The sequence below is a fragment of the Streptomyces sp. PKA51 genome (genome assembly GCF_057552455.1).
In genome coordinates this window covers 1-57671 of the sequence record NZ_BAAJPZ010000005.1, presented here as the reverse complement: position 1 = coordinate 57671, position 57671 = coordinate 1, and the positions used below count along the sequence as shown (strand labels likewise).

General features: G+C 73.5%; 46 protein-coding genes and 1 pseudogene (1 of these 47 running past the window's edge). 23 read left to right on the top strand and 24 right to left on the bottom strand.

Translation table 11 applies throughout. The features are described from left to right. Together AC27L3_RS09550 and AC27L3_RS09545 are read right to left on the bottom strand one after the other, a co-directional pair. Window positions 1-860, bottom strand: the 5' portion of a protein-coding gene (locus tag AC27L3_RS09550) for an MFS transporter (RefSeq protein ID WP_487233558.1). 463 nt of this gene lie to the left of the window's left edge; the window shows 860 of its 1323 coding nt (coding positions 1-860); its start codon is at window positions 858-860; the stop codon falls past the left edge of the window. 69 nt (window positions 861-929) lie between these two features. After that, entirely contained in the window at window positions 930-1541 is a 612-nt protein-coding gene (locus AC27L3_RS09545; RefSeq protein WP_487233557.1) for a hypothetical protein, read from the bottom strand. Between the two features lie 79 nt (window positions 1542-1620). On the opposite strand from AC27L3_RS09545, the gene npdG reads away from it, so the two are divergent. Beyond that, entirely contained in the window at window positions 1621-2325 is a 705-nt protein-coding gene (npdG, locus tag AC27L3_RS09540; RefSeq protein WP_487233556.1) for an NADPH-dependent F420 reductase, read from the top strand. 92 nt (window positions 2326-2417) lie between these two features. Next, a complete protein-coding gene (locus AC27L3_RS09535; RefSeq protein WP_487233555.1) occupies window positions 2418-2603 on the top strand; it encodes a hypothetical protein in 186 nt (61 codons plus the stop codon). A gap of 46 nt (window positions 2604-2649) precedes the next feature. On the opposite strand, the gene AC27L3_RS09530 is transcribed toward AC27L3_RS09535, so the two are convergent. After that, on the bottom strand, window positions 2650-3459 hold the full coding sequence (locus tag AC27L3_RS09530) for a site-2 protease family protein (RefSeq protein WP_344434691.1): 810 nt from the start codon (window positions 3457-3459) through the stop codon (window positions 2650-2652). A 138-nt stretch (window positions 3460-3597) separates the two neighbouring features. Here AC27L3_RS09530 and AC27L3_RS09525 point away from each other — a divergent pair, with 138 nt between their 5' ends. Further along, window positions 3598-6981 carry an AfsR/SARP family transcriptional regulator gene (locus tag AC27L3_RS09525; protein ID WP_487233554.1) on the top strand — a complete coding sequence of 1128 codons (3384 nt, stop codon included), beginning with the start codon at window positions 3598-3600 and terminating at the stop codon, window positions 6979-6981. Between the two features lie 7 nt (window positions 6982-6988). Here AC27L3_RS09525 and AC27L3_RS09520 read toward each other — a convergent pair whose 3' ends face one another. The 3 genes from AC27L3_RS09520 to panB all read right to left on the bottom strand — a co-directional run bounded on the left by AC27L3_RS09520 (window position 6989) and on the right by panB (window position 10045). Next, window positions 6989-7813, bottom strand: a complete 825-nt coding sequence (locus tag AC27L3_RS09520) for an ABC transporter permease (RefSeq protein ID WP_487233553.1) — start codon at window positions 7811-7813, stop codon at window positions 6989-6991. Next, window positions 7810-8835 (bottom strand): ATP-binding cassette domain-containing protein, encoded by a 1026-nt coding sequence (locus tag AC27L3_RS09515; RefSeq protein WP_487233552.1) that lies wholly within the window; start codon window positions 8833-8835, stop codon window positions 7810-7812. The genes AC27L3_RS09520 and AC27L3_RS09515 overlap by 4 nt, the downstream gene beginning before the upstream one ends. A 337-nt stretch (window positions 8836-9172) precedes the next feature. After that, window positions 9173-10045 carry a 3-methyl-2-oxobutanoate hydroxymethyltransferase gene (gene panB / locus AC27L3_RS09510; RefSeq protein ID WP_487233551.1) on the bottom strand — a complete coding sequence of 291 codons (873 nt, stop codon included), beginning with the start codon at window positions 10043-10045 and terminating at the stop codon, window positions 9173-9175. A 172-nt stretch (window positions 10046-10217) separates the two neighbouring features. Here panB and AC27L3_RS09505 point away from each other — a divergent pair, with 172 nt between their 5' ends. From AC27L3_RS09505 to AC27L3_RS09485, 5 genes are all read left to right on the top strand, one after another. Continuing rightward, window positions 10218-11840: an MFS transporter gene (locus AC27L3_RS09505; RefSeq protein WP_487233550.1), complete on the top strand. Its 1623-nt coding sequence runs from the start codon at window positions 10218-10220 to the stop codon at window positions 11838-11840. Beyond that, complete coding sequence (locus AC27L3_RS09500; protein WP_487233549.1) at window positions 11837-12436, top strand: TetR/AcrR family transcriptional regulator; 600 nt, start codon at window positions 11837-11839, stop codon at window positions 12434-12436. The genes AC27L3_RS09505 and AC27L3_RS09500 overlap by 4 nt, the downstream gene beginning before the upstream one ends. A 223-nt stretch (window positions 12437-12659) precedes the next feature. Next, window positions 12660-13700, top strand: coding sequence for an endonuclease/exonuclease/phosphatase family protein (locus AC27L3_RS09495; RefSeq protein WP_487233548.1), 1041 nt, complete (start codon window positions 12660-12662; stop codon window positions 13698-13700). 70 nt (window positions 13701-13770) lie between these two features. Next, the gene (locus AC27L3_RS09490) at window positions 13771-14991 is read left to right on the top strand and encodes an MFS transporter (protein ID WP_487233547.1); all 1221 of its coding nucleotides are present in this window, start codon (window positions 13771-13773) and stop codon (window positions 14989-14991) included. Further along, the gene (locus AC27L3_RS09485) at window positions 14948-15160 is read left to right on the top strand and encodes a DUF2277 domain-containing protein (RefSeq protein WP_487233546.1); all 213 of its coding nucleotides are present in this window, start codon (window positions 14948-14950) and stop codon (window positions 15158-15160) included. Before AC27L3_RS09490 ends, AC27L3_RS09485 begins: the two co-directional genes overlap by 44 nt. A 33-nt stretch (window positions 15161-15193) precedes the next feature. On the opposite strand, the gene AC27L3_RS09480 is transcribed toward AC27L3_RS09485, so the two are convergent. The 3 genes from AC27L3_RS09480 to AC27L3_RS09470 all read right to left on the bottom strand — a co-directional run bounded on the left by AC27L3_RS09480 (window position 15194) and on the right by AC27L3_RS09470 (window position 19122). Continuing rightward, on the bottom strand, window positions 15194-16948 hold the full coding sequence (locus AC27L3_RS09480) for an NAD+ synthase (protein ID WP_487233545.1): 1755 nt from the start codon (window positions 16946-16948) through the stop codon (window positions 15194-15196). A gap of 93 nt (window positions 16949-17041) precedes the next feature. Then, window positions 17042-18655, bottom strand: coding sequence for a multicopper oxidase family protein (locus AC27L3_RS09475; RefSeq protein WP_487233544.1), 1614 nt, complete (start codon window positions 18653-18655; stop codon window positions 17042-17044). Window positions 18656-18714: 59 nt separating this feature from the next. After that, window positions 18715-19122: a DUF6153 family protein gene (locus AC27L3_RS09470; RefSeq protein ID WP_487233543.1), complete on the bottom strand. Its 408-nt coding sequence runs from the start codon at window positions 19120-19122 to the stop codon at window positions 18715-18717. Between the two features lie 159 nt (window positions 19123-19281). Between AC27L3_RS09470 and gadC the strand changes: the two genes are divergently transcribed. From gadC to AC27L3_RS09445, 5 genes are all read left to right on the top strand, one after another. Continuing rightward, the gene (gene gadC / locus AC27L3_RS09465; RefSeq protein WP_487233542.1) at window positions 19282-20760 is read left to right on the top strand and encodes a glutamate/gamma-aminobutyrate antiporter GadC; all 1479 of its coding nucleotides are present in this window, start codon (window positions 19282-19284) and stop codon (window positions 20758-20760) included. A gap of 65 nt (window positions 20761-20825) precedes the next feature. Further along, window positions 20826-21707 carry an alpha/beta fold hydrolase gene (locus AC27L3_RS09460; protein ID WP_487233541.1) on the top strand — a complete coding sequence of 294 codons (882 nt, stop codon included), beginning with the start codon at window positions 20826-20828 and terminating at the stop codon, window positions 21705-21707. Window positions 21708-21913: 206 nt separating this feature from the next. Further along, complete coding sequence (gene glnA / locus AC27L3_RS09455; protein ID WP_365965530.1) at window positions 21914-23275, top strand: type I glutamate--ammonia ligase; 1362 nt, start codon at window positions 21914-21916, stop codon at window positions 23273-23275. A gap of 41 nt (window positions 23276-23316) precedes the next feature. Next, window positions 23317-23937, top strand: coding sequence for a histone deacetylase (locus AC27L3_RS09450; protein WP_487233872.1), 621 nt, complete (start codon window positions 23317-23319; stop codon window positions 23935-23937). A 46-nt stretch (window positions 23938-23983) separates the two neighbouring features. Continuing rightward, on the top strand, window positions 23984-27127 hold the full coding sequence (locus AC27L3_RS09445; protein WP_487233540.1) for a bifunctional [glutamine synthetase] adenylyltransferase/[glutamine synthetase]-adenylyl-L-tyrosine phosphorylase: 3144 nt from the start codon (window positions 23984-23986) through the stop codon (window positions 27125-27127). Window positions 27128-27192: 65 nt separating this feature from the next. Here AC27L3_RS09445 and AC27L3_RS09440 read toward each other — a convergent pair whose 3' ends face one another. The 6 genes from AC27L3_RS09440 to AC27L3_RS09415 form a co-directional block, all read right to left on the bottom strand. Further along, window positions 27193-28047 carry a phosphatase PAP2 family protein gene (locus AC27L3_RS09440; RefSeq protein WP_487233539.1) on the bottom strand — a complete coding sequence of 285 codons (855 nt, stop codon included), beginning with the start codon at window positions 28045-28047 and terminating at the stop codon, window positions 27193-27195. Between the two features lie 107 nt (window positions 28048-28154). After that, window positions 28155-29180: a LacI family DNA-binding transcriptional regulator gene (locus AC27L3_RS09435; RefSeq protein ID WP_487233538.1), complete on the bottom strand. Its 1026-nt coding sequence runs from the start codon at window positions 29178-29180 to the stop codon at window positions 28155-28157. A 25-nt stretch (window positions 29181-29205) separates the two neighbouring features. After that, the gene (locus AC27L3_RS09430; RefSeq protein WP_487233537.1) at window positions 29206-30855 is read right to left on the bottom strand and encodes a glycoside hydrolase family 13 protein; all 1650 of its coding nucleotides are present in this window, start codon (window positions 30853-30855) and stop codon (window positions 29206-29208) included. A gap of 77 nt (window positions 30856-30932) precedes the next feature. After that, entirely contained in the window at window positions 30933-31790 is an 858-nt protein-coding gene (locus AC27L3_RS09425) for a sugar ABC transporter permease (RefSeq protein WP_487233536.1), read from the bottom strand. Beyond that, entirely contained in the window at window positions 31787-32731 is a 945-nt protein-coding gene (locus AC27L3_RS09420; RefSeq protein WP_344434668.1) for a carbohydrate ABC transporter permease, read from the bottom strand. Before AC27L3_RS09420 ends, AC27L3_RS09425 begins: the two co-directional genes overlap by 4 nt. 7 nt (window positions 32732-32738) lie before the next feature. Further along, window positions 32739-34040 carry an extracellular solute-binding protein gene (locus AC27L3_RS09415; protein ID WP_487233535.1) on the bottom strand — a complete coding sequence of 434 codons (1302 nt, stop codon included), beginning with the start codon at window positions 34038-34040 and terminating at the stop codon, window positions 32739-32741. Between the two features lie 256 nt (window positions 34041-34296). Here AC27L3_RS09415 and AC27L3_RS09410 point away from each other — a divergent pair. Together AC27L3_RS09410 and pulA are read left to right on the top strand one after the other, a co-directional pair. Continuing rightward, window positions 34297-35667, top strand: a pseudogene (locus tag AC27L3_RS09410) (alpha-amylase); the annotation flags it as partial. Between the two features lie 188 nt (window positions 35668-35855). Next, a complete protein-coding gene (gene pulA / locus AC27L3_RS09405) occupies window positions 35856-38423 on the top strand; it encodes a pullulanase-type alpha-1,6-glucosidase (RefSeq protein ID WP_487233534.1) in 2568 nt (855 codons plus the stop codon). 295 nt (window positions 38424-38718) lie between these two features. Here pulA and AC27L3_RS09400 read toward each other — a convergent pair whose 3' ends face one another. The 6 genes from AC27L3_RS09400 to AC27L3_RS09375 form a co-directional block, all read right to left on the bottom strand. Next, window positions 38719-40653 (bottom strand): hypothetical protein, encoded by a 1935-nt coding sequence (locus AC27L3_RS09400; protein ID WP_487233533.1) that lies wholly within the window; start codon window positions 40651-40653, stop codon window positions 38719-38721. 81 nt (window positions 40654-40734) lie between these two features. Next, window positions 40735-41538: a tyrosine-protein phosphatase gene (locus tag AC27L3_RS09395; RefSeq protein WP_487233532.1), complete on the bottom strand. Its 804-nt coding sequence runs from the start codon at window positions 41536-41538 to the stop codon at window positions 40735-40737. Window positions 41539-41585: 47 nt separating this feature from the next. After that, on the bottom strand, window positions 41586-42212 hold the full coding sequence (locus tag AC27L3_RS09390) for a rhomboid-like protein (RefSeq protein WP_487233531.1): 627 nt from the start codon (window positions 42210-42212) through the stop codon (window positions 41586-41588). Window positions 42213-42298: 86 nt separating this feature from the next. Beyond that, window positions 42299-42880: a winged helix-turn-helix domain-containing protein gene (locus AC27L3_RS09385; RefSeq protein WP_487233530.1), complete on the bottom strand. Its 582-nt coding sequence runs from the start codon at window positions 42878-42880 to the stop codon at window positions 42299-42301. Between the two features lie 365 nt (window positions 42881-43245). After that, entirely contained in the window at window positions 43246-44250 is a 1005-nt protein-coding gene (sph, locus tag AC27L3_RS09380) for a sphingomyelin phosphodiesterase (protein WP_487233529.1), read from the bottom strand. Window positions 44251-44397: 147 nt separating this feature from the next. Next, window positions 44398-44988 carry a flavoprotein gene (locus AC27L3_RS09375; protein ID WP_487233528.1) on the bottom strand — a complete coding sequence of 197 codons (591 nt, stop codon included), beginning with the start codon at window positions 44986-44988 and terminating at the stop codon, window positions 44398-44400. A 511-nt stretch (window positions 44989-45499) separates the two neighbouring features. Between AC27L3_RS09375 and AC27L3_RS09370 the strand changes: the two genes are divergently transcribed. From AC27L3_RS09370 to AC27L3_RS09345, 6 genes are read left to right on the top strand one after another with little or no spacing between them, the layout of a single operon-like run. Further along, the gene (locus tag AC27L3_RS09370) at window positions 45500-48742 is read left to right on the top strand and encodes a non-ribosomal peptide synthetase (protein WP_487233527.1); all 3243 of its coding nucleotides are present in this window, start codon (window positions 45500-45502) and stop codon (window positions 48740-48742) included. Further along, entirely contained in the window at window positions 48739-50388 is a 1650-nt protein-coding gene (locus AC27L3_RS09365; RefSeq protein ID WP_487233526.1) for a GMC family oxidoreductase, read from the top strand. The genes AC27L3_RS09370 and AC27L3_RS09365 overlap by 4 nt, the downstream gene beginning before the upstream one ends. Beyond that, window positions 50385-51143 (top strand): thioesterase II family protein, encoded by a 759-nt coding sequence (locus AC27L3_RS09360; protein WP_487233525.1) that lies wholly within the window; start codon window positions 50385-50387, stop codon window positions 51141-51143. Before AC27L3_RS09365 ends, AC27L3_RS09360 begins: the two co-directional genes overlap by 4 nt. Further along, window positions 51140-52282, top strand: coding sequence for an acyl-CoA dehydrogenase family protein (locus AC27L3_RS09355; RefSeq protein ID WP_487233524.1), 1143 nt, complete (start codon window positions 51140-51142; stop codon window positions 52280-52282). Before AC27L3_RS09360 ends, AC27L3_RS09355 begins: the two co-directional genes overlap by 4 nt. A gap of 45 nt (window positions 52283-52327) precedes the next feature. Then, entirely contained in the window at window positions 52328-53266 is a 939-nt protein-coding gene (locus AC27L3_RS09350) for a GNAT family N-acetyltransferase (protein WP_487233523.1), read from the top strand. A gap of 28 nt (window positions 53267-53294) precedes the next feature. Then, window positions 53295-53759 carry a group II truncated hemoglobin gene (locus AC27L3_RS09345; protein ID WP_487233522.1) on the top strand — a complete coding sequence of 155 codons (465 nt, stop codon included), beginning with the start codon at window positions 53295-53297 and terminating at the stop codon, window positions 53757-53759. Between the two features lie 85 nt (window positions 53760-53844). Here AC27L3_RS09345 and AC27L3_RS09340 read toward each other — a convergent pair whose 3' ends face one another. The 3 genes from AC27L3_RS09340 to AC27L3_RS09330 all read right to left on the bottom strand — a co-directional run bounded on the left by AC27L3_RS09340 (window position 53845) and on the right by AC27L3_RS09330 (window position 56177). Further along, on the bottom strand, window positions 53845-54735 hold the full coding sequence (locus AC27L3_RS09340) for a class I SAM-dependent methyltransferase (RefSeq protein ID WP_487233521.1): 891 nt from the start codon (window positions 54733-54735) through the stop codon (window positions 53845-53847). A gap of 70 nt (window positions 54736-54805) precedes the next feature. Further along, entirely contained in the window at window positions 54806-55138 is a 333-nt protein-coding gene (gene trxA / locus AC27L3_RS09335; protein WP_344434647.1) for a thioredoxin, read from the bottom strand. A 76-nt stretch (window positions 55139-55214) separates the two neighbouring features. Then, a complete protein-coding gene (locus AC27L3_RS09330; RefSeq protein ID WP_487233871.1) occupies window positions 55215-56177 on the bottom strand; it encodes an NAD(P)/FAD-dependent oxidoreductase in 963 nt (320 codons plus the stop codon). 99 nt (window positions 56178-56276) lie between these two features. Here AC27L3_RS09330 and AC27L3_RS09325 point away from each other — a divergent pair, with 99 nt between their 5' ends. Continuing rightward, window positions 56277-56864, top strand: a complete 588-nt coding sequence (locus AC27L3_RS09325; protein WP_487233520.1) for a helix-turn-helix domain-containing protein — start codon at window positions 56277-56279, stop codon at window positions 56862-56864. Window positions 56865-56888: 24 nt separating this feature from the next. Next, the gene (locus AC27L3_RS09320) at window positions 56889-57659 is read left to right on the top strand and encodes a VOC family protein (RefSeq protein ID WP_487233519.1); all 771 of its coding nucleotides are present in this window, start codon (window positions 56889-56891) and stop codon (window positions 57657-57659) included. Window positions 57660-57671 lie beyond the last annotated feature (12 nt).

Sequence of the window (57671 nt, the reverse complement as noted above, 5' to 3'; positions counted from 1 at the left end):
GTCACCGCCAGGGAGCCGACCGCGCCGGCCGAGTACATCAGGCCCAGGGCCCAGGGTGCGTCGAGGTCGTCGGCGAGGAAGGGGAAGATCGCGGCCGGGTACGCGAAGAACATCGCCGCCATGTCCACCGCGTAGGTGCCCAGGAGCTCCTTGCGGCTCCAGGCGTAGCGGGCGCCCTCGACGATGCCGGCGAGCGAGGGCTTCTCGGCGTCGTGGGAGGCGGGGGAGGGGGCCAGGCGCAGGCACAGGGCCAGGGAGGCCAGGAAGGACAGGACGTCCAGCAGGTAGGCGAGCTTCAGGCCGCCGAAGGCGACGATCAGGCCGGCCACCGAGGGGCCGGCGATGGCGCCGGCCTGCCAGCGCATGGAGTTCAGTGCGATGGCGGCGGGCAGCTGCTCGTGGGCGACGACCCTCGGCACGATGGCCTGCAGGGCCGGCCGCTGGAGCCCTGTCAGGGCGCTGACCAGGGCGACCACCACGTACATCGGCCAGATCAGCGGGTGCGGCAGGACGCTGTTGAGCAGCAGGAGCGCGCTGAGGACGCCGAGGCCGGCCTCGGTCCACAGGATCAGGGTGCGCCGGTCCATGGCGTCGGCGAGCGCGCCGCCGTAGAGGCCGAAGACGATCAGGGGGACGAGCTCCACCGCGCCGGTCGCGCCGACGGCGAGCGCCGAGCCGGTCAGCTCCTTGAGCTGCAGCGGCACGGCGACGAAGGTCAGGAAGCCGCCGAAGGAGGTGATCAGGCCCGCGATCCACATGCGCCGGAAGTCGGCGGAGGTGCGCAGGGGCGCGAGGTCGGGCAGCAGGGCGCGCAACCCGGAGGGGGAGGTTCCGGCGGAATCGGGATGGTGCTCGGTCACGGGGCACCATGGTCCGTGCACGCACCGCCCCGGGGCAAACCGTTTTCCCGGGGCGCCCGTGACCGGGCCTCACCACCGGGGTGTCTGCGGTGCCGTCAGGCGGTCGGCGAGCCGGGCGAGCCGCTCCTGCAGCCGGCGGCCGGGCGCCGCGTACCCCCCGTCCTCGCCGGCGGCGGCGCTCACCAGGTGCTGGAGGGTGTCGAGATCCAGGCCGGTGGCCTCCTCCGGCACGGTCAGCGCCTCGTGGGCCAGCGCCGCCATCTCCGCCCTCGCCGCCCTCTCCGCCTCCAGCGTCAGGACCGTCGCCCCGCCCCGGCGCGCGTCGTGCACCCGCTCCAGCAAGCCCTCGCCCGGCCGCCCCTGCGCCACCACCAGCAGCGTCTGGCCGCGCCCGGCGGCCTCCAGCCGGCCGAGGCCCACCGCCAGGTGCGCCGGGGCACCCGGCGGCACGGTGTGCCGCACCAGCGTGGGGGACAGCTCCGCCAGACCCGAGCGGGCGGCCTCGTCGTCCAGGTGCGCCGCCAGGTGCCACGGCTCGTACTCCGGCGTGCCCACCAGCAGCAGGTCGCCGCCGCGGGCCGCCACCGAGGTGCGCAGCGCGCCCGCGAAACGGTGCGTCTCCCGCAGCCACTCGGTCCCGGCCAGGGCTTCTCGCAGCAGCGCGACCCGTACGGCGTCCATGCGGCCCAGCCTGGCGCAACCGCCGCTCGGTCACCCGCAGTTGCCGGCGCCCTCACCCGTTCGTGACAGTATCGCTGTCATGACTACTTCCGAAGCGGTGAAGAAGGCCCCGGCGAAGGACCCCTGGGACCTTCCCGACGTGTCCGGCCTGGTGGTCGGCGTGCTCGGCGGCACCGGCGACCAGGGCCGCGGCCTGGCCTACCGGCTGGCCAAGGCCGGCCAGCGGGTGATCATCGGCTCCCGGGCGGCGGAGCGGGCGCGCACCGCGGCCGAGGAGCTGGGCCTGGGCATCGAGGGCCTCGACAACGCCGAGTGCGCCCGGCGCAGCGACATCGTGATCGTCGCCGTGCCGTGGGAGGGCCACGCCAAGACCCTCGAAGCCCTGCGCACCGAACTCGCCGGCAAGCTGGTCGTCGACTGCGTCAACCCCCTCGGCTTCGACAAGCAGGGCGCCTACGCGCTCAAGCCGGCCGAGGGCAGCGCCGCGGAGCAGGCCGCCGCCCTGCTGCCCGAGTCCCGGGTGACGGCCGCCTTCCACCACCTGTCCGCCGTGCTGCTCTCCGACCCGGAGATCGCCGAGATCGACACGGATGTGATGGTGCTCGGCGACAAGCGCGCCGACACCGACGTCGTCCAGGCGCTGGCCGCCCGCATCCCCGGCATGCGCGGCGTCTACGCCGGGCGGCTGCGCAATGCCCACCAGGTCGAATCGCTGGTGGCGAACCTGATCTCCGCCAACCGCCGCTACAAGGCCCATGCCGGACTGCGCCTGACGGACGTGTGAGGCCGCCCTCCCCGAGCGCGCCCGGGGCATGGGGGACAATGGCGGGGATCGTACGCACATGCGCCCCGCCGCACCGGACAGGAGCCGCCCCCATGCCCCGCCTCGCCCTCTACGCCCTCGCCGTCTGCGTCCTCGCGCTGGCCGCGGCCGTGGTCTCCTTCGCCCAGGGCAGCTTGCTGGGCATCGTGTGGGTGCTCCTGCTCGGCGTCGCCTCGAACATCGCCTGGTACTACGTGCGCAAGGCCAAGAACGACGCGGCCGCGGCCGGGAACGGCTGAATCGGCCGCTGCAGCCGATTCAGTCGATCCAGTCGATCCGGCCGGGTCAGCCCAGGCCGAGGGAGTCCAGCGGCGGGACGTCCGGCGTCCCCTGCCAGAAGCGGAACAGCTGCTGGCCCCAGTAGGTGTCCCACTCCGTGACCCCCAGCGACCGCAGGATCGCGTCCACCGCGTCGAAGAAGACGTGGTTGACCTCCGGGATCCACAGGAAGCCGAACACCGCGAGCAGCCCGAACGGCGCGAACGGCTCCAGCTGGCGGCGCACCTTCGCCGACAGCCACGGCTCGATCACCCCGTAGCCGTCCAGCCCCGGCACCGGCAGCAGGTTCAGGAGCGTCGCGGAGACCTCCAGCAGGGCCAGGAAGGCGAGCGCGTAGCGGAAATTGTCCGGCACGCCGTCGAGTGCGCCCAGCCAGAACGGGGCACAGACCACCGCCGCGAAGACCAGGTTCGTCAGCGGGCCCGCGGCCGAGACCAGGCTGTGCTTCCAGCGGCCGCGGATGCGGTGGCGCTCGATGAACACCGCACCGCCCGGCAGACCGATCCCGCCCATGATCACGAAGATCACCGGCAGCACGATGCTCAGCAGGGCATGCGTGTACTTCAGCGGGTTCAGGGTCAGATAACCCTTCGCCCCGATCGTGATGTCACCACCGTGCAGCGCCGTGCGGGCGTGCGCGTACTCGTGCAGGCACAGCGAGACGATCCACGCCGACACCACGAACAGGAACACCGCGAACCCCGGCGACGCCGAGAAATCCGTCCACACCGCCCATATGGAGACCGCCATGATGGCGACGAGGGCGAGGAAGACAGGGCTCACACGCCCTTCGCCACGGGCCGCTTGCGTTGCCATTGGGTGTGCTCCTGAGATCCTCGGGCCGCCGGAAAACTCCCGGGCGGACGAACGTACCGGGCGACCGTACTCGGTGCACCCCCCGAACGCGTAGTGGCCGGCTCCTCGGCCGCTCGGCGGACACGGGACAATGGGCCGGTGCGTTACGGCATCCTCGGCACCACCCAGGCCCACTGCGACGACGGCCGGCCCCTGGCCCTCGGCGGGGCGCGGCTGCGCGCCCTGCTGACCGCACTCGCGCTGCGGCCCGGCCGGATCGTCGACACCGACACCCTCATCGACCAGGTCTGGCACGACGCCCCGCCCGCCGACGCGGCCGGCGCCCTGCAGGCCCTCGTCGGCCGGCTGCGGCGCGCCCTCGGCCGGCAGGCCGTGGCCTCGGCCGCCGGCGGCTACCGGCTGTGCGCCGAACCCGACGACATCGACCTGCACCGCTTCGAACGGCTCGCGGCCGACGGGGAACGCGCCCTCGCCGACGGGGACCCCGCCAAGGCGCTCGTCCTCCTCGACGACGCGCTCGCCCTGTGGCGCGGGCCGGCCCTGGCCGACCTGCCCGACCCGGGCGCGCCCGCCGTACGCGCCGAGGCGCGCCGCCTCGCCGCCCGGCGGGCCCGGCCCGCCGCCGCACTCGCCCTCGGACGGGCGGCCGAAGTCCTGCCCGAACTCGCCGAACTGTGCGCCGCACACCCCCTGGACGAGCCCCTGCGCGCCCTGCGCCTGCGCGCCCTGCGGGACGCGGGACGCGTGGCGGAGGCACTGGCGGAGTACGAGACGGTACGGCGCGAACTCGCCGAGCGGCTCGGCGCGGATCCGGGGGCGGAGCTGCAGGGGCTGCACGCGCAGCTGCTGGCGCCGGTGCCCGCGCCGGAGCCTGCGGCGGCGGGCGGGGCCGGTGCGGTGCCGCCGGGCACACGGGCGGTGCGGGAGGGTACGGGTGCCCCCGCCCCCCGCGACGCCGGGCCCGTTGCCGCGCGTCCCAAGGGGAACCTGCGGCCTCGGCTCACCTCCTTCGTCGGGCGGGACAGCGACCTGCTGCGGATCCGGGAGGATTTGAGCCGGCATCGGCTGGTCACCTTGCTCGGGCCCGGTGGGGCCGGGAAGACGCGGCTGTCGCAGGAGGCCGCCGAAGCCGCCGTCGCCGTGCAGGGCAGTGCGTGGCCCGACGGGGTGTGGTTCGCCGAGCTTGCTCCCGTCGACGACCCCGCCACCGTGCCGGAGGCCGTGCTCACCGCGCTCGGGGCGCGGGAGACCGTGGTGCGGGGCAGCACCGCGGAGGGGCTGCGGGCGGCCACCGAGGCCTCCGCGCTCGATCCGCTCGTGCGGCTCACCGAGCACTGCGAGCGGCGCCGCATGCTGCTCCTGCTCGACAACTGCGAGCACGTGATCGACGCCGCGGCCCGCCTCGCCGAGACGCTGCTCGCCCACTGCCCCGGCGTCACCGTGCTGGCCACCAGCCGGGAACCGCTCGCCGTGCCCGGCGAGGCCGTACGCCCCGTCGAGCCGCTGCCCGATCCGGTCGCACTGCGGCTGCTCGCCGAACGGGGGGCTGCGGCGCGGCCGGGCTTCCGCCCGGAGCAGGACCCGGAGGCGTGTGCCGAGATCTGCCGGCGCCTGGACGGTCTGCCGCTGGCCATCGAGCTGGCCGCCGCGCGGCTGCGGATGCTCACCCCGCGGATGCTCGCCGACCGTCTCGACGACCGCTTCCGGCTGCTGACCTCGGGCAGCCGTACCGTGCTGCCACGGCAGCAGACCCTGCGCGCGGTCGTCGACTGGTCGTGGGACCTGCTGGACGCGCCGGAGCGGGCGGTGCTGCGCCGGCTGTCGGTCTTCTCCGGCGGCTGCGGCCTGGCGCTGGCGGAGGAGGTGTGCGCGGACGGCCGTGAGGTCGCCGTCCCGGAGGTGGCCGTGCTGCTGGGGTCGCTGGTGGACAAGTCGCTGGTGGTCGCCGCCCCCGCGCCGGACGGCGAGATGCGCTACCGGCTGCTGGAGACCGTGGGGGAGTACGCCGCGGAGCGCCTGGCGGAGGCGGGGGAGCAGGAGCCGACCGAGCGCCGCCACCTGGTGGCCTACCGCGAACTGGCCCGCAACGCCGACCCGTTGCTGCGCGGGCCGCAGCAGTACGCATGGCTGGAGCGCCTGGAGCTGGAGCACGACAACCTGCGCACCGCGCTGCGCCGTGCCGTGGCCGCGGGGGACGAGCAGGAGGCGCTGTGCCTGGTGCTGTCGCTGGGCTGGTTCTGGCAGCTGCGCGACCACCGGGCGGACGCCCGGCACTGGGCGCAGGCGGCGGCCGCGCTGGGCCCCGATCCGTTCGCGGAGCCCGTCGAGCCGGCCCCGCCGCTGCTGGTGTCGAGCATCGAGGCGCCGCCGCCGATGCCGCACGAGCTGCTGATGGAGGCCCGGCGCGGGGTGCGGCTGCTGGCTCTGGCCAACGCGGAGTCGGATATGCATGCCTTGGGAACACCGCAGGCGCAGGCGCAGTTGCGTGGCATCGTCGCCGCGTACGGCGAGGGGCAGCCGCAGAACTGCCGGGTGCCCGGGATGATGTGGTTCGTCGCGCTGCTGCTGACCGGTGCGGTCGAGGACCTGTGCGCGGTCATGGACGGGGTCGTGGAGCGCTGCCGCGAGCTGGGGTACACCTGGTCGCTGGCCAACGCCCTGCAGCTGCGGGCCAAGCTGCTCAACGAGCAGCCCGAGCGGGCGCTGCTGGGCTCGCGGGACGCCGACGAGAGCCTGGAGATCTTCACCCGGCTCGGCGACTCCTGGGGCGTCGCCGAGGCGCTCTCCAGCCGCGCGGAGGCGTACCAGCGGGAGGGCCACTTCGCCAAGGCGGCCGACGACTACCGGGCGGCGATCGAGTGCGTGCGCGCCCTGGGCTCCGAGGGCCAGGTGCCGCACCTGAGCTCCCGGCTGGCCGATGTGCTCCTGGAGGGCGGGGAGATCTCGCTGGAAGAAGGCGAAAGACGCTTCCGCGAGGCGCTGGAGGCCCTGGAGAAGGACCATCCCGACGCGGCGGCCTTCATCCACGTCCAGCTGGGCATCCTGCTGGCCCGCATGGGCCGCACCGCCGAGGCCCGGCAGCACTTCGACCACATGATCGGCGAGTTCGGGCAGCGGGCCCTGGTGCTGTTCGAGGGCATGATCCTGGGCCTGACGGCGTGGCTGGACGTGCTGGAGGGGCAGCCGCAGCAGGCGCTGCCCAAGGTGCGCGAGGCGCTCGCGAAGGTCGACGGCGATCCGCTGGTGGAGCTCGTCGCCTCCCACCTGCCGTCGGTGCACCTGATGGTGGCGGCGCAGGCCCATGCCGCGATCGGCGGGCCCGATCACGCCCTGCGGGCGGCCCGGCTGCTGGGCGCGTCCGTGGCCCTGCGGCCGTACGGGCACTTCGTCGTCGCGCACGAGCGGGAGATACGCGAGCAGACCGCCGGCCGGGCGACGGCCGTGCTCGGCGCGGCGGTGTACGAGCAGGGGTACGCCGAGGGCGCCCGTCTCTCCCCCGCGGAGGCGGCCGCCCTCGTGTGACCGGCTGTCAGGTCTTGCTGCGGAACCGGGAGACCGCCAGCGGTGCCGTCACCAGCGTGATCCCCGCCGACCAGGCCAGCGTCATCCACACCGAGTGGGCGACCGCGCCGCCGTTGACCAGGTTGCGGGCGGCGTCCGCGAGGTTGGAGAGCGGGTTGTAGTCGGTGAAGGCCTCCAGCCAGCCGGGCATCTTCTGGGTCGGCGCGAAGATGGAGCTGCCGAACTGCAGTGGCATCAGCACGAGCATGGCCACTCCCTGGATCGCCTGGGGGGTCTTCATGGTCAGTCCGAGCAGGATGAAGATCCACATGAGCGAGGCGCCGAAGACCATGGACAGTCCGACCGCGGCCAGCAGGTGCAGCACGGAGGTCTTGACGGTCAGGCCGAGGGCGAAGCCCATGGCCAGCAGGATGCCGGTGGCGATGAGCATCCGGCCCAACTCCACGACGATCTTCGCGAGGAGGACCGAGGACCGGGCTATCGGCATCGTGCGGAAGCGGTCCATCACCCCCTTCTTGAAGTCCTCGTTGACGCCCGAGCCGACGGCCATGGCGATGTTCATGCCCATCATCGCCATCAGGCCGGGCACGAGGTAGTTGACGTAGACCTGCTCGTTGCCCTTGCCGGCGATCGAGCCGCCGAAGACGTACACGAACAGCAGGATGAAGATGATCGGCATCAGCACGGCGTCGAACATCGACTCCGGATCCTGCTTGATCTGCAGCAGGTTGCGCCGCGCGAGGGCGCCGATGTGCCGCAGGTTGGCGCGCAGGCCGATCCGGCCCTCGCCGGCGGGCGCCGGCACCTGCGCGTCGAGCGTGGCGGCGCTCATGCCGCTACCTCCTGGAGTGCGTCGGTGTTCGCCTGCGCCGCAGGGGCGGCGGAGGTCTTCTGGCCGGTGACGGCGAGGAAGACCTCGTCCAGGCTGGGAAGGTGGGTGCTGATGCCGGCGAGGGTGATCCCCTGCGAGGACAGCAGGGCGACCACGGCGGTCAGCTGCTCGTCGCTGACGATCGGCACGTTGACCACGCCCTCCGCCGGGTCGGCGGTCGCGCCGGCGATGCCGTCGAGCCCGGCCCGGCCGATGGCGTCGACCATGCGGACCAGATCGGCCGCCTCGGCCGGGCGGATCTGCAGGGTGCGCCCGCCGACCTTGGCCTTCAGCTCGTCGACCCGGCCCTCGGCGATCACCCGGCCGCGGTCGACGACGGTCAGCTCGTGGGCGAGCTGCTCGGCCTCCTCCATGTACTGCGTGGTCAGCAGGACGGTGCTGCCCTCGGTGACCATGCGCTGGACCTCGGCCCACACCTCGTTGCGGGTGCGCGGGTCCAGGCCGGTGGTGGGCTCGTCCAGATAGAGCACGGCCGGGTGGCCGATCATGGAGGCGGCCAGGTCCAGCCGGCGGCGCATGCCGCCCGAGTACTGGCCGGCGGGCCGCTTGGCCGCCTCGGTCAGCGAGAACCGCTCCAGCATCTCGTCCGCGCGCCGGCGGGCGTCCTTGCGGGAGAGGTCCAGCAACCGGCCGATCATGTAGAGGTTCTCGCGGCCGGAGAGCTTCTCGTCGACCGAGGCGTACTGCCCGGTCAGACCGATGACGCGGCGCAGCTGGCGGGGCTGGGCGACCACGTCGTACCCGGCGACGCGGGCAGTGCCCGCGTCCGGGCGCAGCAGGGTGGACAGGCAGCGCACGAGCGTCGTCTTGCCGGCGCCGTTGGGGCCGAGAACGCCGAGGACGGTGCCCCGGCGGACGTCGAGGTCGACCCCGTCCAGGGCCTTGGTCTCGCCGAAGTGCTTGACCAGGCCCCGGACTTCGACGGCGTTCTCGGTGCCGTTGGGGATGTCGGTTCGCTTCATGCCGACAACACTGCCAGGGCCCACCGACATCCGGCCGACAGCCCGCCGGCGGCCGGGAGGCCCGCCGACAGATCACCGACACGCCTCCGGCGGGGGACGGGGCCCAGGGCCTGGGTAGCGCGTTCGACTGCGGGCCGTCGGTGGCCGGTCGCGCAGTTCCCCGCGCCCCTAGGGGGCGCTGCACCAGCCCACGGCGCCCCGCAGGGGCACGGGGCGTTGTCGATGTGCGGCTGCCGCCGCGTGGGCGCGACCAGCCACCCCGCACCCGCAGACGGGGTGCCGCCTTGCGCCCACGCGGCGGTCGCCGCAGGGCGCTGCAACGGTCCGCCGGAGGCGGTTAGTGGAAGGAGTGCTCCTCCGCCGGGTAGGCGCCGGCCGTGACGTCCTCGGCGAACGCCCGGGCGGCGCCCCCGAGGGTCTCGCGCAGTGCGGCGTACTGCTTGACGAAGCGCGGCAGGCGGCCGGACGTCATGCCGGCCATGTCCGTCCACACCAGCACCTGCGCGTCGCAGTCGGGTCCGGCGCCGATGCCGACGGTGGGGATGTGCAGGGTGCGGGTGACCTCGGCGGACAGCTCGGCCGGCACCAGCTCCAGCACGACCGCGAAGGCGCCCGCGTCCTGCACGGCCTTGGCATCGCGCAGCAGCTGGGCGGCCGCCTCCTCGCCGCGGCCCTGCACCGGGTAGCCGCCGTAGGCGTTGACGGACTGCGGGGTCAGGCCCACGTGGGCCATGACCGGGATGCCGGAGCGCACCAGCAGGTCGATCTGTTCGGCCGAGCGCTCGCCGCCCTCCAGCTTGACCGCGCCGACGCCGGCCTCCTTCACCAGCCGGGTGGCGCTGCGCAGCGCCTGGGTGGCGCCTTCCTGGTACGAGCCGAAGGGCAGGTCGCCGACGATCAGGGCGCGCTTGGTGCCCCGTACGACGGCGGCCGACAGCAGGGTCATCTCCTCCATGGTGACCGGCACCGTGGAGTCGTAGCCGAGGTGACAGTTGCCCATGGAGTCGCCCACGAGCAGGACGGGGATGCCGGCCTCGTCGAAGACGGAGGCGGTCATCGCGTCGTAGGCGGTGAGCATGGGCCACTTCTCGCCGCGGTTCTTGGCGGCGGCGATGTCGCGGACGGTGATGCGCCGGGTCGAGGTCCCGCCGTACAGCGCCTTGGGGTCGCGCCGGCTGCTGTCGGGGGTGTTCAGGGCATGCGTCGTCATGACCTTGTTCTCCTGTGATGTCGTCTCGAGGCGCCCTCACGGCGTCCCCGGATCCCCTCCATGCTGACACGCCGCCCGCGGCCGGGGAAGCCGGGTGCACGCACCGGGCCATCCGGGGCACACCCCTGCGATACGGAACGGTTTCGTATCGAAACGTGCCTAGGGTGTCCCCATGGCACCCCACGACACGGCACCCCACGACACCGTCCACCGCAGACGCTGGGCGATCCTGGCCGTCCTGCTGTGCAGCCTGCTCGTCGTCGTCCTCGGCAACTCCGTCCTCAACGTGGCGATGAAGAAGATCTCCGCGCCGGCGCCCACCGGGCTGGGAGCCACCCAGAGCCAGCTGGAGTGGGCGATCAACGCCTACACCCTCGTCTTCGCCGGGATGCTGTTCACCGCCGGGCTGCTGGGCGACCGGCTGGGTCGCAAGAAGGTGCTGCTGTGCGGCATGACGGTCTTCGCCGTCGGCTCCGCGCTCGCCTCCATGGCCGGCTCGCCCGAGGAGCTGATCGCCTACCGTGCCCTGATGGGCTTCGGCGGGGCCTTCGTGATGCCCGCCACGCTCGCGATCATCATGAACGTCTTCGAGCGCGAGGAGCAGCCCAAGGCGATCGGCATCTGGGCCGGGGCGGTCGGGCTCGCCATCGCCATAGGGCCGGTGACCGGCGGGTTGCTGCTCAGCCGGTTCTGGTGGGGTTCGGTGTTCCTGATCAACCTGCCGATCGTCGCCGCCGCCCTGATCGCCATGGCCGTGCTCGTGCCCGACTCCAAGGACCCCCGCCCGGGCCGGCTCGACCCCGTCGGCGTGCTGCTGTCCGTCGTCGGGCTGGTCCTGCTGGTCTACGGCATCATCAAGGGCGGCCAGCTCGCCGACTTCACCGTTCCCGAGGTCTACGGCACCGTCGGCGGCGGACTGCTGGTGCTGTGCGCCTTCGTCCTGCACGAGCGGCGCAGCACCCACCCCGCGCTCGACGTGCGCTACTTCCGCAACCCCGCCTTCTCCGCCGCCGTCACCTCGCTGGGGCTGGTCTTCTTCGGGCTGATGGGCGTGACCTTCTTCATGGTCTTCTACACCCAGAGCGCCCGCGGCTTCACCCCGCTGCAGAGCGGCCTGCTGATGCTGCCGCTGGCCGCCGCCCAGATGATCTTCGCTCCTCGCGCCCGGCTGGCCGTCGAGCGCTTCGGCGCCCGCGCGGTGTGCACCACCGGCATGGTCGTGATGGCCGCGACCATGGCCGGCTACTCCCTGATGGACACCGACACGCCCCTGTGGGGCCTGGAGGTGCTCTTTCTCTTCCAGGGCACCGCCATGGCCCACATCACCCCGCCCGCCACCGTCTCGATCATGCAGTCGCTGCCGCGGGAGAAGGCCGGCTCCGGCTCCGCCGTGAACAACACCTTCCGGCAGGTCGGCGGGGCCCTGGGCGTGGCCGTCCTGGGCTCCCTGCTCTCCACCACCTACCGCCGCGGCATCTCCGGCGACCTCGACGCCGTACCCGGCCTGACGGACGAGGCCCGGCGCGCCGCCGGCGAGTCCATCGAGGCCACCTTGAACGCCGCCGGCCGCCTCGGCCCGCAGGGCCGGCACCTCGTCGGCGCCGCCCACGAGGCGTTCGTCCACGCCATGCACGTCACCGTGCTGTGCGGCGCCGCGGTCGCGCTGGCGGGCGCGGCCGTCGCCTTCCTGTTCCTGCCGGCCCACGACGCGGCCCGCGCCGGGGCCCGGACGGCCCGGCCCGGCGCGAAGAAGGAGCAGGCGGGGGCGGGGGAGCAGGCGGGGGCCGGGCAGTGACCGAGGCGCCGGCGGCGCGGCCCGGCCGGCCGCGCAGCGCCGCCGTCGACCGCGCCGTCGTCGAGGCGGTGCTGCGGCAGCTGGAGGAGGGCGTGGGCATCGGCGAGCTGTCGATCGAGCGCACGGCCCGTGAGGCGGGGGTGGGCAAGGCCGCCGTCTACCGGCGCTGGGCGGGCAAGGAGGAGCTCCTGCTGGACGTCCTGCGCTCCCTCGACGACGACACCGCCCCCGTCCTGCAGGGTGTCTGCGTGCGCGACGACCTCGTCGCCCTGCTGGAGCACTTGCGCCGGCGCGGCCTGGCAGGGCGCTCCTCCGCCGTCCTGCGCACGGTGATCGCCCAGGTGCGGGCGCACCCCAGGCTGTGGCGGGAGTACCACGAGACGGTCGTCGCCGCCCGGCGCCGGGCCTTCGCCGGGGTGCTGCGGCGCGGGGTGGCCACCGGCGAGGTCCGCCCGGGGGTGGACGTGGGCCTGCTCACCGACCTGTTCACCGGGCCCATGCTCGCCCGGGCGGTCCTGCACGACCGGCAGGAGCTGCCCGAGGGGCTGGCCGAGACGATCGTCGATGCCGTCCTGGAGGGCGTACGGGCCCGCTGAGCGCACCGCCCCCGGCCCGGATCGCGCGTATGACGGCCGCGTGGTCCGAATGTGCCCGTTCTGTCACAGGGGCCCGCCGCGGCCGGCCAGCAGGAACCCGGGCGCGGCGGACGGTCGTCCTCCTCCCCGACGCCCCGCCCAGGGGGCGCACGGCAGGACCGGGCACGAAGATCACCTATCGTCGTGGGCCGGGAGCAGCAGACGCAAGCAGTGAGGACGACCGATGCCGCAGGCGTACATGGAGCAGACGGGCCTTCAGGAGACGGGTCCGCGGACCGGTGCCGGAGCCCGGGGCCTCCTGGAGCGGTGGCGCGAGCGCCTGACGGGCCCCGACGGCTGGCGGGGACCGGGCATATGGCGGCGCGGCCTCGTCCTCGCCGGGCTCGCCGTGCTGCTCGTCCTGCTGATGGTGCTGCACGCCGAGATCCCCAACCGGGTCGGCAACCTCGGCAGCCTCACCGAAACCTTCCTGCCCTGGCTGGGCCTGCTGATCCCGGTGCTCCTGGTGGCCGCCGTCCTGCGCCGCTCGGCCACCGCGCTCATCGCCCTCCTGCTGCCGGCCGTCGCCTGGGTCAACCTCTTCGGCGGGCTGCTGACCGACAAGTCCGGCATGGGCGGCGACTTCACCGTCGCCACCCACAACGTCAACGCCGGCAACCCCGACCCGGCCGGCACCGCCCGCGCCGTCGCCGCCTCCGGCGCGGACGTCGTCGCCCTGGAGGAGTTCAGCGACGCCTCCCGCTACGAGAAGGCGCTGGCGGGCACGTACAAGTACCACTCCGTGCAGGGCACCGTCGGCATCTGGAGCAAGTACCCGCTGCACGACGCCCGCCCCGTCGACATCAAGATGGGCTGGACCCGCGCCCTGCGCGCCACCGTCGAATCCCCCCGCGGGCCCGTCGCCGTCTACGTCGCCCACCTGCCCTCGGTGCGCGTGAAGTTCAACGCCGGCTTCACCGCCGGCCAGCGCGACAACAGCGCCGAGGCGCTCGGCCGGGAGATCGCCCGGGAACCCGTCCGGCAGGTCGTCCTCCTCGGCGACCTCAACGGCACCATGAACGACCGCTCCCTGGCCCCCATCACCTCCCAGCTGCGCTCCGCCCAGGGCGCCGCCGGCAACGGCTTCGGCTTCAGCTGGCCGGCCGGCTTCCCCATGGCGCGCATCGACCAGATCATGGTCCGCGGCATGGACCCCGTCTCCGCCTGGACGCTGCCCGCCACCCCCAGCGACCACCTGCCCATCGCCGCCCGGATGAAGATCTGAGCCGTGCTCCTCTAGGGTGGAGGGCTTGCCCCGCACGCCCCACCACGCCCCACCCGAAAGGCAGCACCCCATGCCCTTGGCGCTGCTCGCCCTCGCAGTCTCGGCCTTCGGCATCGGAACCACCGAGTTCGTGATGATGGGCCTGCTGCCCAACGTCGCCGGCGACCTCCACACCTCCGTGCCCACCGCCGGGTACCTCGTCTCCGCCTACGCCCTCGGCGTGGTCGTCGGCGCCCCGCTGCTGGCCGCGCTCGGCGCCCGCCTCCCGCGCAAGCTCATGCTCGTCCTGCTGATGGTGCTCTTCACCCTCGGCAACCTCGCCTCCGCGCTCGCCCCCACCTTCGGGCTGCTGGTCACCGCCCGCGTCCTGGCCGGGCTGCCGCACGGCGCGTTCTTCGGCGTCGGCTCCGTCGTCGCCGCACAGCTGGCCGCCCGCGGGCGCCAGGCCCGGGCCGTCGCCACGATGTTCCTCGGCCTGACCGTCGCCAACGTCGTCGGCGTCCCCACCGCCACGCTGCTCGGCCAGCACCTGGGCTGGCGCGCCACGTTCCTGGTCGTCGCCGGGATCGGCGTCCTCGCCGTCGGCGCGCTCGCCCTGCTCGTCCCCGCCATCGCGCGCGAGGAGGGCGCCGGCCTCGCCCACGAGGTCCGCGCCCTGGGCGCCCCGCAGGTGCTGCTCGCCCTGCTCACCGCCGTCTTCGGCTTCGCCGGCGTCTTCGCCGTCTACAGCTACCTCGCCTCCATGAGCACCGAGGTCACCGGCTTTTCCGAGACGTCCGTCACGCTCGTGCTCGCCCTCTTCGGCACCGGCATGACCCTCGGCGCCCTCGCCGCCGGCCGCCTCACCGACCGCGCCCCCCGCGCCACGCTGTACGGGTCGCTGGGCGCGCTGGCCGTCGTGCTCGTGCTCTTCGACTTCGCGGTCCACGTGAAGTGGGCGGCGCTCGTGACGGTGGTGCTGCTCGGCGCGGTCGGCTTCATGACCACCACGCCGCTGCAGATGCTCGTCATGCACAAGGCACGGCACGCGCCGACCCTGGCCGCGGCCTCCAACCACTCGGCCTTCAACCTCGCCAACGCCGGCGGCGCCTGGCTCGGCGGCGCGGCCATCGCGGCGGGATGGGGATGGACGTCCCCCACGCTGGTGGGCGCGGCCCTGGCGGTGGTCGGCCTGGCCGTCGCGGTGACGGCGGGCGCACTGGACCGCGACGGCGGATCGCGCGTGGTCGCGGGTGCACACTTGGAGCATGTGCCGCAGCATCAAGACGCTGAGACCGCCCATCACGCCTGAGGTCAGCACGGAGGACGTCAGGGCCGCCGCCCTGCAGTACGTCCGCAAGGTCTCCGGCTTCCACACCCCGGCCGCCCACAACCGGGCCGTCTTCGACGAGGCGGTGGAAGCGGTGACGGAGGCGACGCAGCGCCTCCTGGCGGGCCTGGTGGTACGCGGGGCGAAGTGATCCCGCTGCAGGGCGGCCCTCGGGTCGCAGCCCTCAGACCGTCTCGCGCCACGCGTTCGTGATCGGCAGGCGGCGGTCCTTGCCGAAGCCCTTGGGGGAGATCTTCGTGCCCGGCGGGTACTGGCGGCGCTTGTACTCCGCCGTGTCCACCAGGCGCAGCACCTTCGCCACCAGCTCCGGGTCGTATCCCTCCGCCACGATCTCCGCCCGTCCCCGGTCGCGGTCGACGTAGAGCTCCAGGATGCGGTCGAGGACCTCGTAGTCCGGCAGGGAATCCGTGTCGACCTGGCCCGGGCGCAGTTCGGCGCTCGGGGGCTTGGTGAGGGAGTTCTCGGGGATCGGCGGGGTCTCGCCGCGTTCGGCGGCGGCCTGGTTGCGCCAGCGGGCCAGGCGGAAGACGGCGGTCTTGTAGACGTCCTTGATGGGGCCGTACGCGCCGACCGAGTCGCCGTAGAGCGTGGAATAGCCGCACGCGAGCTCCGACTTGTTGCCGGGGGCGAGGACGATGTGGCCCTCCTGGTTGGAGATGGCCATCAGCATCGTGCCGCGCAGCCGCGACTGGAGGTTCTCCTCGGCCAGGCCGGTCAGGCCGAGCGCGCCCATGTACGCGTCGAACATGGGGGCGATGGGGACGGTGCGGAAGTTCAGGCCGGTGCGCCGGGCGAGTTCCTCGGCGTCGGCCAGGGAGTGCTCGGAGGAGTAGCGCGAGGGCATGGCCACGCCGTACACGTCCGCCGCACCGAGGGCGTCGCAGGCGAGAGCGGCGACGAGTGCCGAGTCGATGCCGCCGGACAGGCCGATCAGGACGCTGCGGAAGCCGTTCTTGCGGACGTACGCGCGCAGGCCCGTCACCAGGGCGGTGTAGACCTCCTCGTCGTCGCCGAGGTGCCGGGCCCGGCCGCCGGTGAACTCCGCCTCGCGGGCGGGCAGGACGTCGGTGGACAGCGTGACGTGGTCGATGCGCAGCCCGTCGTCGACGACGCCGGAGGGGGCCTCGGCCGGGGCCGCGGGCAGGTCGAGGTCGAGCAGGAGGCAGGTCTGTTCGAACTGCGGGGCGCGGGCGACGACCTCGCCGTCGGGGCCGACGACGATGGAGTCGCCGTCGAAGACCAGGTCGTCCTGGCCGCCGGTGGAGGCGAGGTAGGCGAGCGTGCAGCCGGCCTCCTGGGCGCGCTTGCGCACCAGCTCCAGGCGGGTGTCGTCCTTCTCGCGCTCGTAGGGGGAGGCGTTGATGGACAGCAGCAGCCCGGCGCCGGCGGTGCGCGCGGCCGGTACGCGGCCGCCCTCCTGCCAGAGGTCCTCGCAGATGGCCAGGGCCACGTCCACGCCGTGCACCCGCACCACCGGCAGGGTCTCGCCGGGCACGAAGTAGCGGAACTCGTCGAAGACGCCGTAGTTGGGCAGGTGGTGCTTGGCGAAGGTGAGCACGGCCTCGCCGCGGTGCAGGACGGCGGCGGCGTTGCGCGGGGCGCCGGCCGGGCGGCCCAGCTTGGGGCGGGCCTCCTCGCTGTGGTCGAGGTAGCCGACGACGACCGGCAGCTCGCCCAGGCCCTCCTGCTGCAGGCGGGCGGCGAGGTCGTGCAGCGCCCGGCGGCCGGCACTGACGAAGGAGCGGCGCAGCGCCAGGTCCTCGACGGGGTAGCCCGTCAGGGCCATTTCGGGGAACGCGGCCAGGTGGGCGCCGTGCTCGGCCGCGTGGCGGGTCCAGCGGACGATCGCCTCCGCGTTGCCGGCGATGTCCCCGACGGTGGAGTCGATCTGGTTCAGGGCGAGACGAAGGTGAGCCACGCCGCCAGTGTAATCGTCTGACTGACGCAATGGGGGGTGGACGCCGCCGCACCGTTCGTGCGGCGGCGTCCGCTGTGGAGCGACTTCCGGAAGCTACTTCCGGTAACCGAGGACCGTCATCATCCCCGACTCCGCGTGGTAGACGTTGTGGCAGTGGATCATCCACAGCCCCGGGTTGTCCGCGTCGAAGTCGGCCTCCAGCCGCCTGCCCGGCAGCACGATCGCCGTGTCCTTGCGCGGCCCGCCGCCCGGCAGCGCGAACGTGTGGCCGTGCAGGTGCATCGGGTGCCACATCGTGGTGTCGTTGACGAACACCAGGCGTACGCGCTCGCCCGCCCGCACCGGAAGGCGCTCCTGCGGGTCGTACGGCTTCCCGTTGATCGCCCAGTCGTACGCCGCCATCGACCCCGTCAGGCGCAGCGTGAGCGTCCGGTCCGGCCGGCGCTCCGGCAGCGCCGCGCCCGCGGCCGCCCGCAGGCGGGAGGCGGTCAGGGGCGCGCCGGACAGCTCCCGGGGGCGTACGTCCGCGCCCGGCGCCGCACCGCCGCCCGTGCGCAGCACGGCCAGCGCCGTACGGTCCTTGCCCTCGGCCAGGGCCGTCAGCGGGAAGACGCCGTCCTTGGCCTCGACCAGGACGTCGTACCGCTCGCCCATGCCCAGCAGCAGCGCGTCCGTCTGCACGTGCTCGACGGGGAATCCGTCCGTGTGGGTGACGGTCATCCGGTGGTCGCCCAGGGCCACGCGGAAGGCGGTGTCCCCGCCGGCGTTGATCAGGCGGATCCTGATCCGGTCGCCCGGCCGGGCGGTGAACGTCTGCGGGTCCTCCGGGACCCGGCCGTTGACCAGGTAGTACGGGTACGCCACGTCGCCGGCGTCCCCGCCGAGGTACGGGCTGGTGGCGCCCATCAGCATGCGCGGCGGGCCGGCGGGCGCGGGCGAGGCGGAACCGTGGTCCGTCCCGCCGTGGCTCATGCCGCCATGGCTCATCCCGCCGTGGTCCATGCCGCCGTGGTCCATGGGGCCGTTGCTCGGGGAGCCGTGGTCCATGGAGCCGTGGTCCATGCCGCCCATGCCCTTGCGGAGCTCCGCGAGCACCGCGTCCGGCGTGCTGCCGTCGACCCCGTCGACCCAGTCGTCGAGGACGACGACCCACTCCTTGTCGTACGCCAGCGGCTCCTTGGGATCCGCCACGATCAGCGGCGCGTACAGCCCGCGGTCCTGCTGTGCGCCGGTGTGCGGGTGCAGCCAGTACGTGCCCGGGCGCGGCACCGCGAAGCGGTAGTCGAAGGAGGCGCCCGCCTTGACGGGACGTTGGGTCAGGCCGGGGACGCCGTCCATGTCGTTGCGCAGGGCGAGGCCGTGCCAGTGCAGGGAGGTGGGCACGGGCAGGTGGTTGGCCAGGGACAGTGCCAGCGTCTCGCCCGCGGTCAGGCGGATCTCCTTGCCGGGCAGCGCATCGCCGTAGGCCCAGGAGGCGACCGTGCGGCCGGCGCCCAGCTCCAGGCGTGCGGGGGTCGCGGTGAGGGAGAAGGAGCGCACGGGTCCCGAGGGGCGCCGCGCCTCGGCGGCGGCGACCTCCTTGCCGTCGGGGGAGACGAAGGCGGGGTCGCGGTCGGGTGCGGCGGAGCCGGTGGAGCAGGCGGCGAGCAGGCCGGTTCCGGCCAGGCCGAGTCCCGCGCCGAGCACGGCGCGGCGGGAGGTGGACATGGGGATACCTCGTCGGTGATCGGTGGTGTGTACGGGCAGCAGCGAGCGCGCGCTGCCGCCTATACGCGCAGCACCGACAACCGGGCGAGGGACTTGTGCCGGGGCGGGGGCGGGTGGGGCCACAGGGCACGGGAGAACCACGGCCGGGCCGCGGGCGCGGGCCGGGCGCCCCGGCGGCCCAGACCGGCCAGGGCGAGCAGGGCCGCCAGGGTCCAGCCGGCGGCGAGAACGGCCAGGCACACGGACGAGGGGTCCATGGCGGGAGCCTTGCCGCCGTCCTCGTGGTGCCGCGACCCGGCGTGGGCGCCGGCGTGCCCCGGCACGGTGGTCGCGACCGCCGCGGTGCGGGCCCGCTCGGCGTGGCCGCCGGGGTGCCCGAGTGTGTGCATGGTCACGATTCCGAGCAGGAGGGCGGCGAGCAGCAGCGGCCGCCCGCACCGGGCGGCGATCCCGCGCCGTCCTTGCACCGCCTGCCTCCCGAGCCCCTGGATCTTGCCGGGCACCCTACCCCCGCGGGGTATCGGACGCCAGGCGTGGGGCCGGGACGGATGTGCGCGCAGTGGTGCGAAGGCCCGATCATTGGGCGAAAACGTTTGACGCACGGCCCCGAAGGACGCTCTTCCCCCATGACCCTCACGGACCAGGTTCGGGACGAACGTCCCCCCACCGCTGCGCCCGTCGCCGCTTCCGCGCCGGGAGCCCCGCAGACGCAGTTCATCTCGTGGGCCACCCTCGCGATGATGACCACCGCCTCCGTGGCCAACCTGCGCCCTTCGCCCTCGATGGCCCTCTTCGGCCTGGCCGCCGTCTTCCTCTACCTGCTGCCCGCCGTCGTCTTCCTGCTGCCCACCGCCCTGGTCTCGGCCGAACTGGCCTCCGGCTGGCCCGGCGGCGTCTACCGGTGGGTGAGCGAGGGGCTGTCCAAGCCGCTCGGCTTCCTCGCCGTGTGGTGCCAGTTCGCGATGACCATCGCGTACTACCCCAGCCTGCTGGCCTACGTCGCGAGCACCTTCGCCTACATCGTCGACCCGTCGCTGGCGGACAACGGCCTGTACATCGCCATCGTCATCGTCGTCATCTACTGGGCCGGAGTGCTGATCTCCTCCCGTGGCACCAAGGCCGTGGCCGGCCTCTCCAGCGCCGGACTGGTCGTGGGAACGCTGATCCCCGGCGTCGTCCTCGTCGTGCTCGGCATGGTCTTCCTCGCCCAGGGCAACCCCTCCGCCGCGCCCATGGACTCCTCGCACGTGCTGCCGCCGTGGGCCGGACTGGCCAGCCTCGTGCTCATCGTCAACAACTTCCTGTCCTACGCGGGCATGGAGATGAACGGCGTGCACGTCGCGGCCCTGCGCGAACCCGGCAAGGACTACCCGCGCGCGATGTTCGCCGCCACCGGCCTCGTCCTGCTGATCTTCATCCTGCCCGCCCTGGCCATCAGCTGGGTCATGCCGGGCAAGGACCTGAGCCTGACGGCCGGCGTCATGCAGGCGTTCCAGGGCTTCTTCGACCACTTCGGCGTCGGCTGGCTGACCAAGGTCGTCGGCGTGCTGCTCGTGGCCGCGGCACTCGGCGGCATGCTCACCTGGCTCGCCGGGCCCGCCAAGGGCCTGCTGATGGTCTCCCGGCAGGAGGGCTACCTGCCGCCGGCCCTGCAGAAGCTCAACAAGCACGGCGTGCCGACCACCATCATGGTCGCCCAGGGCGCCCTGACCACCGTCATCGCGCTGCTGTACGCCTTCATCCCCGACGTCTCCAGCGCCTACTGGATCTTCTCGGTCGTCACCACGCAGATCTATCTCGTCGTCTACCTGCTGATGTTCGCCGCCGCCATCCGGCTGCGCCGCACCCGCCCCGACGCGCCCCGCGGCTTCCGGGTCCCGGCCCTGCACCTGGTCGCCGGCGTCGGCTTCGCCGCCTCCGCCGCAGCGATGTGCATCGGCTTCGTCCCGCCGGAGCAGTTCGGCGGCCAGCCGCTGTGGCGCTACCTGCTCATCGTCGGCGGCGGCCTGCTCACCCTCGGCTTCCTCGCCCCCCTGGCCTTCCTCGCCCTGCGCAAGCCGCACTGGGTGGCGGCCGAGCACCGCCGCGACGGCGCCGTCGAGTAGCTTGTGCGTGCCCCGTCCGCGCCACGGGGCACGCACACGGCGACGCACGGACCGAGGGGGGTCCCATGAGCGGTACGGCACGGCCACCGGGGCGGATGCTGCGCGTCGGCGGGATCCCCCTGCACGTGCTGTGCGAGGGCTCGGGCCCGGTCTGCGTGCTCAGCCCCGGGCTGGGCATGGCCTGGTTCGACTGGGACCCCGTCGTACCGCTCCTCGCCCCCTACCGCACGGTCGTCCGCTTCGACCGCCCCGGCCTGGGCTTCAGCGCCCCCGCCACCGAACCGCCCACCGCCGCCGGCGAGGCCGCCCGCATCGCCGGCGTCCTCGACGCCCTGGGCCTGGCCACCCCCGCCACCGTCGTCGGCCACTCGCTGGCGGGGCTGCACGCCGAGGCCTTCGCCCGGCTGTACCCCGAGCGCACGGCCGGCCTCGTCCTCGTCGACTCCAGCGTCGAGGAGGACGCCCGCCCCGTCGCCGCCCGCGAACTGCGCACCGCCGCCGCCCGCCTGCGCGGCCTCGCCATCGGCGCCGCCGGCCTGCCCCACGCCCTCGGCCCGGCCCTGCGCCGGCTGACCGCCCGCTCCGCCTCCGTACGCCGCCGCGACCCCGCCCCCGCCGACCTGGTCCGCCGCGTCTACGGCAGCAGCCGCGTCGCCCGCGCCGTCGTCATGGAGAACGCCCGCTACCGCGACGTCGCCGCCGAACTGGAGGACCTGCGCGCCCACCACGGCCTGCCGCCCGTCCCCGTCACCTTCCTGGCCGCCTCCACCGGCAGCGACTCCGCCCCCGAGCGCCGCTGGCTGCACCGCCAGCGCGCCCTGGCCGCCCGCCTCGACGCCCGCTTCGAGGCCGTGGCCCCGGCCGGCCACCTCCTGATGCACGACCGCCCCCAGTCCGTCGCGGCGGCGGTCCTGGCGACGCCGTATGTCCACCGCCTGCGGGGCTGAGGGGGCCGCCGGCCGCATGCGGGGGGTATGTGCTGGGCAGTGGATTTCGTCCGCGCGTCAGTACGATGCACCCAGAGGCCGCAAGGTCGGATCCGAACGGAAACCCGCCGGTAACCCGGGGGCGTGATACTCAAGGTCCGGCCCGTGCCGGCCGCCAGCTCGACGCCGGGTGAAACGAGCCGTCTGACCTGCAAGGATAGGTAGCTATGGATAAGCAGCAGGAGTTCGTGCTCCGCACGCTCGAAGAGCGCGACATCCGGTTCGTCCGGCTGTGGTTCACCGACGTCCTGGGGTACCTGAAGTCCGTGGCGGTGGCGCCGGCCGAGCTTGAGCAGGCGTTCGACGAGGGCATCGGCTTCGACGGGTCCGCGATCGAGGGCTTCGCCCGCGTCTACGAGTCCGACATGATCGCCAAGCCGGATCCGGGGACCTTCCAGATCCTGCCCTGGCGCGCCGAGGCCCCGGGCACGGCGCGGATGTTCTGCGACATCCTGATGCCGGACGGCTCCCCGTCCTACGCCGACCCGCGCTACGTGCTCAAGCGCATCCTGGCCAAGACCTCCGACCTCGGGTTCACCTTCTACACCCACCCCGAGATCGAGTTCTTCCTGCTGAAGGACAAGCCGGTCGACGGCAGCCGGCCGGTGCCCGCCGACAACTCCGGCTACTTCGACCACACCCCGCAGAACGTCGGCATGGACTTCCGCCGGCAGGCCATCACCATGCTCGAATCGATGGGCATCTCGGTGGAGTTCAGCCACCACGAGGGCGCGCCGGGGCAGCAGGAGATCGACCTGCGGTACGCCGACGCGCTGTCGACGGCCGACAACATCATGACCTTCCGCCTGGTGATGAAGCAGGTGGCGCTGGAGCAGGGCGTGCACGCCACGTTCATGCCGAAGCCCTTCTCGGAGTACCCGGGGTCGGGCATGCACACCCACCTGTCCCTCTTCGAGGGCGACCGCAACGCCTTCTACGAGTCGGGCGCCGAGTACCAGTTGTCGAAGGTGGGCCGCTCGTTCATCGCCGGTCTGCTGCGGCACGCGGGGGAGACCTCGGCCGTCACCAACCAGTGGGTCAACTCCTACAAGCGCATCTGGGGCGGCTCCAAGCGCACCGCCGGTGCCGGCGGCGAGGCGCCGTCGTACATCTGCTGGGGCCACAACAACCGCTCGGCCCTGATCCGGGTGCCCATGTACAAGCCGGGCAAGACCGGCTCCACGCGCGTCGAGGTGCGCTCCATCGACTCCGGCGCCAACCCCTACCTGACGTACGCGGTCCTGCTCGCCGCGGGCCTGAAGGGCATCGAGGAGGGGTACGAACTGCCGCCCGGCGCCGACGACGACGTGTGGGCGCTGTCGGACGCCGAGCGCAGCGCGATGGGCATCGAGCCGCTGCCGCAGAACCTCGGCGAGGCCATCGAGCTGATGGAGCGCAGCGAGCTGGTCGCCGAGACCCTCGGCGAGCACGTCTTCGACTTCTTCCTGCGCAACAAGAAGCAGGAGTGGGAGGAGTACCGCTCCGAAGTCACCGCCTTCGAGCTGCGCAAGATGCTGCCGGTGCTGTGAGCGCCCCCGGCCGCGTCTGGTACGCGGCCTTCGGGTCGAACATGCACGCCCGGCGCCTGCGCTGCTACCTCACCGGGGGCAGGCCGGCCGGGGCGCGGCGGACCTGCCCCGGCTGCCGGGATCCGCGGCCGCCGCAGCGGTCGGTGCCGCTGATGCTGCCGGGCGTGCTGTACTTCGCCACCGTCTCGCCCGTGTGGAGCGGCGGGCGGGCGTTCTACGACCCCGACGGCGCCGGGACGACGGCCGCCCGCGGCTACCTGCTCACCGCCGCGCAGTTCTCCGACGTCGCCGCACAGGAGATGTACCGCGAGCCCGGCCGCGACCTGGACCTCGGCGGCGTCCGGGCAGGCTCCCGCCGCGTCCTGGGGCCGGGACGCTACGAGACGCTGGTGTGCCCCGGCATGCTGGACGGGCACCCGGTGCTGACCCTCACCGCGCCCTGGGGCCACCGCGACGTGCCCGGCAACCCGCCCTCGGCGGCGTACCTGCGGCACATCGCGGCCGGCCTGGCCGAGGCGCACGGCTGGGGCGCCGAGCGCGCGGCCGCCTACCTGGCCGGCTGTCCGGGAGCCTACGGACACTGGACGGCCGAGTCCGCGGCGGCACTTCTGCGCTCGGCACCGACCGATCACGACGGTGCCCCCGGCGGCCGGGGCGACTAGGCTCGTGCGTGGCCTGATCGGCGGGCACCGGAGCGGGAGGCAGACGATGACCGTGCCGCAGGGGCGGCGGAGCAGTACGTACACCCGGTTGCTGAGGTACGGCTTCACGGATCCCGCAGCCGCCGAACGGCTGCTCGAAGGACCGGGGCTGGCCTCCGTGGGCGCCGACCCGGTGCTGCTCGACGCGCTCGGCGCGGCCGCCGACCCCGACCTGGCGCTGCGCGGACTGGTGCGGCTGGAGGAGGCCGAGCGGGACGCCGGCGAGCGCCGGGCGCTGCTGGAGACGCTGGTGGCCGCCAAGCCGCTGCGCGACCGGCTGCTGGGAGTGCTCGGCGCCTCCGAGGCGCTCGGCGACCACCTGGCCCGCCACCCCGGCGACTGGCACGCCCTGCACGACTTCGAACCGGCCGATCTGCGCCCGGACGTGGCGCAGTTCGAGCGGTCCCTGGCCGAGGGCATGCGCGGCGGCCGCGAGCGCGGCCTCACGGCACCGGACGCGTTGCGCGCCGCCTACCGCCGGGCCCTGCTGGGCATCGCCGCCCGCGACGTCAGCGGCGCCACCGACCTGTCCACGACCGCCGCCGAACTCGCCGACCTGGCCACCGCCACCCTGCGCGCCGCGCTGGCCGTGGCCGAGGAGGAGCAGCCGGCCGACGCCGCCGCCTGCCGGCTGGCCGTCATCGGCATGGGCAAGTGCGGCGGCCGGGAACTGAACTACGTCTCCGACGTCGACGTCATCTTCGTGGCCGAGCCGCGCGGGCAGACGCCGGAGGACCGCGCCCTGCAGGCCGCCACCCGGCTCGCCTCGCGCATGATGCGGGTGTGCTCCGACGTCACCCCCGAGGGCACCATCTGGCCCGTGGACGCCAACCTGCGCCCCGAGGGCCGCAACGGGCCCCTCGTGCGCACCCTGAGCAGCCACCTCGCCTACTACCAGCGCTGGGCCAAGACCTGGGAGTTCCAGGCCCTGCTCAAGGCCCGTCCGGTGGCGGGCGACACGGCGCTGGGAGGCGCGTACGCCGAGGCCGTCTCGCAGCTGGTGTGGCAGGCCGCCGAGCGGGAGAACTTCGTCGCCGACGTGCAGCAGATGCGCCGGCGCGTGGTCGCCTCCATCCCCGCGGGCCAGCTGGAGCGCGAGCTGAAGCTGGGCCCCGGCGGCCTGCGCGACGTCGAATTCGCCGTGCAGCTGCTGCAGTTGGTGCACGGGCGCAGCGACGCCACCCTGCGCGTGCCCGGCACCCTGGACGCGCTGGCCGCCCTCGCCGCGGGCGGCTACGTCGGCCGCGCGGACGCGAAGGCGCTGGACGCCGCCTACCGGTTCCTGCGGTCCATGGAGCACCACATCCAGCTCTACCGGCTGCGCCGCACCCACCTCGTGCCCGAGGCCGAGGCCGACCTGCGGCGCCTGGGCCGCTCGCTGGCCCGCACCCACGGCTGGCCGCAGGGCACCGAGCCGGTCGCCGAGCTCGGCGCGCAGTGGCGCCAGCACACCCGCGAGGTGCGCCGGCTGCACGAGAAGCTGTTCTACCGGCCGCTGCTGGACGCCGTCGCCCAGCTCGAACCCGGCGAGATCCGGCTCAGCCCCAAGGCCGCCGGCCAGCGCCTGGAGGCCCTGGGGTACGCCGATCCGGTCGGCGCCCTGCGCCACCTGGAGGCGCTCGCCTCCGGGGTGACCCGCAAGGCGGCCATCCAGCGCACGCTGCTGCCGGTGCTGCTGGGCTGGTTCGCCGACTCCGCCGACCCCGACGCGGGCCTGCTGAACTTCCACAAGGTCTCCGACGCCCTCGGCCGCACCCCCTGGTACCTGCGGCTGCTGCGCGACGAGGGCGCCGCCGCCGAGAACCTCGCCCGGGTGCTCTCCGCCGGCCGCCTCGCCCCCGACCTGCTGCTGCGCGCCCCCGAGGCCGTCGCCCTGCTCGGCGACCCCGGGGGCCTGCGGCCGCGCACCCGCGAGGCGCTGGAGCAGGAGGTGCTGGCCGCCGTCGGCCGGGCCGAGGACGCCGAGGCCGCCATCGTCGCGGTGCGCGGAGTGCGCCGCCGGGAGCTGTTCCGCACCGCCGCGGCCGACATCATCGGCGCCTACGGGCGGGCCGGAACGCCCTCCGAGGCGCACGCCTCCGGCGCGCACGGCACCGGCTCCCGCGGGGCGGCCGAGACCGCCGGCGCCGACCACGCCGCCCGCGCCGGCATCGTCGGCGACGCCGTGACCGACATCAACGCCGCCACCCTCGCCGGCGCCCTGCGCGCCGCCGTCCGGGCCGAGTGGGGCGAGACCCTGCCCACCCGGTTCGCCGTCATCGGCATGGGCCGCTTCGGCGGCCACGAGCAGGGCTACGGCTCCGACGCCGACGTGCTGTTCGTCCACGAGCCCCGCGAGGGCGTCCCCGAGGAGGAGGCCGCCAAGGCGGCCCACGCCGTGGCGGGCGAGATGCGCCGGCTGCTGCAGCTGCCCACCACCGATCCGCCGCTGCTCGTCGACGCCGACCTGCGCCCCGAGGGCCGGTCCGGCCCGATCGTGCGCAGCCTCGCCTCCTACGCCGCCTACTACCGGCGCTGGTCGCTGGTGTGGGAGAGCCAGGCCCTGCTGCGCGCCGAACCGGTGGCGGGCGACGCCGACCTCGGACGGCGCTTCGTCGAACTGATCGACCCGCTGCGCTACCCCGCCGAGGGCCTGGGCGAGGACGCCGTACGCGAGATCCGCCGGCTGAAGGCCCGCATGGAGTCCGAGCGGCTGCCGCGCGGCGCCGACCCCACCACCCACACCAAACTGGGCCGCGGCGGCCTGTCGGACGTGGAGTGGACGGTGCAGCTGCTGCAGATGCGGCACGGCTGGTCGGTGCCCGCGCTGCGCACCACCCGCACCCGCGAGGCGCTCGCGGCGGCCTGCGCCGCCGGGCTCGTCGCGGCCGAGCAGGCCCGCGTGCTGGACGAGGCCTGGGTGCTGGCCACCAGCGTGCGCAACGCGGTGATGCTGGTGCGCGGCCGGCCCGGCGACACCTTCCCGGGCGACGCCCGGGAGCTGGCCGCCGTCGGCCGCTACCTGGGCTACGAGCCGGGCCACGTGGGCGAGATGCTGGACGACTACCGGCGTACCACGCGCCGGGCCCGCGCCGTGGTCGAGGAGTTGTTCTACGGATCGGCGAACGGTTCCCGGGGCGGCCCGCACAACGGCGCGCGGGGCGGCCGGTGACGTTACAGCCCCCGGTGACGTACAGCGGCCGGTGACGGACGACGGCCGGTGACCCAAGGATCCCGCTAGGCGCGCCCGCTCGCCACCCGGCGGGCCAGGCGCAGCGGGAACGCCCCGAACCACGCGTAGGACAGGCCGAAACCGACCCCCAGGCACAGCAGCCCGCCCACCGCGTCCAGCCAGAAGTGGTTGGCGGTGGAGACGATGACCACCAGCGTCGCCAGCGGGTAGAGGACGGCCAGGACGCGGACCCACACGGCCCGGGCGAGGGTGGCGACCATGACGCCGCACCAGGCCGACCAGCCGATGTGCATGGAGGGCATGGCCGCGTACTGGTTGGACATGTCCGCGAGGTTGCCCGAGGCCATCGAGCCCCAGGTGTGGTGCACCACGACGGTGTCGACGAAGCCCGGGCCCTGCATCAGCCGGGGCGGCGCGAGCGGATACAGGTAGTAGCCGAGCAGTGCCACACCGGTGGTGGCGAACAGCGCCAGGCGGCCTGCCGAGTACCGCCCGGGGTGCCAGCGGTAGAGCCAGACCAGGACCGTGATCGTCAGCACGAAATGCAACGTCGCGTAGTAGTAGTTCATGCCCACGACCAGCCACGTCACCGAATTCACGGCCTGGTTGACCGTGTGCTCGACGGCGATGTGCAGGCTCTGCTCGGTCCGCCAGATCCAGTCGGCGTTGCGCAGGGCCGCGGCGCGCTGCTCCGGCACGGCGTTGCGGATGAGCGAATACGTCCAGTAACTCACCGCGATCAGCAGCACCTCGAACCACAGGCGCGGGTGCCGGGGCCTGCGCGGTCTGCGCAGGAGGTGCGCCCGGGGGCGGCCCGCCGACGGCCCCTCCGCGCGCTCGTCGGTGGGTGACGGAGCGGCCGTCCGGCCTTGCACAGTCCTCACTGTCGCTTCACCCATAGGCCAACAGTCTGCCAGAAAGCGCCCCGCGCCAGATCGCCCGAGCGATCGTTACCGGCCGCCCGCCACCCCGGTCCGCGGGCCCCCGCAGGGGCCCGCGCGCGCCGTCAGGAACGCCCGCCGGGGGCCGAGGCGGTCGAGCCCCGCACGACCAGTTCGGGCAGGAAGACGAACTCGCTGTGCGGCGCCGGCGTCCCTCCGACCTCCTCCAGCAACGCCCGCACCGCGGCCTGCCCCATCGCCTGCACCGGCTGCCGGATGGTCGTCAGCGGCGGATCGGTGAAGGCGATCAGCGGCGAGTCGTCGAAGCCCACCACCGAGACGTCGCGCGGCACTTCGAGTCCTCGCTGACGGGCCGCCCGCACGACCCCGAGCGCCATCATGTCGCTCGCGCACACCACCGCCGTGCACCCCCGGTCGATCAGCGCGGCGGCCGCCGCCTGACCACCCTCAAGGGTGAACAGCGAATGCTGTATCAGCGCCTCCGCCTCCGGCTCGGGCAGGCCGAGCTGCTCGCGCATGCTCGCCACGAAGCCCTCGATCTTGCGCTGCACCGGCACGTACCGCCGCGGCCCCACCGCGAGCCCTATGCGCCGGTGCCCCAATGCCGCCAAATGGGTGACGGCCAGCCGCATCGCCGCCCGGTCGTCGGGAGAGACGAAGGGCGCCCGGACCTGCGGCGAAAAGCCGTTGATCAGCACGAACGGCACCCCTTGGGCCCGCAGCCGCTCGTAGCGCTGCATGTCCGCCGAGGTGTCCGCGTGCAGCCCGGAGACGAAGAGGATGCCGGCGACGCCGCGCTCGACGAGCATCTCCGTCAGCTCGTCCTCGGTGGAGCCGCCCGGCGTCTGCGTGGCCAGCACCGGGGTGTATCCCTGCCGGGTGAGCGCCTGGCCGATCACCTGCGCGAACGCCGGGAAGATGGGGTTGTCCAGCTCCGGGGTGATCAGCCCGACCAGCCCGGCGCTGCGCTGCCGCAGCCGTACGGGCCGCTCGTAGCCCAGGACGTCGAGTGCGGCCAGCACCGACTGACGGGTGGAGGCGGCCACCCCCGGCTTCCCGTTGAGGACACGGCTGACGGTCGCTTCGCTGACACCCGCCTGGGCGGCGATGTCGGCCAGCCGTGCGGTCACAGGAGGTGACGATACCGGTCGCATCTCAGACTGCCCACCACACACAAGAATTCGAAGGAATCCTTACCGTACCGCCCGCGAATTCCAGGGCCGCGCTGGCCAGCACCGGACGACCCGGCACCGGCAGCGTCACCTCGGTGTCCAGTGTGTTCAGGGTGCACACGAAACCGGGGCGGGTGAAGGCCAGCACGCCCTCGGGCGCGTCCAGCCAGCCCATGTCGCCGTCGCCCAGCCCCGGCAGCTGCCGGCGCAGCGCGAGCGCCGAGCGGTACAGCTCCAGCATCGAGCGCGGATCGCCGGACTGCGCCTCGACCGACAGCCCCGCCCACTGCTCGGGCTGCGGCAGCCAGCTGCCGCCCGGCCCGAAGCCGTACGGGGCCGCCTCGCCCGACCACGGCAGCGGCACCCGGCAGCCGTCGCGCAGGCCGTCCTGGCCGTCGCCGCGGAAGAACGCCGGGTCCTGGCGCACCTCGTCGGGGAGGTCCACCACCTCCGGCAGGCCCAGCTCCTCGCCCTGGTAGACGTACGCCGAGCCGGGCAGCGCCAGCATCAGCAGCGCCGCCGCCCGGGCCCGGGTCAGCCCCAGCTCCCCGTCGCCGGCGCCGTAGCGGGTCACGTGCCGCACCACGTCGTGGTTGGAGAGCACCCACGTCGTGGGCGCCCCCACCGAGGCGGTCGCCGCCAGCGACCGGTCGATCACCTCGCGCATGGCGTCGGCGTCCCACTCGCAGGTCAGGAACTGGAAGTTGAACGCCTGGTGCAGCTCGTCCGGGCGCACGTACAGCGCCAGGCGCTCCGAGGTCGGCGCCCACGCCTCCGCCACGCCCACCCGCTCGCCGGGGTAGGAGTCCAGCAGCCGCCGCCAGCCGCGGTGGATCTCGTGCACCCCGTCCTGGTCGAAGAACGGCAGCACCTGCGCCCCGATCAGCTTGGCCTGCTCGGTGCGGCCGATGTCGGGCAGGCCCGGCGCCTTGACCATCCCGTGCGCGACGTCGATGCGGAAGCCGTCGACGCCCAGGTCCAGCCAGAACCGCAGGACGGAGTCGAACTCCTCGCGCACCTCGGGGCAGTCCCAGTTCAGGTCCGGCTGCTCGGGCGCGAACAGGTGCAGGTACCACTCGCCGGGCCGGCCGTCCGCGTCCGTCGTCCGCGTCCAGGCCGGGCCGCCGAAGACGGACTCCCAGTCGTTCGGCGGCAGTTCGCCGCTCTCGCCCCGGCCCGGCCGGAAGTGGTAGCGCGCGCGGGCCGTCCCCCCCGGACGGTCCGCGAGCGCCTCCCGGAACCAGACGTGCCGGTCGGAGGTGTGGTTGGGCACGATGTCCACGATCACCCGCAGGCCCAGCCGGTGGGCCTCGCGCACCAGGTCGTCCGCGTCGGACAGCTGCCCGAACAGCGGGTCGACGGCCCGGTAGTCGGCCACGTCGTAGCCCCCGTCCGCCTGCGGCGAGGCGTAGAACGGCGTCAGCCACAGCGCGTCCACCCCGAGGCCGGCCAGGTACGGCAGCCGCTCGCGGATCCCGCGCAGGTCGCCGACGCCGTCCCCGTCGCTGTCGGCGAACGAGCGCACGTACACCTGGTAGATGACGGCGCTGCGCCACCAGCCGGCCTGCTCGGCGGAGGCGGCTGCGGAGTCTGCGGCGAACGGGCTGACGGAGGGCGCGAGGTCCGGGGTCATGTACGTCCTATCGGTTCGTGATGTCGTATGGCGGGGCGGGTGGTGCGCACGGCTCAACGACGGGCGGGGCCCGCGGGTCAGCCCTTCGTCCCGCCCGCGGTGAGCCCGGCGACCAGATGCCGCTGGGCGAAGAAGAAGACCAGCCCGGCGGGCAGCGCGATGAGCACGGCCGCCGCCGTCATCAGCCCCCATTCGGCCTTCTGCTGGCCGACGAAGGTCTGCAGGCCGACGGCGAGCGTGTAGTTCTCCTCGCTGCTCATGAACTGGCTGGCGAAGGCGACCTCGCCCCAGGCGGTGATGAAGGAGTAGAAGCCGGTGACCGCCAGCCCCGGCCGGGCCAGCGGCAGGATCAGCCGCCAGAACGTGCCGAACGGGGTGAGACCGTCGACCCGGCCGGCCTCGTCGATCTCGGCCGGTATGGAGTCGAAGTAGCCCTTGAGCATCCACGCGCAGAACGGCACCGAGACCGTGCAGTACGTGAGGATCAGGCCGAGGTAGGAGTCCAGCAGTCCCAGCTGTCCCAGGAGCGTGTACAGCGGCACGATCAGCACCGCCATCGGGAACATCTGCACCACCAGGAACGTCCACATCAGCGGCCGGTGGCCGGGAAAGCGCATCCGCGAGACCGCGTACCCCGCGCTCGCCGCCACCAGCACGCCCAGGACGGTGGCGCCCAGGGCCACGATCAGCGAATTGCCGAACCAGGTCAGGAACTTCGTCTCGCCCAGCACGTGCGTGTAGTTCGACAGGCCGAAGCCGGTCGCCCGCATCGGCTCCTGCCAGCCGTCGCGCCCGCGCAGCGAGACGTAGACGACGAACAGGACGGGGAAGACGGCGATCGCCGAAGCCGCGATCAGCGCGGCGTGCAGCGCTGCCGAGGCACCGCGCGAGCGCTGCCCGCGCTGCCGCCGGCGGGTGGGAATCGTGGTGCTCATCGCGTCGCGGCCTCCTGCCTGGCGAGCATCCGGCGGTAGAAGACGGCGAAGACCAGCAGCAGCGACAGGATGAGGATCCCGTACGTCGCCGAGCCCGCGTAGTCGCGCACGCCCTGGAAGGCCATCCGGTAGGCGTACGTCACGAGGATCTCGCTGTCCGAGCTCGCCCCCTGCCCGATCAGCAGGTAGATGACCTGGAACATGTTGAACGTCCAGATGACGCCCAGCAGGATCACCGTGCCGCTCACCGTCCGCAGCCCCGGCAGGGTCACATGACGGAAGCGCTGCCAGGGGCTCGCGCCGTCCATCTCGGCGGCCTCGTGCAGCTCGCTCGGGATGGACTGCAGGCCGCCGAGGATGGCCATCATCATGAAGGGCACGCCCAGCCACACGTTGACGGCGACCGCCGAGACCTTCTGCAGCGTGCTGTCGCCCAGCCAGTCCACGGGGCCGAACCCCATGGCGGACAGGAAGCCGTTCAGCACGCCGTACTTCTCGTTGAACATCAGCCGCCAGGCGAAGGTGGCGACGAACGCCGGCACCGCCCACGGCAGCATCAGCAGCACCCGGTACAGGGCCCTGAAGCGCACCTTGCGGTTGAGCAGCAGGGCCAGAGCGAGGCCGATGGCGTAGTGCAGCAGGACGCAGGACGCGGTCCACACGACGGTCCAGGTCAGGCGGGAGTAGAAGTGCCCCTCCTGGCCGGAGAGGACCTTCCAGTAGTTGTCGAGCCCGACGAATTGGTACGTGGCGGGGATGTCGTTGACGCCGATGGTGCGGGCGACGTTCGCCTCGTTGGCGTCCGTGAAGGACAGGTAGATGCCCCTGCCCAGCGGATAGCCGACGAGCACGCCGAGCACGACGACGACCGGCGCCACCATCGCCCACGCGTACCAGTGGGTGGAGAAGGAACGCCTGACCCGGGTGACGAGTGTGGCCATGAGAGGACTACTCCTGGATGCCGTAGTCCTTGAGGAGCGTGGACTGCCAGGCCTTCGCCGTGGCGTCGAGCCCGGCCTTGGGCTCCTCCTTCAAGGTCAGGATCTTGGTGTAGTGCTGCAGCCACTCGGTGAACAGGTCACCGCCCTGCGGGATCGGCGGCCGCGGGTGGGCCTTGGCCAGGGCCTGGTAGTAGGCGCTGCGGACCGGGTCGGCCAGAACCGCCTTGCTGTAGGCCGACTTGCGGGTCGGCAGCACGCCGATGGCGTTGGAGACGCTCTCCTCCTGCGCGGCCTCGGTCATGAATTTGGTGAAGAGGTAGGAGGCGTCGAAGTTCTTCGAGCCCGCGTAGACCACGAGGTTGTGGCCGCCCACCGGAGCGCCGGCGGTGCCGGTCGAACCCGCCGGGACGGGGGCGATGCCCAGGTTCTCGCGGGACTTGTAGGCGTCGCCGCCGAAGATCTCCTTGGTCGCCCAGGGACCGTCGACGAGCATGGCCAGCTTGCCGTTCTTGAAGTCCGTCTTGAGCGCGTTGTACCCGTCGGTGCCGGCCGGCTTGGGCGCGGCCCCCGACTTCACCAGGTCGACGGCGGTCTCGATGCCCTTGAGGGACGCCGCGGAGGAGATGGTGATCTTCTTGGCGGCGGCGTCGACCATGTCGGACTTCTCGCCGTAGAGGAAGGGCAGCGAGTAGTAGCTGTCCGGGCTCAGGCCGATGCCCTCGGCGCCGGTCTTGTCCTTGATCTTCGCCGCGGCCTCCTTCACCTCCTGCCAGGTGGCCGGGGCCTTGTCGACGCCCGCCTTCTGGAAGAGCTCCTTGTTGTAGAGGAGACCCAGGGTGTCGGTGACCTGCGGGACGCCGTACGTCTTGCCCTGGTACGCGGCGTTCTTCAGCGGGCCTTCGAGGAAGTCGCCGGAGTTGTCCAGGGCGGGGGTGCCGGTGAGGTCCTTGAGGTAGCCGAGCTGGGCGAAGCCGGGGGTCCAGCCCACGTCGGAGCGCAGCACGTCGGGGGCGCCCTTGCCGGTCGCGGCGGCGGTCTTGAACTTCTGCTGGGCCTGGTCGAAGGGCACGTTGACGTACTCGACCTTGATCTTCGGGTACTTGGCCTCGAAGTCGGCGACCAGCTTCTTGAACGCGGGCGCCTCGTTGGTGGCGTCCGAGGTGTCCCACCAGGTGATGGTGCCGCTCACGCTGCCCGGGTCGCTCGCCGCCTTGGCCCCGTCGCTCTTGTCGCCGCCGCCACCGCCGCACGCGGTCGCGGTCAGGGCCAGCGCGCCGACCAGGGCGGCGACCGATATGCCTCTTCGCATATGGATGCTCCTCTTTCAGATGGCCGCCTGAGGGGTGGGCGGCCAGAGCTGAGGAGGAAGTTAACAGGCTGAAATCTCTTGCGAAAGAGTTTGCAAGAAGGGAATCGCGAGATTTCGGGGCTGTAACCGTTCCGTGTCCGGAGGGTTGACCGGGGCGGGAGGGGCTCGTACGGTCTGCGGCGGCAAGCGGTTGCATCGTGCGGGCACGCCTTGCTGAAAGAACCTGCAAGTGAGCCACCCCCCACCTGGAGGCCTCGTGCCCCGAAGAATCGTTTCATCGGTGCTGGCCCTGGTGGCCGGCACGGCCGTCGCCGTGGTGCCCCAACAGCCGGCGGCCGCCGCCGCTCCCGGCGGCAAGGACGTCACCGCCGTCCTCTTCGAATGGGACTTCCCCTCCGTCGCCCGCGAGTGCACGCACACCCTCGGCCCCGCCGGCTACGGCGCCGTCCAGGTCTCCCCGCCCCAGGAACACGCCCAGGGCCCCCAGTGGTGGACCTCCTACCAACCCGTCGGCTACCGCATCGCCGGCCGGCTCGGCGACCGCACCGCCTTCGCGAACATGGTCGACGCCTGCCACGCCGCCGGCGTGAAGGTCGTCGTGGACGCCGTCGTCAACCACATGGCGGCCGGCGCGGGCACGGGCACGGGCGGCACCCCGTATACGAAGTACTCCTACCCCGGCCTGTACGAGAGCCAGGACATGGACGACTGCCGCAGCGTCGTCGGCGACTACCGCGACCGGCACAACGTCCAGGACTGCGAACTCGTCGGCCTCGCCGACCTCGACACCGGCGAGGAACGCGTCCGCAACCGCATCGCCGGCTACCTCGACGACCTCCTCCGGCTGGGCGCGGACGGCTTCCGCATCGACGCCGCCAAGCACATCCCGGCCGCCGACCTCGCCGCGATCAAGGGGCGGTTGAGCCGGCCGGACGTCTACTGGAAGCAGGAGACCATCTTCGGTGCGGGAGAGGCCGTGCAACCGGAGGAGTACCTCGGCACGGGCGATGCCCAGGAATTCCGCTACGCGCGGGACCTGCGCCGGGTCCTCCTCGGCGAACGGCTCGCCTACCTGAAGAACTACGGCGAGGGATGGGGCTACCTGCCCGGCGACCGGGCCTCGGTCTTCGTCGACAACCACGACACCGAGCGGGGCGGCGACACCCTCAGCTACAAGGACGGCGCGAACTACACGCTCGCGTCCGTCTTCATGCTCGCCTGGCCCTACGGGTCGCCCGACGTCCACTCCGGCTACGAATTCACCGACCGCGACGCGGGGCCGCCGCGGGGCGGCGCGGTCACCGCATGCTGGCAGGACGGCTGGAAGTGCCAGCACGCCTGGCCCGAGATCCGCAGCATGGTCGCCTTCCGCAACACGGTGCGCGGAGAGACGGTGCGGGACTGGTGGGACAACGGCTACCAGGCGATCGCCTTCGGGCGGGGGAGCAAGGGGTACGTGGTGATCAACCACGAGGCGTTCGCGGTGACCCGGACCTTCCGGACGTCGCTGGCGGCGGGCACGTACGTCGACGTGCAGAGCGGGCGCCGGGTGACGGTGGGGGCGGACGGCACGTTCACGGCGACGGTGGCGCCGAACACGGCGCTGGCGCTGCACGTGGGTGCGCGCGGGTGAACTCTCCCCAGCCCCGCCCTCTCCCCGTCTCCCGGGGGCTCCGGCCCCCGGACCCCCGGTCCTCAAACGCCGGCCGGGCTGGTTCCGGCACCCGCCGGGGTCCGGGGCGCAGCCCCGGGAAACGGTGAAAGGGCGGGGCCGGGGAGCCCCCCCGTTCCGAGCTCAGCCGAAGGAGACCGTTCGTGAGAAGACTTGCTGCCGTCGCGGCAGCCCTGGGCGTCGCCCTGGCCCTCGCCGGGCCCGGCCGGGCGCAGGCCGACGCGGCCCCCGCCGACGCCCGCGTGTTGTGGCTCGACCGGCACACCGTCGCCTGGCCCAAGGGCCTCGGTGATCCCGCGAGCCCGCATCGCCTCGTCCACGACCGCGGGTCGTTCGCCCTCACCCGTGACACCAGAACGCTCCCCGGCTACGACGCGTACCGCCTCGACGCCGGCGTCGAGGCCGAGCGCACTGCGCTCACCGGCGCGCTGCGCGCCGAGGCCGGTGGCGGCGTCGTCACCGGCGTCCAGATACCCGGCGTCCTCGACGACCTCTACGGCACCGCCGCCGCGAAGGCGCAGCTGGGGCCCGTGTTTCGCAACGGCCGGCCGACGCTCGCCGTGTGGGCTCCCACCGCCCGCCGCGTGGCGCTGGAGTTGGACGACCACCAGCGCATCCCCATGCGCCGTGACGCCGCCACCGGCGTGTGGAGCGTGAGCGGCCCCGCCTCCTGGAAGGGCAAGCGCTACCGCTACGCGGTCACCGTGTACGCCCCCGCCGCCCGGGGCGTCGTCACCAACCTGGTCACCGACCCGTACTCCACCGCCCTGACCGCCGATTCGGCCCGCAGTGTGGTCGCCGATCTCGCCGATCCGGCCCTCGCGCCGCGCGGCTGGCAGCAGTTGCGCAAGCCGAAGGCCGTGCCGTGGCGTACGGCGCAGATCCAGGAGTTGCACGTGCGCGACTTCTCCGTCGCGGACCGCACGTCCGCCCACCCGGGCCAGTACCTCGCGTTCACCGATCGCGCCTCCGCCGGCATGCGGCATCTGAAGGAGCTGGCCGACGCCGGGACGTCGTACGTCCACCTGTTGCCCGTCTTCGACTTCGCCACCGTGCCGGAGCGGCCGGCCGACCGGCAGGTGCCCGGGTGCGATCCCGGTGCGCTGCCGGCCGACTCCGAGCGGCAGCAGGAGTGCATTGCGCGGACCGCCGCCCGGGACGCCTACAACTGGGGCTACGACCCGCTGCACTACACGGTGCCGGAGGGCGGTTACGCCTCCGACCCGGACGGTCCCCGCCGGACGCTGGAGTTCCGGCAGATGGTGCAGGGCCTGTCGCAGGCCGGCCTGCGCACCGTGATGGACGTCGTCTACAACCACACGGCCGCCTCCGGCCAGGACCCGAAGTCCGTGCTCGACCGGATCGTGCCCGGCTACTACCACCGGCTCCTCGACGACGGCTCGGTGGCGAACTCCACCTGCTGCGCCAACACCGCGCCCGAGCACGCGATGATGGGCAAGCTCGTCGTCGACTCGGTCGTCACCTGGGCGAAGCAGTACAAGGTCGACGGCTTCCGCTTCGACCTCATGGGCCACCACCCCAAGGCCAACATCCTGGCCGTGCGCCGGGCCCTCGACGCCCTGACCCCGGCGAAGGACGGCGTCGACGGCAAGGCGATCGTGCTCTACGGCGAGGGCTGGAACTTCGGCGAGGTCGCCAACGACGCCCGGTTCGTCCAGGCCACGCAGAAGAACATGGCCGGCACCGGCATCGCCACCTTCTCCGACCGCTCGCGCGACGCGATCCGCGGTGGCGGCCCCTTCGACGCCGACCCGCGCCTGCAGGGCTTCGCCTCCGGGCTGTTCACCGCGCCCAACGGCGCGCCCGGCAACGGCACCGCCGACGAGCAGCGGGCCCGGCTGCTGCACGACCAGGACCTGATCAAGGTCGGGCTGACCGGCAACCTCGCCGGCTACCGCTTCACCGACTCCTCGGGCCGCGACGTGCGGGGCTCGGACGTCGACTACAACGGCTCGCCCGCCGGCTACGCCGCCGCGCCGGGCGACGCCCTGGCGTACGCCGACGCCCACGACAACGAGAGCCTCTTCGACGCCCTCGCCTACAAGCTGCCGCAGTCCACCCCCGCCGCCGAGCGGGCGCGCGCCCAGGTCGTGGCCATGGCCACCGCCGCGCTGTCCCAGGGCCCGGCCCTGAGCCAGGCCGGCACGGACCTGCTGCGCTCGAAGTCCCTGGACCGCAACTCCTACGACAGCGGCGACTGGTTCAACGCGATCCACTGGGACTGCGCGGACGGCAACGGCTTCGGGCGCGGCCTGCCGCCCGCCGCCGACAACGCCGCCAAGTGGCCGTACGCGCGGCCCCTGCTGGCCGACGCGGCCCTGCGGCCCGGCTGCGGGCCGATCACCTCCGCCTCCGCCGCCTACCGGGACCTGCTGCGCATCCGGACGACCGAGACGGCCTTCGCCCTGCCCACGGCCGAGGCCGTGCAGGAGGCGCTGTCCTTCCCGCTGTCCGGCAGCAGCGAGACGCCGGGCGTGATCACCATGCGCCTGGGCGACCTCGTCGTCGTCCTCAACGCGGCCCCGCAGCCGCAGCGCCAGCAGGTCGCCGCCCTCGCCGGCACGGCGTACGCCCTGCACCCGGTGCAGGCGCGCGGCGGCGATCCGGTGGTCAAGGGCGCCTCCTACGAGGCCGCGACCGGCACCTTCGCCGTGCCGGGGCGCACGGTCGCGGTCTTCCGCCGGGGCTGAGGCGCGGGGCACCACGTGCCCGCAGGCAGGGTGCCGTGCTGCGCCCGGGCCCCGGGGTGGTGCCTCGACTGTGGGCCGTCGGTGGCCGATCGCGCAGTTCCCCGCGCCCCTGACGGGGCACTGCACCAGCCCACGGCGCCCCTGTAAGGGGCGCGGGGAACTGCGCGACAAGCCACGACGCACCCGCAGGCGGGACGCCGTGTCGCGCCCACGCGGCGGCCGCCGCAGGTCGGCACTGCCCCGCGCCCCCGACGGGGCGTCGTGGTGGCGCGTGACGAAGATCCGCCGGACGCGCCTAGCGCAGTGGCGTGATCCTCGTGCCGTCCGTGAGTCGGCCGGCGACCTCGACCTCGGCGCCCTCCCGGGCCGGTACGGCCAGCAGCGGTCCCTGGGCGCTGCCGCGCACCGCGCCCGTCGCGGAGACCGAGGCGACGCTGCCGCCGCCTGCGGCGAGGGCGTACCAGGTGCCGCCCGGCGCCTTCCACAGCGCGCCCGCCAGAACGTGCGGCTGCCGGGAACCACAGGCGGGGGAGTCCTCGGTGCGGGCGACGAGCGCGCCCGGTGCGCCCGGGCGGGTCTGCGGCGCCTGGAACTGGACGAGGACCCGGCTGCCGGTGCCCCGCCAGGTCTCGGCCCGGGTGCAGGACCACTGCGCCGTGCCGGCCCCGCCGGGCAGGACCTGCGTGGCGTACTCCCAGGCGTTGACCGAGCGCACGCCCTGGCCGCGCACGTGGGACAGGTGGCAGGCGGTGTGCGCCCACTGGGCGCGCTCCTTGCCGTCGGTCACGTCGTGCGGGGCGGCGGGGGCGCCGGAGGTCAGCCGGGCCGGGAGCAGCTCCCCGAGGTCGGTGACCAGGTGGTCGCCGAGCTGCAGCGCGGTCCAGCTGTGGCAGTCGTTGCCGGAGTTGCCGTTGGGGGCGCTGCTGCCGGCGGGGCTGGGCACGGCGTCGATGACACCGGTGGCGTCGCGGTGCAGCGGCTGCGGGGCGGCCTTCGTATCGAGCAGGTCGCGCACGGCCGCCGTCGTCACCCAGGGGGCGGTCAGATAGCGGACGTTGCCGTCGGTGCGGCCGACGACCAGGGCGGTCGCGGTGCCGGTGTCGGCGGCGTCCGCGCGGCCGAAGTCCAGGGCCGCGGACGTGGTGTCGCCGCTGCGGGCCTCGGCGTAGCGCACGACGCGCAGGCCGTCGAAGAACAGCACGACGACCGCCGCGTCCACCTCGCCGGCGTACAGCAGCTGCGGCGGGCCGGCGGCCGGGCCCGTGGGCGTTCCGGGCGTGGCGGTGACCTGCACCGTGCCGCCGGGCCGGGCCCATACCGCGAGCGCCCGGCGCAGCAGCTCGCGGTCTCCGGTGCGGTTGCCGCGGGCGGGCCAGACGGCGAAGCCGCGGTGGTCGGCGGTCTGCCAGGCGGTGGGGGCCGCCGTGGTCAGCCGGGCGGGGTCCAGGGCCTGCTCGGCCGCCGCGTTGCGCGCGTACGGCGGTGCGGCCGCCCCGTCCCGGCCCCAGCCGCCGTCGGGCAGTGCCACCAGCGTGCCGCACACGACCAGCGCCGCTGCGGCCGCCAGCGCCGCGCGCACGTGCTGGCGGCGGCGCATCAGGTCCGTCGGCCGGGCCTGCAGGGTGCACGGGTCGAACTCCACGGACTCCAGCAGCGGCGCGTCCCGGCTGCCGGGCGGAACGCGCACGCCGTCCGCCTCCATCAGCGCCGCGGCCGGGTCGGGCACGCCGGCCGCGGACAGCAGGCGGCGGACGTCGCGGTCGGCGGGCACCTCCAGGGCGCGCAGCACGTAGGCGGCGCGGCCGGGCGCCGACAGGGCCGCGAGCGCCTGGTCGAGCGCCAGCTCGTCGGCCCCGCCCGAGCGGGGGAACAACCGCAGGCCCCACACCTGGGGAAGCAGCGGCGGCAGCTGCTGCAGCCGGCGCGGGCGGGGGGCGAGGGCGGCGGTGAGCACGCGCTGGCGCAGGTAGGCGTAGCCGGGGTCGTCGCCGGGCGCCGCCCCGCCGCGGGGCGGCGGAACGGCGGGCGCCGTGCCCCCGCCGCCGGCCCGGCCGCGCGGCAGCGCCCGCTGCACGAGCGCGTGCGCGGCCAGCACCCGGCGGCTGCGGCCCAGGGCGGGCGGCAGCACGAGGTAGGCGAGCCGGACCAGGCGCGGATAGTGCTCGAGCAGGGCCGCTTCGGCGTGCTCGACGTCGACGGGGACAGGGGCCAGTGTTGCTTGCTGCTCCACGTTCGTAGAACGAGTGAGTGGTGCGGAGGTCACTCGTGTGGGGGTGGCGGGCCGCGGCGTGGCCCGCGCCGGAGGTCGCCTCTAGGCGACGCAGCGGGCGCGGATGCGGTCCACCAGGGCGTCGGGGACGCCGAGGCCCTCGCGGACGTACGCGGCCACCGTGCCGTACGTCTGGTGCATCGCCTCCAGGGCGGCCGCCAGGTACGCCGCCCGCACCCCGAGCAGCGCCTCGACGATGTCCGGGTCCCCGCCGGCGCCCGTGAAGCGGTCGATCGCCCCCGCGAACGCCTCCCGCACCGCCGGCGCGACCCCCAGGTACTCGGCCTCCACCGCCGCCGCGTCCGCGCCGAGCAGCATCAGCAGCACGCTCGCCGCCCAGCCCGTGCGGTCCTTGCCCGCCGTGCAGTGGAAGAGCAGGGGGCCGCAGTCCGGCTCGGCGAGGGTGGTCAGCAGCAGCCGGTAGGCCTGGCAGGCGGACTCGGAGGTCACGAAGGACCGGTACAGGTCGCACATCAGCTTCTCGGCCTTGCCGCCGCCCAGGTGCTCCTCGGCCATGGTGGGGTTGCCGAGGACGTCCTCCAGCCGGGCGGCGGGCACGGCGCCCTCGCCACGGGCGCGCTGTACGCCGGCCAGGACGTCGGCGACGATCAGCCGGGAGCCGTCGGGCAGCCGGTCGGGGTGGGCGAGGCGCTCGTGCTCGGTGCGCAGGTCGATCACGGTCTTGATGCCCAGGGCGGCCACGACCGGGTCGGCCACGGGGTCCAGGCGGTCGAGCTGGCCGGAGCGCAGCAGCAGACCCGGGCGGACCGCGGAGTTGCCGGCGAGGGCGATGCCGCCGAGGTCGCGGAGGTTGGTGATCGTCGAGGCGTCGAGCTGCTGCGGCATGGGCCGGTCTCCCTGGGGCTGCCGTGATCTATCGCATTTTCCGCCTTTTATTGTGAAGAACGGCGGCCGAGTCCGCGACGCCGCCCCCGGGCGAGCGCCGGTCCCAGGGCCGCGCCCAGGAGCAGGGCGACGAGGTGCCCGGCGTCGGTGAAGGTGACGCGGCCGCGCCCGCGCAGCAGGGGCCGCACGCCCAGGGCGAGCAGGGCGGCGCAGGCGGCGGTGCGCGTTGGGCGGTGCGGTACGGCGGTGGCGAGGGCGCCCGCGACGGCGTTCAGGCCGTAGCTCACGCCGACGTCCGTGGCGGAGCGGGTGGCCGGGCCGGCGTGCCGGGCGCGCAGGGCGCCGTAGACGATCAGGGATGCGCCCGCGTGGCCCCAGAGGAAGGCGGCCGCCGCCCACCACGCGCCGTAGGTGTACTCGGCGTAGCCGAGCACGGCCAGGAGCAGCAGCGCGTACGGCAGGTCCATGGGTGCCTCGACCAGCAGGGCGCTGGTGACGAGGGTGTCCCAGCGGCCGGCGGCGAGGTTGTCGACGTTGGTGGAGCACCGCAGCAGCAGGCGCCGGCGCGCGTCGGGCGTGAGCAGGCGCCGCACGGCGTACGCGCCCAGCTGGACGCCCCCGACGTAGGCGGGGGCGAGACGGGGTGCCCGGGCGCCCGGGGTGGTGGTGTGCACCGGCCCATGCTCCACCGCGGGCGCCGGGGTGCGCCATGGTCTGTGCAGGGGGTGGCCTTGAGGGGGCCTTGAGGGGAGATCGTCCTCTAGAAGTCGGCCGGGGGAGCGTACTTGTAGCCGACCCGGCGCACGGTGACGATCGACGAGCGGTACTGGGGGCCCATCTTGCGGCGCAGCCGGGCCACGTGGACGTCGACGGTCCGGCCGTCGCCCACGTGCCCGTAGCCCCACACGGTCGTCACCAGCTGGTCGCGGGTGTGCACCCGGTGCGGGTGGGCGACCAGGTGGGCCAGCAGCTCGAACTCCAGGTAGGTCAGGTCCAGCCGCCGGCCGGCCACGCTGGCCGTCCGCTGCTCGGGGTCGATGGAGACCAGGTGGTCGCCGTGGACGGCCGGTGCGGCGTCCGGTGCGGGCTCCTGCGGGCCGGCGGTCCGCAGGAGGGGCTCGTCGGCGGGCACCAGCACCAGGTAGCCGACCATCGGCGGGCGGCCCGGCAGCACCGGCAGGGCGTGCTGGGGCGCCGGCAGCCAGGTGGCCCCGGCGTGCAGCAGCTCGGCGACGGGTGGCAGCTCGTCGGGGGCCACGGCGCGCAGCCGGTGACGGCCGGCGGTGCGGGGGGCGTGGGCGGGCTGCGGTGCGGAGGGGGCCAGAGTGCGGACGTGAGTCATGAGGCGGGCTCTTTCGCGCGGAAGCCGTCGAGAGGACGTGCATGCGCGGGCCGCTTGGCCGGCACCCGGGGCCGGCGGCTGACTTCGACGGAAGGGGTCAGCGAGAGGAGTGGGCCTGCGCGAAGGATGCGCGACAACACACTCGGTCGAAGTCGTGGTGCTGGCGGGAAGGCCAGAAGGGCTCGAGGTCGCTGCGACCCGTCGCGCTGTTCCGGTAGCTGGCCATGCCCCTATTGAAGCACGGTCCGTCGCGCGCGAGCAGTCCGGCCGGAGGCGATCTGTGCAACTCCGGCCGGATCTTGACGAAGATCGTTCCGGCCGCTAGCGGGCGGTGGCCCTGCGATCGGTTGCCGGTGGCTCCCCGATCAGTTGCCGGTGGCCCCGGCGATCACGGGGTAGTGGTCGGAGAGGTTGGTGTAGGTGTACGGCTTGCCCCAGCTGGAGACCGTCCAGGGGGCCGACTGCTCCTTGATCACCGTGTTCCGCCAGCCGGCCGGGCGGGCGTGGCCGTTGCGGTGCAGCACGTAGTCGAGGTCCTCGCGCGGGTCGGTGGGGTAGCGGTAGGCGGCGATCGAGTTCTCCTTGGTGTCGAAGGAGTACGGGTGCCCGGCGCGCTCGTCGGCCGGGGCGAGGTCGCCGTCGGCCAGCATCGAGCGGTACTCGGCGCTGCGGGAGTCCACGTTCAGGTCGCCGGCGAGCAGCACCTGCTCCCCGGCCGGGATGTTCTTGGCGTCCAGGAACGCGTCGATCTGCTTCAGCTGCCGGGAGCGGTCGGTGGCCGCCTCGCCCGCGGCGCACCCGCCGTCGGTGGACTGCAGGTGCGTGCCCACCACGTGGACCCTGGTGCCGTTCACGTCCAGCACGACGTAGGCGAAGCCCTTGTTGGACCACCAGTCGGCGCCGCACGCGTCCTTGTAGATCACCTGCTCCTTGCGCAGGACCGGCCACTTGCTGAGCACGGTGACGCCGCCGTCCTCCGGGGTGGTGGCGGAGTAGTTGCCGCCGGTGGCGTCCCAGCCGTCCTTGCTCCGCCCGACGACCGGCGTCTGGTACGGGTAGCGGTCGGCGGCGCGGGACTTCAGCTCGTCGGAGGCGGCGTTGTCGAACGCCTCCTGCAGCACCACCACGTCGTTGCCCTGGAAGAAGTCCGCCGCGGCTATCTCCTGGGCCCGGTGCTGCTGGCCCCAGTTGGGGTAGAGGCGGGTGCTCATCAGGAAGGTGTTGTAGGTGAGCACCGTCAGCTGCGGGGTGCCGGCCGGGACGCCGGCGTCGGTGCCCGTGGCGTGGGCCTGGCCGGTGGTGAGCGCGGCGGTCAGGGCGGTCGCGGCGGCGACCAGGGCGGCGGATCGGACGGTGCGGGCGAGCGGCACGGCTGCTCCCTGAGGGGTTCGGCGGGTGGAGGGTGCGCGGGCCGTCGTGGCAACGGCCCGGCACATCCCACCAGTTGCCGTTAGCACCCGGTGGCGCTCAGGTTGCCGCCGCGGGAAGGGCAACCCAAGAGGTGGCGCCGCGCCCCTTCAGGACGACGGCTGCCGCCCGGCCAGCAGCTCGCCGACGATCCGGGCGACCTTGGCGGGCGGGGGCAGGGTGGGGTGGTTGTTGAAGGTCCGCGAGACCACGTCGTAGCTGTCCTGCCAGTCGGGCTCGGCCACGTACTGGCCGTCCTCGCGGATCTGGGCGATGTTGCGTTTGACCGACGGCTTGTTCCACATGTCGCTGCCCATGTGCGGGAAGAACACGACCGGGAAATTGGCGCCGAGAATTACTGTCGAAAGGCGGTTCGTGGCGGCACCGGTGGCCGCATTGGAGAGAATGTTCGCGGTGGCCGGGAGAACGACCAGGATGTCGTGGTCGCCGACCAGCCTGGAGGGTTTGTCGGTCGGCCAGTCCGCCGGGGATTCCCCGCTGATGACGCGCTCGGCGGAAAGCTGCACGGTGTGCGCCGGCAGGAAATGGGTCGCCGTGTGCGTCATCAATACGGTGTAGGTGCCGCCGAGCTCGCTGCGCAGCGTGCTCAGGTACTGCGGCAGCATCGTCACGGCGATCGAACCGGTGGCGCCGACGAGTATGCGCGGCCCCTGTGACCCAGGTGTCCGGTGTTCAGTCATAGGGCCGATGATGCATGCCAACTCCGAGGCATACAAGGGTGCTTCACGGTCGCATGGCCCCGGCGCCCGGCCCGCTCCCGGGCCCGCGGCAAACCGTGCTGGTCGGGGCCGTCAATGGCGCGACAAGAGCGTCGGGAAGTCATGGATGTAAGGGGCATGCGCGGTCTGCTATTAGCAGTGCTTCGGCCCTCATAAGCGCTTTGCATAAGTCGTGGAAAATGATCTGTTCAAGGAAGTGGAAGGGCGCTTCCTGCGAGGTCAACCGGCCCGGAAAACAAACCGTGTTGAACGATCTTGTCTTTGCTCTGATCGTGTGCATACGATGTGTGCCGATGAGGTGATCTAGCCGGATCGCGGTGCGGCCGGTCGGCACCTGGTGCGCATGCCCGGGCCGCGGCAGTCGCCTCGGTAATCCATGCTCATGCCCTTTCGCCTGTGAATTGCGTTGCGGCACGTGACGTTGTCGTCGTAAGTCGTCGAGAAAAGCACGCACGAGAGGCACGGAGATTTTATGGAAGACATTTTCGCCGCAATGGAGACCGGTGCGCTGCCCCGCACCGAGCCCCGGCCGGCCGAGCGCCACGAGCCCTTCCCGCTGACGGACATTCAGCAGGCGTATGTGATCGGACGCCACCGCGGCCTCGAACTCGGCGGCGTCTCCAGCCACTTCTATTACGAGTTCGACACCCCCGGGCTGGACGTTCCACGGCTGACCGAGGCCCTGCGCAAGGTCGTCGAACGGCACGACATGCTGCGCGCCGTCACCGACTCCGAGGGCCGGCAACGCGTGCTGGAGCACGTGCCGCCGTACGAGATCGCCACCACCGACCTGCGCGGCGCCTCCCCCGGGGAGCGGTCCGCCGCCCTGGAGCGGATCCGCGCGGAACTGGCCGAGCAGGTCCTGCCCACCGACCGGTGGCCGCTGTTCGACGTCCGCGTCACCCTGCTCGACGGCGGCCGCGCCCTGCTGCACCTCAGCGCGGACCTGCTGTTCACCGACGTGCGCAGTCTCTCGCTCATGCTCACCGAATGGCGCCGCCACTACGACGACCCCGCCCATGAGCCCGAGCCGCTGGAGCTCACCTTCCGCGACCACATCCTCGCCGAGCGGGCGCTGCAGGAGGGACCTGCCGGCGAGGAGGCCGCCGCGTACTGGCGCAAGCGCCTGCCCGAGCTGCCCCCGGCACCCGACCTGCCCCTGGCCGCGACCCCCGAGGAGATCGGCCGGCCCTCCTTCGTCCGCCACCGCGCCGTCCTCGACCGTGAACTGCGGGCCCGCCTGCAGGACGCCGCCCACCGCCGCGGCCTGACCCTGTCGGCCCTGCTGCTCACCGCGTACGCCGAGGTGCTGCGCGGCTGGTCCAAGCGGCAGGACTTCACCCTCACCACCACCCTGCTGCACCGCACGCCGCTGCACCCGCAGACCGACCGCATCATCGGCGACTTCCTCGCGCCCAGCCTGCTGGCCGTCACCGGCGGCGCCGGGCAGACGTTCGCCGAGCGCGCCGCTGCGCTGCAGCAGCGGCTGCGCGAGGACCTGGCCCACACGGCGTTCGGCGGCATCCGGGTGCTGCGCGAGCTGACCAAGCTGCAGGCCGACGGCCGCAGCGCCTCGCTGCCGGTCGTCTTCTCCAACACCCTGGACGCCCGCCCGGCCGCGGACGGCGAGGGCCTTGCGGCCTTCGGCGAGCTGGTGCACAGCGCCAGCCAGACCCCCCAGCTGTGGCTGGAGAACCAGATCTCCGAGGAGGCCGGCAACCTCGTCGTCACCTGGAACGCCGTCGAGGGCCTCTTCCCGCCCGGCGTCCTGGAGGCGATGTTCGACGCCCACCGGGACCTGCTCGACCGGCTGGCCGGCGACGACGCGGTGTGGGAGCGCACCGGCGGCCTCGTCCCGCTGCCCGCCGCCCAGGCCGAGGAGCGCCGGCGCGTCAACGACACCGCCGCCGACATCCCGCCGCGCCTGCTGCACGAGCTCGTCGGCGAGGCCGCGGCCCGCCGCCCCGACGCGGTGGCCGTCCTCGCCGACGGCGAGGAGGTCACCTTCCGGCACCTGACCGAGGACGCGCACCGGCTGGGCCGGCGGCTGCGCGAGTCCTGCGGCGCCGAGCCGAACCGCATCGTCGCCGTCTCGATGCGGCCGGGCGCCGCCCAGATCTCCGCGATCCTCGGCGTGCTGCACTCCGGCGCGGCCTACGTGGCCATCGACCCCGAACTGCCCGAGCAGCGGCGGCTGAAGCTGCTGCGCCAGAGCGGGGCCGAGGTGCTGGTCACCGAGCCCGCCCTGCGCGAGGACCTGGCGTGGCCCGAGGAGCTGGACGTCGTCACCCTCGACGACGAGGAGACCCGCAGCAGCAGTGCCGAGCGGCCGGAAAGCGTCCAGGGCCACGACGACCTGGCGTACGTCATCTTCACCTCGGGCTCCACCGGCGAGCCCAAGGGCGTGATGATCTCGCACCGCAGCGCCGCCAACACCGTCCAGGACATCAACCGGCGCTTCGGCGTGGGCGAGCAGGACCGCGTCCTGGCCCTCGCACCGACGAACTTCGACCTGTCCGTCTACGACATCTTCGGCGTCCTGGGCGCCGGCGGTGCCGTGGTCGTGCCCGACCCCCGCCGCGCCAACGACGTCACCCACTGGTCGGAGCTGGTCGACCGGCACGCGGTCACCCTGTGGAACAGCGTGCCCGCGCCCATGCGGATGTGGGCCGACGCGCTCGGCGACGCGGGCGCCCCGCGCGGCAACAGCCTGCGCCTGGCCCTGCTCAGCGGCGACTGGATCCCCACCGACCTGCCGGACGCGATCCGCAAGCACTTCCCGGCCATGGAGGTCATCAGCCTCGGCGGCGCCACCGAGGGCTCGATCTGGTCCATCCACTACCCGATCGGCGAGGTGCCGCAGCACTGGAGGTCCATCCCCTACGGCAAGCCGCTCGCCAACCAGACCATGCACGTCCTCAACGACCGGCTCGAACCCTGCCCGACCTGGGTCACCGGTGAGATCCACATCGGCGGCACGGGCGTGGCCCTGGGCTACTGGGGCGATGCGACCCGCACGGCGGAACGCTTCATCGTCCACCCGGTCACCGGCGAGCGCCTGTACAAGACCGGCGACCTGGGCCGCTACCTGCCCGGCGGCGACATCGAGATCCTCGGCCGCGAGGACTTCCAGGTGAAGATCAACGGCTACCGGGTCGAACTCGGCGAGATCGAGGCCGTCCTCGACCGCCAGGCCGGCGTCCGGCACGCCGTGGTCACCGCCCCCGCCCACCCGCGCACCGGACAGCGCCAGCTCGCCGCGTACCTCGTCCCCGAGGCGCCCGGCGCCCTCCCTCAGGCGGCGGCCCTGCGCGAGGCGGCGACCGGCGCCCTGCCCGGCTACATGGTGCCCAGCCACTACATCACCATCGACGCGCTGCCGCTGACCGCCAACGGCAAGATCGACCGCTCGGCGCTGCCCGCGCCCTGGAGCGACGGCGAGGCCGACAGCCGCACCGCGCCGCGCGACGCGATCGAGGAACGGCTGCTCGCCCTGTGGTCCGAGCAGCTCGGCCACGACGACTTCGGCACCGAGGACGGCTTCTTCGACGTCGGCGGCGACTCGCTGCACGCGGTCGGCATCATCGGCCAGCTGCGCGCCGAGTTCGGCATCGGCGCCGACGCCGAACAGGAAATCATCGAGGGCCTGTTCATGAACGCGACCGTCTCGGCCTTCGCCGACATCATCCGGTCGATCAAGGAGGCCGGAGCATGACCCCGTCGACCGGCGCGCAGGACACCGGCGCACAGGACACCGACGCCTGGGACCACGTGGTGGTCGGTGCCGGCTCCGCCGGGATCGTCACCGCCACCCATCTCGCCCGCAGCGGCGCCCGGGTGCTGCTGCTGGAGGCCGGCGGCGACCAGCCGGCCCCCGGCGCCGACAACCCGCTGCGCGACGCCAGCAAGCTCGTCCTCGACGGCTTCAACTGGGACTACCGGGCCAACCTGCGCGGCAGCGACCGCCTCGACGACCTGCTGCGCACCGGCGCCCCCCGCACGGCCCCGGCCGACGCGGAGGGCCGGCGCACCCGGGCCCTGTGGTCGCGCTTCCCCTACCAGCTCGGCAAGGTCGTCGGCGGCTCCTCCGCCGTCAACGGCGCGATCGCGCTGCGCGCGCTGCCCCGCGACTTCGACGCCTGGGTCGCCGCCGGCAACCCCGAGTGGTCCTGGGAGCACGTCCTGCCCTACTACAAGGAGATCGAGGACGACCCCGGCTTCCCCGGCCCCCTGCACGGCGAGGACGGCCCGCTGCCCATCCGCCGGCCCGAGCGCGCGCACCTGCACGAGCTCGACGCCGCCTTCTGGGACGAGTGCGCCCGCCAGGGCCTGCCCGACCTGCCCGACCTCAACGCCGGGCAGGAGCGCGGCGTGGGCCCCGTACCGTCCAACGCGATCGACGGCGTGCGCATCGACGCCGCGACCGCCTACCTCGCCCGGGCCCGCGACCTGCCCAACCTGCGCATCCGCACCGGCCGCCACGTCACCCGCGTCCTGTTCGAGGGCACCCGCGCCGTCGGCGTCGAACTGCTGGAGGGCGACAGGCCCGTGACCGTACGGGCCGGCAACGTCGTCCTGAGCGCCGGCGCGATCGGCACCCCCGTGATCCTGCTGCGCTCGGGCGTCGGCCGCGCCGACGTCGTCCGCGCCCTCGGCCTGACCTGCGTCGCCGACCTGCCGGGCGTCGGCGAGAACCTCAGCGACCACCCCTCGGTGGTCGTCTGGTCGCAGCCCGAGGAGGGCGTGTGCACCCCGGGCCTGCCCTGGCGCCAGGTCGTCGCCCGGATGTCCAGCGGCTTCGACGACGACACCGACATCCAGGTGGGGCTGCTGAACAACGTCGAGAGCGCCACCATCCCCGGCTTCGTCGACCGCCTGGGCTGGCCCATGGTCGTGGGCATCTCGGTCATGCTGATGCGCCCCGCCTCCCGCGGCCGCGTCTTCCTGGAGGACGCCGGCCCCCTCGGCCGGCCCGTGATCGAGCTCGGCATGGGCTCGGACCCCGAGGACGTCGAGCGGCTGAAACACGGCGTGCGCCGGGCCTGGAGCATCCTGCGCTCGCCCGGCCTCGCCGGACGGCTCGCCCGCACCCAGTTCTGGACCGACGCCATGGTCGCGAACGACCGGGTGCTGCACAGCGGCGTCCGCAACATCATGAACCCCGGCTGGCACGCCACCGGATCGGCCCGCATGGGCCCGGCCGACGACCCGGCGGCCGTCGTCGACCAGGACGGCCGCGTCCACGGCACCGAGAACCTCCGCGTCGTCGACGCCTCCGTCTTCCCCGCCATCCCCAGCGCGCCGACCAACCTCACCACCCTCATGGTGGCCGAGAAGATCGCCGCCGGGGTGAAGGAATGAGCCCCGCCCGGCCCGCCCCGGGCCCCGTACGGCTCTACTGCTTCCCGCACGCCGGCGCCACCTCCTCCGTCCACCGGCCGTGGGGCCCGCTCGCCGCCCCCCACCTGCAGATCGTGGGCGTGGATGCGCCCGGGCGCGGCACCCGCAGCCGGGAGGAGCGCCCGGCGGACTTCGCCGCCCTGGTCACCGCCATGGCCGAGCACCTGGCCGACGACCTGGCCCGCGCCCTGCAGGAGGACCCCGGCCTGCGCTGGGCCACCTTCGGCCACAGCTTCGGCGCCATGACCAGCCTGGCCGTGGCGGACGCCGCCGCCCGCCTGACGGGGCGGCCGCCGCTGCGGGCCGTGCTGTCCGCGGCCCTGCCGCCGCGGCTGCAGCAGCCCGACACCACCGACGACCTCACCGACGACCAGCTCCTGGAGAAGATCGCCGCGGACGGCGGCACCCCCGCCGGACTGCTGTCCAACAGCGCCATGAGCGCCTACCTGGTGCGCCTCATGCGCGAGGACTACGTGATCCGGCGCCAGTTCCCGCAGCACGCCGCGCTGCGCGTCGCCTTCCCGCTCACGCTGGTCGCCGCCCGCGACGACGCGTACGTCACGCCCGCGCAGATGTGGCAGTGGGCCGAGCACACCACCGCCGCCTGCCGCCGGGTGGAGATCCCCGGCGGTCACTTCGCGGCCGTCCGGGACCCGAAGGAGATCGTCGCGATCGTCACCGAGGACCTCCTCGGTGCGGGGGAGGAGCAGGGATGAAGCACCACCTGTACGAGGCGCAGCACGAGGAGTTCCGCGCGCTGTGCCGCGAGTTCCTCGCCCGCGAGGCCGTACCGCACCACGAGAAGTGGGAGCAGGAGGGCATCGTCGACCGCGCGGTGTGGCGCAAGGCGGGCGAGGCCGGGCTGCTGGGCATCGGCGTCCCCGTCGAGTACGGCGGGGGTGGGGAGGAGGACTTCCGCTACCCGGCCGTCCTCTCCGAGGAGCTCATCCGGGCCCGGGTCACCGCCCCCGGGTTCGTCGCCCACAACGACGTCGTCGCCTCCTACCTGGCCGCCCGCACCACCGAGGAGCAGCGCAAGCGCTGGCTGCCGGGGCTGTGCTCGGGCGAGCTGATCGCGGCGATCGCCATGAGCGAGCCGGAGGCGGGCTCCAACGTCGCCGACATCCGCACCACCGCCGTGCGCGACGGCGACCACTACGTCCTCAACGGGCAGAAGACGTTCATCACCAACGGCGAGAACGCCGACGTGGTGCTCGTGGCGGTCAAGACCGCCCCCGACCGCGGCGGCCAGGGCATCAGCCTGCTGGTCGTCGAACGGGACACCCCCGGTTTCAGCCGCGGCCGGCGGATGGCCAAGCTCGGCTGGCAGGCCTCCGACACCTGCGAGCTGTTCTTCTCCGACTGCCGGGTGCCGGTGGCCAACCTGGTCGGCAAGGAGAACGCGGGCATGGCCTACCTGATGGCCGGGCTGCCCCGCGAACGCCTGAGCATCGCCGTGGTGGCGGTCGCCGCGGCCGAGCGGATCCTGGCCGACGCGCTGGAGTACGCCCGCAGCCGCAAGGCGTTCGGCCAGCCCATCGGCAGCTTCCAGCACAACCGCTTCCTGCTCGCCACGCTGGACACGGAGGTCACCATCGCCCGCGTCTTCCTCGACCACTGCATAGCGGAGCTCAACGCCGGCCGGCTCACCGTCGCCGACGCGGCCAAGGCCAAGTGGTGGACGACCGAATTGCAGGTGGAAGTGGCCAACAAGTGCCTGCAGCTGTACGGCGGCTACGGGTACCTCAAGGAGAGCCCCATTTCCCGCGAATGGGCCAACAGCAGGGTGCAGACCATCTACGGGGGGACCACGGAAATCATGAAGGAACTCATCGGTCGCTCGCTCGGCCTGTGAGCAGCGCGCCGTGCCTGCGCACGGCAGGAAAGGACGGACAGCCAGATGGATCCTCTCGACGAGGTGAATCCCCCCACCGGCGCGGCGGGAACGGGCCGAGCCGCCCGCCGTGGCCCGGAGCCCGGTCTGCCGGCCACGCCGGACGGACTGACCGTCTCGGTCGCCACGCAGGAGGACTGGAACCATGTGATCGCCTGGGCCGACGGTGAACGCTGGAACGTCGGCCGCGGGGACGCGGCCCTGTTCCTGCCCACCGACCCGGGCGGCTTCTTCGTCGGCCGCATGGAGGGCCGGCCGGTCTCGGCCATGTCGGTCGTCAACTACTCGGCCCGGTACGCCTTCCTCGGGCACTACCTCGTCGACCCCGCCTTCCGCGGGCGCGGCCTGGGCCTGGCCACCTGGCAGGCCGCGGTGCCCCACGCACGCGGCCGCTCGCTCGGCCTGGACGCGACACCGGCCCGGCAGGACGACTACGCGAAATCCGGCTTCGTGTCCTACTACGACACCGTGCGCCACACCGGGCGCCCGCAGCGGGCGGGCGCGCCGGGGCCGGGCGCCGTGCCCGTCACCGGCGAGCACCTGGCCGCCGTACTCGCCTACGACCGGCAGTACTTCCCCGCCGACCGGGGCGACTTCGTCCGCCGCTGGCTCGCCGCCCCCGGGCACGTGGCGTACGCGCGGCTGAGCGACGGGCGGCTCACCGGCTACGGGGTGATCCGCCCGGCCAGCGGGGCCCATCGCATCGGTCCCCTCTTCGCCGAGTCCCGCGAGGATGCCGAGGTCCTCTTCGACGCCCTCACCGCGCACCTCGGCCCCGAGGACGAGGTCTCCCTCGACATCCCGGCGCCGCAGAAGGAGGCGGGCGCGCTGGCGATCGACCGGGGGCTGGCGGCGGAGTTCCACACGGTGCGCATGTACAGCGGTCCGGTGCCGGCCAGCCGGGCGGAGCAGGCCTTCGCCACCACCACGCTCGAACTCGGATAACCCACCACAGGACAAGGGAGGTGCCCCCGTGGCAGAGAAGACCCCCACCCTCTACGAATGGGCCGGCGGCATAGAGGCGCTGGAACGGCTCACCGAGGAGTTCTACAAGCACGTGCGCAAGGACGAGCTGCTCGCCCCGCTCTTCCAGTACATGACCGACGACCACCCCCAGCACGTCGCGGCCTGGCTGGCCGAGGTCTTCGGCGGCCCGGCCCTGTACACCGAGCAGCTCGGCGGCTTCAAGCGCATGATCCGCAGCCACCGGGGCCGCTCCATCCGGCCCGAGCAGCGCACCCGCTGGGTGCAGCTGATGACGGAGGCCGCCGACACCGTGGGGCTGCCCTCGGACCCGGAGTTCCGCTCGGCGTTCATGTCCTACATCGAGTGGGGCTCGCGCCGGGCGATGGCCAACTCCCAGCCGGACGCGCCGCCCTCGCGCCGCGAGACCGTGCCGATCTGGGGCTGGGGCGAGGCCCCGCCCGGCATGCCCTGAGCAACGCCACGAAGGTGCCGGGCCCGCCGTCCTCGACGGCGGGCCCGGCACCTTCGCAGGTCCTCGGGGCAGGTTCCCGGGCGGGTCAGCGCCTGGTGCAGGCGCGGGCGGTGTGCACGGTGACGGCGGTGAGGTAGAAGGCGTCGGGCCGCCAGAGGATGCCGGTGCAGGCGTCGCCGTCCACCAGGCACTCCAGCGTGCGGCGGTCCTCCTCGTCGAGCCGGTCGCCGATGTGCTCGCGCCACTGCTCCAGCAGCCGGTACAGGTGCTCGCGGGCCGGCAGGTCCAGCGGCGCCGGGTGGTCGACCAGGAACGTACGGCTCCCGGTGGGCACCAGCCCGGCGCGGGCCAGCATCGCCGGCCAGTCCTCCACCGTGCGCTCGTGGCCGGGCAGCCGGGCCCGCAGGCTGCTGAACTCGTCCTCCAGGGCGGCGTCCAGGCGGGCCTGCAGGCCCGGCCGGCCGATGCCGATGTCGCGGGGCAGGAACCGGGGAGGCAGCCCGCGCTCGGCCACGGCCAGCACGCCGCCCGGGCGCAGGGACGCGGCGAGGGCGTCCAGCGCGGCCTGCTGGTCGCCGAGGTGGTGGACGGCCTTGCTGGCCCAGATCACGTCCGCGCCGCCCAGCTCCCCGAAGTCGCCCGGCAGGTCGGCGTGCTGGGTGATGACGCGGCCGGTCAGATCGGCCCCCTCCGCCCGCGAGCGGGCCCGCTCCAGCAGGCCGGGGTCCCGGTCGACCGCGACGATCTCGGCGCACGGGAAGTACCGGGCGAGCAGGCAGGCCACCACTCCCGGCCCGCTGCCCACGTCGAGGACGCGGCCCACCGCCGCGGCGGCGGCCACCTCGTCCCCGCCGCACAGCAGCCCCCGCAGCCAGCCCATCGCCTGTTCGAGGTAGGGCAGGTGCAGTCGGGCTTCGCGCTCCAGTGCGTCGGCCAGGGCATCCCGGTCGATGTCCCCGGCCTGATGTGGATTCATGGGCCTTACCTGCTTTCCGGGAGAGGGCGGACTGCGAGGGACGTGCCGGGGCGGGGGCGGCGCGCCGCCCTCAGCCGAGGTAGGGGGCGAGCGTCCGCATCAGGACGGCCTTGGGGGCGGCGCCCACCCACTGCTCCTTGCGCTTGCCGTCCTCGTAGACGATGAAGGCCGGGATGGAGGAGACGCCGTGCTCGATGGCCAGGGCGGTCTCGTCGTCCACGTTGACCTTGACCACGTCGAGCTTGTCGGCGTTCTCGGCGGCGATCTGCTCCACGATCGGGCTCACCATGCGGCACGGGCCGCACCAGGGGGCCCAGAACTGGATGAGGACGGGCTTGTCGGACTGCAGCACACGGGAGGGGAACATCTCCTCCGTGAGGGCGTCGACGGGGGACGGGCGCATGAGGGCGGTCTCCTAGGCGAGGAAAGGGAACAACAACGCGTTCCGGGTGGTGAATTCCGGCGGTGAAGGGGTCCGGTCAGAGCCGGAAGGACGGCTCGGCGGCCGCCATGGCGCGGCGCTCCTCGACGGCACGGGCGACGTCCTCGTCGAGCAGGTCGTGGTTCAGGGCGAAGCCGGCCGCGGAACCCTGACCGGCCGCCGTCACCACCTGGGCCCGCGGGTCGGCGACGTTGCCCACCGCCCAGACGCCGAAGACGCTGGTCCGGCCGGTGGCGTCGGTGACCACCCAGCCGCCCGCGTCCTTCTCGCAGCCCAGGTCGGTCAGCAGGCCGTCGCGCGGCACCATGCGCGGGAAGACGAACACCGCGCTGCGGGGCACCACGCTGCCCTCGGCCAGCTCCACGCCGCGCAGCTTGTCGTCGTCCACCACCAGCCACTTCACGGTGCCCTCGGCCAGGCGGATGTCGCGGGCGGCCAGCCGCTCGCGGTCCTCCTCCGTCAGCTCCATCGTGTGCGGGAAGAAGACGACGTCGTCCGACCACTGGCGCAGCAGCAGGGCGTGGTTCACCGCGTTCGGGTGGGTGCCGAGCACGCCGATGGGCTGGTCGCGCACCTCGTAGCCGTGGCAGTACGGGCAGTGCAGCAGGTCCCGGCCCCAGCGCTCGCGCACCCCGGGGATGTCGGGCAGCTCGTCGCGCAGCCCGGTGGCCACGACGATGCGGCGCGCCTTGAGCACCGGGCCGCCGGCCAGGTGGACGTAGAAGCCGGGGGCGATGTGGTCGACCTGGGCGTCGATCAGCTCCACGCCGTAGCTCTCCACCTCGGTGCGGCCCACGTTCAGCAGCGCCTCGGGCGGCATCCCGTCACGGGAGAGGAAGCCCATCATGTGGGAGGCCGGGGCATTGCGCGGACTGCCGGAGTCCACCACCGCCACCTTGCGGCGGGACCGGCCCAGCAGCAGGGCGGCGTTCAGTCCGGCCGCGCCGCCTCCGACCACCACGACGTCGTACACGGAGCCGTCGGCTGCCTGGTTGTTCATATCGCTCACGGCGATCACCTCCGCGCACAGCGTGCGACCGCCATCCTGTTGCGGCAACATTTGTTGCCGTTTTCGGAACGGGTGCGGTGCAATGCCCTCGTGCACCCCTCAGAAGCGATCAACGAAGCCCTCGCCGAGGTCGGCCCCCGCCTCAAGCGCCTGCGCGTCCAGCGCGGGGTGACGCTGGCCGCGCTCTCGGAGGCCACCGGCATCTCCAAGAGCACCCTCTCCCGGCTGGAGTCCGGGCAGCGCCGGCCCAGCCTGGAGCTGCTGCTGCCCATCTCCCAGGCCCACCAGGTGCCCCTGGACGAGCTCGTCGGCGCCCCCGAGGTCGGCGACCCCCGCATCCGGCTGACGCCCAAGCGCGTCAACGGCAACACCGTGCTGCCCCTGACCCGCCAGCCGGGCCCGCTGCAGACGTACAAGATGGTCATCCCGGCCACCCACCGGACCCCGGAGATGTGCACGCACGAGGGCTACGAGTGGCTCTACGTCCTCTCCGGCCGGCTGCGGCTGATCATGGCCGACCACGATCTGACCCTGGGCCCCGGCGAGGCCGCCGAGTTCGACACCCGGCTGCCCCACTGGTTCGGCAGCACGGGCGAGGGCCCCGTCGAGGTCCTGAGCCTCTTCGGCCGCCAGGGCGAGCGCATGCACGTGCGGGCGAAGCCCAGGGGCCGCGGGTGAGACGGCGCGGGTGATACTCGGGGCATGGAACACGCCCTGGAGTTACCGCAGTTCGACCACCTTCTGCACTGCGTCCCCGACGTGGACGCCGCGGTGGCCGCCTACACCCGCGCCGGCCTGCCCGCCCACGCCAATCCGCCCCACCGCGGCTTCCGCAACGGCGCCTGGCGCCTGGACGCGCGGTACGTGGAGATCCTCACCGTCGAGGACCGCGCCGCGTTCGAGGCATCGCCCTACGGCGAGGCGATGGCCCCCTGGATGCCCCGCATCGACGCCCTGCTCGCCGCGGGCGGCGGGGCGCTGAACTTCGCGGTCCACGTCGCGGACGTGACGGCGACGACGGAGCGCCTGCGGCGCCAGGGATACGCCGTGGACCTGCACACCTTCGCTTCCGAGGGCGCACCCGTCTCCTTCGCCGAGGCCGTGCTCACGGGCCCGGACACCCCGCCGTGGGCGCCGTTCTTCATCACCTACACGCCGGACCGGGAGACGATCTTCCGCGAGTACCGGGCCGCCACGACCCGGCGCGGCCCGCACGACCTGGCCGGGTTCGTGATCGAGACCCCGGACCCGGCCGCCGCAGCGGCCCTGCTCGGCGCGCTCACCGGCATCCGCGCCGACGACGGTGCCACGGCACCGGTCGTCCCCCTGCCCGGCGCCCACGTGCACTTCGCCGAGGGCCCGGCGGACGCCGTCACCGCCCTGCTGCTGACGGACGGCGGCACGCCGGGCGCGCCGGAGATCGCCGGGCTACGGCTGACGCATCAGATGCGGTCGGCGGCGATGAGGAGGTAGTGGAAGCTGCCT

Bases quoted from the DNA above. Each gene is read 5' to 3' on its own strand.
- AC27L3_RS09545 (WP_487233557.1), bottom strand. From the start codon at position 1,541: ATGGACGCCGTACGGGTCGCGCTGCTGCGAGAAGCCCTGGCCGGGACC.
- npdG (WP_487233556.1), top strand. From the start codon at position 1,621: ATGACTACTTCCGAAGCGGTGAAGAAGGCCCCGGCGAAGGACCCCTGG.
- AC27L3_RS09535 (WP_487233555.1), top strand. From the start codon at position 2,418: ATGCCCCGCCTCGCCCTCTACGCCCTCGCCGTCTGCGTCCTCGCGCTG.
- AC27L3_RS09530 (WP_344434691.1), bottom strand. From the start codon at position 3,459: ATGGCAACGCAAGCGGCCCGTGGCGAAGGGCGTGTGAGCCCTGTCTTC.
- AC27L3_RS09520 (WP_487233553.1), bottom strand. From the start codon at position 7,813: ATGAGCGCCGCCACGCTCGACGCGCAGGTGCCGGCGCCCGCCGGCGAG.
- AC27L3_RS09515 (WP_487233552.1), bottom strand. From the start codon at position 8,835: ATGAAGCGAACCGACATCCCCAACGGCACCGAGAACGCCGTCGAAGTC.
- panB (WP_487233551.1), bottom strand. From the start codon at position 10,045: ATGACGACGCATGCCCTGAACACCCCCGACAGCAGCCGGCGCGACCCC.
- AC27L3_RS09505 (WP_487233550.1), top strand. From the start codon at position 10,218: ATGGCACCCCACGACACGGCACCCCACGACACCGTCCACCGCAGACGC.
- AC27L3_RS09495 (WP_487233548.1), top strand. From the start codon at position 12,660: ATGCCGCAGGCGTACATGGAGCAGACGGGCCTTCAGGAGACGGGTCCG.
- AC27L3_RS09490 (WP_487233547.1), top strand. From the start codon at position 13,771: ATGCCCTTGGCGCTGCTCGCCCTCGCAGTCTCGGCCTTCGGCATCGGA.
- AC27L3_RS09485 (WP_487233546.1), top strand. From the start codon at position 14,948: ATGTGCCGCAGCATCAAGACGCTGAGACCGCCCATCACGCCTGAGGTC.
- AC27L3_RS09475 (WP_487233544.1), bottom strand. From the start codon at position 18,655: ATGTCCACCTCCCGCCGCGCCGTGCTCGGCGCGGGACTCGGCCTGGCC.
- gadC (WP_487233542.1), top strand. From the start codon at position 19,282: ATGACCCTCACGGACCAGGTTCGGGACGAACGTCCCCCCACCGCTGCG.
- AC27L3_RS09460 (WP_487233541.1), top strand. From the start codon at position 20,826: ATGAGCGGTACGGCACGGCCACCGGGGCGGATGCTGCGCGTCGGCGGG.
- glnA (WP_365965530.1), top strand. From the start codon at position 21,914: ATGGATAAGCAGCAGGAGTTCGTGCTCCGCACGCTCGAAGAGCGCGAC.
- AC27L3_RS09450 (WP_487233872.1), top strand. From the start codon at position 23,317: ATGCACGCCCGGCGCCTGCGCTGCTACCTCACCGGGGGCAGGCCGGCC.
- AC27L3_RS09445 (WP_487233540.1), top strand. From the start codon at position 23,984: ATGACCGTGCCGCAGGGGCGGCGGAGCAGTACGTACACCCGGTTGCTG.
- AC27L3_RS09440 (WP_487233539.1), bottom strand. From the start codon at position 28,047: ATGGGTGAAGCGACAGTGAGGACTGTGCAAGGCCGGACGGCCGCTCCG.
- AC27L3_RS09430 (WP_487233537.1), bottom strand. From the start codon at position 30,855: ATGACCCCGGACCTCGCGCCCTCCGTCAGCCCGTTCGCCGCAGACTCC.
- AC27L3_RS09425 (WP_487233536.1), bottom strand. From the start codon at position 31,790: ATGAGCACCACGATTCCCACCCGCCGGCGGCAGCGCGGGCAGCGCTCG.
- AC27L3_RS09420 (WP_344434668.1), bottom strand. From the start codon at position 32,731: ATGGCCACACTCGTCACCCGGGTCAGGCGTTCCTTCTCCACCCACTGG.
- AC27L3_RS09415 (WP_487233535.1), bottom strand. From the start codon at position 34,040: ATGCGAAGAGGCATATCGGTCGCCGCCCTGGTCGGCGCGCTGGCCCTG.
- AC27L3_RS09395 (WP_487233532.1), bottom strand. From the start codon at position 41,538: ATGCCGCAGCAGCTCGACGCCTCGACGATCACCAACCTCCGCGACCTC.
- AC27L3_RS09385 (WP_487233530.1), bottom strand. From the start codon at position 42,880: ATGACTCACGTCCGCACTCTGGCCCCCTCCGCACCGCAGCCCGCCCAC.
- AC27L3_RS09375 (WP_487233528.1), bottom strand. From the start codon at position 44,988: ATGACTGAACACCGGACACCTGGGTCACAGGGGCCGCGCATACTCGTC.
- AC27L3_RS09370 (WP_487233527.1), top strand. From the start codon at position 45,500: ATGGAAGACATTTTCGCCGCAATGGAGACCGGTGCGCTGCCCCGCACC.
- AC27L3_RS09365 (WP_487233526.1), top strand. From the start codon at position 48,739: ATGACCCCGTCGACCGGCGCGCAGGACACCGGCGCACAGGACACCGAC.
- AC27L3_RS09360 (WP_487233525.1), top strand. From the start codon at position 50,385: ATGAGCCCCGCCCGGCCCGCCCCGGGCCCCGTACGGCTCTACTGCTTC.
- AC27L3_RS09355 (WP_487233524.1), top strand. From the start codon at position 51,140: ATGAAGCACCACCTGTACGAGGCGCAGCACGAGGAGTTCCGCGCGCTG.
- AC27L3_RS09350 (WP_487233523.1), top strand. From the start codon at position 52,328: ATGGATCCTCTCGACGAGGTGAATCCCCCCACCGGCGCGGCGGGAACG.
- AC27L3_RS09340 (WP_487233521.1), bottom strand. From the start codon at position 54,735: ATGAATCCACATCAGGCCGGGGACATCGACCGGGATGCCCTGGCCGAC.
- trxA (WP_344434647.1), bottom strand. From the start codon at position 55,138: ATGCGCCCGTCCCCCGTCGACGCCCTCACGGAGGAGATGTTCCCCTCC.
- AC27L3_RS09330 (WP_487233871.1), bottom strand. From the start codon at position 56,177: ATGAACAACCAGGCAGCCGACGGCTCCGTGTACGACGTCGTGGTGGTC.
- AC27L3_RS09320 (WP_487233519.1), top strand. From the start codon at position 56,889: ATGGAACACGCCCTGGAGTTACCGCAGTTCGACCACCTTCTGCACTGC.